General features: G+C 74.0%; 37 protein-coding genes, 4 tRNA genes, 1 pseudogene and 1 riboswitch (1 of these 43 running past the window's edge). Of the genes and pseudogenes, 22 read left to right on the forward strand and 20 right to left on the reverse strand.

Features of this window, described 5'->3' with window-relative positions:
• Positions 1-58 carry the end of a hypothetical protein gene (locus AB0J08_RS20200; protein WP_360635631.1) on the forward strand. Its footprint begins 1,373 nt before the window's first position, so the window shows 58 of its 1,431 coding nt (coding positions 1,374-1,431); its start codon lies off the left edge, out of view; it ends in the stop codon at positions 56-58.
• A gap of 56 nt (positions 59-114) precedes the next feature.
• On the opposite strand, the gene AB0J08_RS20205 is transcribed toward AB0J08_RS20200, so the two are convergent.
• Together AB0J08_RS20205 and AB0J08_RS20210 are read right to left on the reverse strand one after the other, a co-directional pair.
• The gene (locus AB0J08_RS20205) at positions 115-1,614 is read right to left on the reverse strand and encodes an aminopeptidase P family protein (protein ID WP_360635634.1); all 1,500 of its coding nucleotides are present in this window, start codon (positions 1,612-1,614) and stop codon (positions 115-117) included.
• A 181-nt stretch (positions 1,615-1,795) separates the two neighbouring features.
• Entirely contained in the window at positions 1,796-3,280 is a 1,485-nt protein-coding gene (locus AB0J08_RS20210; protein WP_360635637.1) for a PP2C family protein-serine/threonine phosphatase, read from the reverse strand.
• Between the two features lie 624 nt (positions 3,281-3,904).
• Between AB0J08_RS20210 and AB0J08_RS20215 the strand changes: the two genes are divergently transcribed.
• Entirely contained in the window at positions 3,905-4,543 is a 639-nt protein-coding gene (locus AB0J08_RS20215) for a bifunctional DNA primase/polymerase (protein WP_360635640.1), read from the forward strand.
• 296 nt (positions 4,544-4,839) lie between these two features.
• Here the strand turns inward: AB0J08_RS20215 and AB0J08_RS20220 are convergent, their stop codons facing one another.
• From AB0J08_RS20220 to AB0J08_RS20235, 4 genes are all read right to left on the reverse strand, one after another.
• On the reverse strand, positions 4,840-5,826 hold the full coding sequence (locus tag AB0J08_RS20220; protein ID WP_360635644.1) for a DUF5926 family protein: 987 nt from the start codon (positions 5,824-5,826) through the stop codon (positions 4,840-4,842).
• A gap of 163 nt (positions 5,827-5,989) precedes the next feature.
• A complete protein-coding gene (locus AB0J08_RS20225) occupies positions 5,990-6,430 on the reverse strand; it encodes an ATP-binding protein (RefSeq protein WP_360635647.1) in 441 nt (146 codons plus the stop codon).
• A 696-nt stretch (positions 6,431-7,126) separates the two neighbouring features.
• Positions 7,127-7,951: a glycerophosphodiester phosphodiesterase family protein gene (locus tag AB0J08_RS20230; protein ID WP_360635650.1), complete on the reverse strand. Its 825-nt coding sequence runs from the start codon at positions 7,949-7,951 to the stop codon at positions 7,127-7,129.
• A gap of 136 nt (positions 7,952-8,087) precedes the next feature.
• The gene (locus AB0J08_RS20235; RefSeq protein WP_360635653.1) at positions 8,088-9,560 is read right to left on the reverse strand and encodes a cytosine permease; all 1,473 of its coding nucleotides are present in this window, start codon (positions 9,558-9,560) and stop codon (positions 8,088-8,090) included.
• Positions 9,553-9,700: riboswitch (TPP riboswitch) on the reverse strand. (Overlaps the previous gene by 8 nt.)
• A gap of 310 nt (positions 9,701-10,010) precedes the next feature.
• On the opposite strand from AB0J08_RS20235, the gene AB0J08_RS20240 reads away from it, so the two are divergent.
• From AB0J08_RS20240 to AB0J08_RS20275, 8 genes are all read left to right on the forward strand, one after another.
• The gene (locus tag AB0J08_RS20240; RefSeq protein ID WP_360635656.1) at positions 10,011-11,705 is read left to right on the forward strand and encodes a trypsin-like peptidase domain-containing protein; all 1,695 of its coding nucleotides are present in this window, start codon (positions 10,011-10,013) and stop codon (positions 11,703-11,705) included.
• Between the two features lie 61 nt (positions 11,706-11,766).
• Positions 11,767-11,854: transfer RNA gene (locus tag AB0J08_RS20245), tRNA-Ser, on the forward strand.
• Between the two features lie 183 nt (positions 11,855-12,037).
• Complete coding sequence (locus AB0J08_RS20250) at positions 12,038-13,144, forward strand: peptidoglycan-binding protein (RefSeq protein ID WP_360635659.1); 1,107 nt, start codon at positions 12,038-12,040, stop codon at positions 13,142-13,144.
• 101 nt (positions 13,145-13,245) lie between these two features.
• Positions 13,246-14,091 (forward strand): MerR family transcriptional regulator, encoded by an 846-nt coding sequence (locus tag AB0J08_RS20255; protein WP_360635662.1) that lies wholly within the window; start codon positions 13,246-13,248, stop codon positions 14,089-14,091.
• Positions 14,092-14,159: 68 nt separating this feature from the next.
• Positions 14,160-15,458, forward strand: a complete 1,299-nt coding sequence (locus AB0J08_RS20260; protein WP_360635665.1) for an MFS transporter — start codon at positions 14,160-14,162, stop codon at positions 15,456-15,458.
• A 299-nt stretch (positions 15,459-15,757) separates the two neighbouring features.
• Positions 15,758-17,122, forward strand: coding sequence for an FAD-linked oxidase C-terminal domain-containing protein (locus AB0J08_RS20265; protein ID WP_360635668.1), 1,365 nt, complete (start codon positions 15,758-15,760; stop codon positions 17,120-17,122).
• A gap of 450 nt (positions 17,123-17,572) precedes the next feature.
• Positions 17,573-17,902, forward strand: coding sequence for a hypothetical protein (locus AB0J08_RS20270; protein WP_360635671.1), 330 nt, complete (start codon positions 17,573-17,575; stop codon positions 17,900-17,902).
• A 481-nt stretch (positions 17,903-18,383) separates the two neighbouring features.
• A complete protein-coding gene (locus tag AB0J08_RS20275; RefSeq protein WP_360635674.1) occupies positions 18,384-19,142 on the forward strand; it encodes a pyridoxal 5'-phosphate synthase in 759 nt (252 codons plus the stop codon).
• 138 nt (positions 19,143-19,280) lie between these two features.
• On the opposite strand, the gene AB0J08_RS20280 is transcribed toward AB0J08_RS20275, so the two are convergent.
• Positions 19,281-20,348 carry an EamA family transporter gene (locus tag AB0J08_RS20280; RefSeq protein WP_360635676.1) on the reverse strand — a complete coding sequence of 356 codons (1,068 nt, stop codon included), beginning with the start codon at positions 20,346-20,348 and terminating at the stop codon, positions 19,281-19,283.
• Between the two features lie 152 nt (positions 20,349-20,500).
• Here AB0J08_RS20280 and AB0J08_RS20285 point away from each other — a divergent pair, with 152 nt between their 5' ends.
• Entirely contained in the window at positions 20,501-21,379 is an 879-nt protein-coding gene (locus tag AB0J08_RS20285; protein ID WP_360635679.1) for a DUF1906 domain-containing protein, read from the forward strand.
• A gap of 62 nt (positions 21,380-21,441) precedes the next feature.
• The gene (locus tag AB0J08_RS20290; RefSeq protein WP_360635682.1) at positions 21,442-22,779 is read left to right on the forward strand and encodes a hypothetical protein; all 1,338 of its coding nucleotides are present in this window, start codon (positions 21,442-21,444) and stop codon (positions 22,777-22,779) included.
• A gap of 96 nt (positions 22,780-22,875) precedes the next feature.
• Here the strand turns inward: AB0J08_RS20290 and AB0J08_RS20295 are convergent, their stop codons facing one another.
• Positions 22,876-23,073, reverse strand: a complete 198-nt coding sequence (locus AB0J08_RS20295; protein WP_360635684.1) for a hypothetical protein — start codon at positions 23,071-23,073, stop codon at positions 22,876-22,878.
• Between the two features lie 77 nt (positions 23,074-23,150).
• Here AB0J08_RS20295 and AB0J08_RS20300 point away from each other — a divergent pair, with 77 nt between their 5' ends.
• Positions 23,151-23,549 carry a DUF4259 domain-containing protein gene (locus AB0J08_RS20300; RefSeq protein WP_360635687.1) on the forward strand — a complete coding sequence of 133 codons (399 nt, stop codon included), beginning with the start codon at positions 23,151-23,153 and terminating at the stop codon, positions 23,547-23,549.
• Between the two features lie 185 nt (positions 23,550-23,734).
• Complete coding sequence (locus AB0J08_RS20305) at positions 23,735-25,396, forward strand: long-chain fatty acid--CoA ligase (protein WP_360635690.1); 1,662 nt, start codon at positions 23,735-23,737, stop codon at positions 25,394-25,396.
• Positions 25,397-25,467: 71 nt separating this feature from the next.
• Here the strand turns inward: AB0J08_RS20305 and AB0J08_RS20310 are convergent, their stop codons facing one another.
• The gene (locus tag AB0J08_RS20310) at positions 25,468-29,160 is read right to left on the reverse strand and encodes a PAS domain-containing protein (protein ID WP_360635693.1); all 3,693 of its coding nucleotides are present in this window, start codon (positions 29,158-29,160) and stop codon (positions 25,468-25,470) included.
• Between the two features lie 178 nt (positions 29,161-29,338).
• On the opposite strand from AB0J08_RS20310, the gene AB0J08_RS20315 reads away from it, so the two are divergent.
• The 6 genes from AB0J08_RS20315 (at position 29,339) to AB0J08_RS20340 (ending at position 36,073) form a co-directional block, all read left to right on the forward strand.
• Positions 29,339-29,432 (forward strand) — tRNA-Ser (locus tag AB0J08_RS20315).
• Between the two features lie 172 nt (positions 29,433-29,604).
• Positions 29,605-29,680 (forward strand) — tRNA-Arg (locus AB0J08_RS20320).
• Between the two features lie 32 nt (positions 29,681-29,712).
• Positions 29,713-29,788, forward strand: a tRNA-Arg gene (locus tag AB0J08_RS20325).
• Between the two features lie 636 nt (positions 29,789-30,424).
• Positions 30,425-33,601 carry an Ig-like domain-containing protein gene (locus AB0J08_RS20330; RefSeq protein WP_360635696.1) on the forward strand — a complete coding sequence of 1,059 codons (3,177 nt, stop codon included), beginning with the start codon at positions 30,425-30,427 and terminating at the stop codon, positions 33,599-33,601.
• A gap of 184 nt (positions 33,602-33,785) precedes the next feature.
• Positions 33,786-35,042 (forward strand): SPFH domain-containing protein, encoded by a 1,257-nt coding sequence (locus AB0J08_RS20335; RefSeq protein WP_360635699.1) that lies wholly within the window; start codon positions 33,786-33,788, stop codon positions 35,040-35,042.
• Entirely contained in the window at positions 35,039-36,073 is a 1,035-nt protein-coding gene (locus tag AB0J08_RS20340) for a C40 family peptidase (protein ID WP_360635702.1), read from the forward strand. Before AB0J08_RS20335 ends, AB0J08_RS20340 begins: the two co-directional genes overlap by 4 nt.
• A 62-nt stretch (positions 36,074-36,135) precedes the next feature.
• Here AB0J08_RS20340 and AB0J08_RS20345 read toward each other — a convergent pair whose 3' ends face one another.
• Positions 36,136-37,101 carry an aldo/keto reductase gene (locus AB0J08_RS20345; RefSeq protein WP_360635705.1) on the reverse strand — a complete coding sequence of 322 codons (966 nt, stop codon included), beginning with the start codon at positions 37,099-37,101 and terminating at the stop codon, positions 36,136-36,138.
• A 163-nt stretch (positions 37,102-37,264) separates the two neighbouring features.
• On the opposite strand from AB0J08_RS20345, the gene AB0J08_RS20350 reads away from it, so the two are divergent.
• Positions 37,265-37,465 (forward strand): hypothetical protein, encoded by a 201-nt coding sequence (locus AB0J08_RS20350; protein ID WP_360635708.1) that lies wholly within the window; start codon positions 37,265-37,267, stop codon positions 37,463-37,465.
• Between the two features lie 55 nt (positions 37,466-37,520).
• Here the strand turns inward: AB0J08_RS20350 and AB0J08_RS20355 are convergent, their stop codons facing one another.
• The 8 genes and pseudogenes from AB0J08_RS20355 to AB0J08_RS20390 all read right to left on the reverse strand — a co-directional run bounded on the left by AB0J08_RS20355 (position 37,521) and on the right by AB0J08_RS20390 (position 47,645).
• Positions 37,521-38,504 (reverse strand): endo alpha-1,4 polygalactosaminidase, encoded by a 984-nt coding sequence (locus AB0J08_RS20355; RefSeq protein WP_360635712.1) that lies wholly within the window; start codon positions 38,502-38,504, stop codon positions 37,521-37,523.
• 22 nt (positions 38,505-38,526) lie between these two features.
• Entirely contained in the window at positions 38,527-39,222 is a 696-nt protein-coding gene (locus AB0J08_RS20360) for a spherulation-specific family 4 protein (RefSeq protein WP_360635715.1), read from the reverse strand.
• Positions 39,219-40,124: an NAD(P)-dependent oxidoreductase gene (locus AB0J08_RS20365; RefSeq protein WP_360635718.1), complete on the reverse strand. Its 906-nt coding sequence runs from the start codon at positions 40,122-40,124 to the stop codon at positions 39,219-39,221. Before AB0J08_RS20365 ends, AB0J08_RS20360 begins: the two co-directional genes overlap by 4 nt.
• Positions 40,125-40,261: 137 nt before the next feature.
• A pseudogene (locus AB0J08_RS20370) lies at positions 40,262-40,969 on the reverse strand (nucleotidyltransferase family protein); the annotation flags it as partial.
• Positions 40,970-41,041: 72 nt separating this feature from the next.
• Entirely contained in the window at positions 41,042-42,034 is a 993-nt protein-coding gene (locus AB0J08_RS20375; RefSeq protein WP_360635721.1) for an SDR family NAD(P)-dependent oxidoreductase, read from the reverse strand.
• A gap of 76 nt (positions 42,035-42,110) precedes the next feature.
• Positions 42,111-43,637, reverse strand: a complete 1,527-nt coding sequence (locus AB0J08_RS20380) for a hypothetical protein (RefSeq protein ID WP_360635724.1) — start codon at positions 43,635-43,637, stop codon at positions 42,111-42,113.
• The gene (gene pelF / locus AB0J08_RS20385) at positions 43,634-45,181 is read right to left on the reverse strand and encodes a GT4 family glycosyltransferase PelF (protein ID WP_360635727.1); all 1,548 of its coding nucleotides are present in this window, start codon (positions 45,179-45,181) and stop codon (positions 43,634-43,636) included. The genes AB0J08_RS20380 and pelF overlap by 4 nt, the downstream gene beginning before the upstream one ends.
• Before the next feature lie 106 nt (positions 45,182-45,287).
• Positions 45,288-47,645 (reverse strand): hypothetical protein, encoded by a 2,358-nt coding sequence (locus AB0J08_RS20390; protein WP_360635730.1) that lies wholly within the window; start codon positions 47,643-47,645, stop codon positions 45,288-45,290.
• 411 nt (positions 47,646-48,056) lie between these two features.
• On the opposite strand from AB0J08_RS20390, the gene AB0J08_RS20395 reads away from it, so the two are divergent.
• On the forward strand, positions 48,057-49,043 hold the full coding sequence (locus AB0J08_RS20395; RefSeq protein WP_360635733.1) for a tyrosine-protein phosphatase: 987 nt from the start codon (positions 48,057-48,059) through the stop codon (positions 49,041-49,043).
• A gap of 55 nt (positions 49,044-49,098) precedes the next feature.
• Here AB0J08_RS20395 and AB0J08_RS20400 read toward each other — a convergent pair whose 3' ends face one another.
• Both AB0J08_RS20400 and AB0J08_RS20405 read right to left on the reverse strand, forming a co-directional pair.
• Complete coding sequence (locus AB0J08_RS20400; protein ID WP_360635737.1) at positions 49,099-50,037, reverse strand: RNA polymerase sigma factor SigF; 939 nt, start codon at positions 50,035-50,037, stop codon at positions 49,099-49,101.
• A 190-nt stretch (positions 50,038-50,227) separates the two neighbouring features.
• Positions 50,228-51,214: an RNA polymerase sigma factor SigF gene (locus AB0J08_RS20405; protein ID WP_360635740.1), complete on the reverse strand. Its 987-nt coding sequence runs from the start codon at positions 51,212-51,214 to the stop codon at positions 50,228-50,230.
• Positions 51,215-51,466: the final 252 nt, after the last annotated feature.

Consider the following 51,466-nt stretch of genomic DNA (forward strand, 5'->3'; position numbering starts at 1 on the left):
CGGGAGCTTCCGGGTGGCCGGCGAGAGCACCCTCCAGATCCAGGTGGTCGCCAAGTAGCGCACGCGGCAGGGCCCGGCCCCCACTCGGGGAGCCGGGCCCTGGGTGCGTGCCGGTCAGGCGAGCGAGGCCATCCACGCCTCGACGTCCTCGGCGCGGCGCGGCAGGCCGGCCGAGAGGTTCTCGTTGCCGTCGGCGGTGACCAGGATGTCGTCCTCGATCCGGATGCCGATGCCGCGGTACTCCTCGGGCACGGTCAGGTCGTCCTGCTGGAAGTACAGGCCGGGCTCGACGGTGAGCACCATGCCGGGCACCAGCAGCGCGTCGACGTGCTCCTCGGTGCGCGAGTGGGCGCAGTCGTGGACGTCCAGGCCGAGCATGTGGCCGGTGCCGTGCAGGGTCCAGCGGCGCTGCAGGCCCAGCTCCAGCACCTTCTCCAGGTCGTACACCGAGGCGTCCAGCAGGCCCCAGGCGAGCAGGCGCTCGGCCAGCACGCGCTGCGAGGCGTCGTGGAAGTCGCGGAACCGGGCGCCGGGCTTCACCGCCGCGATGCCGGCCTCCTGCGCGTCGTACACCGCGTTGTAGATCTTGCGCTGGAGCTCGTTGAACCGGCCGTCGATCGGCAGCGTGCGGGTGACGTCGGCGGTGTAGAGGGTGTGCGTCTCCACGCCGGCGTCCAGCAGCAGCAGCTCGCCGGGGCGGACCTCGCCGTCGTTGCGCACCCAGTGCAGGGTGGTGGCGTGCGGGCCGGCGGCGCAGATGGTGCCGTAGCCGACGTCGTTGCCCTCGACCCGGGCGCGGCGCCAGAAGGTGCCCTCGATCCAGCGCTCGGAGGTGGCGACGGCCTGGCCGAGCTCGCGGACCACGTCGGTGAAGCCGTTGACGGTGGCGGTGCAGGCGGCCCGCAGCTCGCCGATCTCCCACTCGTCCTTGACCAGCCGCAGGCCGCTCAGGAACTCCTTGAGCCCGGCGTCCTTGCCGGCGTCCAGCACGTCGGAGAGCGCGGCCTCCAGGCCGGCGTCGTAGCCGCGCACGATCCGGGTCGGGACGGCGTCGGCCGTGGCGCGCCCGGCCAGCTCCTCGGCGGCCTTGCGGACGTCGCGCACCGGCAGGCCGAGCAGCTGCTCCTGCTCGGTGAGGCTGTGGCGGCGGCCGACCCACAGCTCGCCGTAGCCGTCCAGCCAGAACTCGCCGTTCTCGCGGTCGGAGCGCGGCAGCAGGTAGAGGCCGAAGGCGTGGCCGGTCTCGCCGGTGGGCTCGGCGACCAGCACCGCGTCCTCGGTCTGGTCGCCGGTGAGGTGCACGTACTCGCTGGCGGCGCGGAAGTTGTAGTCGGTGTCGTTGGACCGGACCCGCAGGGTGCCGGCCGGGACGACCAGGCGCTCGCCGGGGAAGGCGGCGGAGAGCCGGGCGCGGCGCTCGGCGGCGTACGGGGCCTGGGCGACCGGGGTGAGGCCGTGCAGTTCGGTGTCGGCCCAGCCGGACTTCATCGAGGCGGCCAGCTCGTCGGAGACCTCCGAGTACAGGCCGTTCTTGCGGCCCTTGAACTGCTGCGGCTCCTCGCCGCCGGTGGCCTCCGGGTTCTCGGCCACCGCGGGGGTGCGGTCCTCGGTCACGTACGTCGCCTCCTTGCGCGAGTGCCGCCCATGGGGGTCCCCCGGGCGAAGGCCGGGGGGCGTCGGATCGCGACACACGTGGGCGGCCGTGCGTCCATGGTACGGACGCCCGGCCGCTCGACCTCCGGCGCCCTTCGGCCGGGAGGTGCCGCCGCGGGGCCGCGGCCCCGGGCCCCGCCGGCTACTCGAAGCGCGCGGCCAGCAGCATCAGGTCGTCGGTGGCGGGGCCGGTGTCCCGGTCCGCGCAGACGGCCAGCAGGTGCGCGCAGAGCCGGTCCGGGTCGATCCGCACGTCGCGCGGGGCGTCGGCGGCGGCCCGGCGCAGGTTGGCCTGCCCGGCGTGCAGGGTGGGGCCGAAGCGGCGGGCCAGACCCTCGGTGTAGAGCACGAGGGTGTCGCCGCGCCCGGCGGTCAGCTCGACGCCCGGCGCCTCCCAGCAGGAGAGCATGCCGAGCGGCGCGGAGAGCGAGGTCTCCACGAACTCGGCTCCCTGCCGGGTGACCAGCACGGGCGGGCAGTGCCCGGCCCCGGCCAGGGTGATCCGGCGCTCGTCGGGTTCGATCCAGGCGTAGAGGGCGGTGGCGCTGCGGGCCGGCTCGGTGGTCTTGAGCAGCAGCTCCAGATCCCCCAGGACGGAGACCGGGTCCTCGCCCTCCAGCACGGCGTAGGCCCGCAGCGCGGCCCGGACCCGGCCCATCGCGGCCGCCGCGCCCGGGGCGGAGCAGGGACCGGCGCCGGGGCCGTCGCCGGAGACGCTGCCGACGGTCAGGCCGACGGTGCCGTCGGGCAGCGGGATGGCGTCGTACCAGTCACTGCCGACCGAGCGGTCCAGCCCGGCCGGGACCAGCCGGGCGGCCAGCCGCAGGCCGGCGGGCTGCGGGAGGCGGTCCGGGAGCAGGCCGCGGCACAGCGCCTCGGTGGTGCGCCGGACCTGCTCCGCGGCCAGTTGCTTGGCCAGCAGCGGGGCGGCGACGTCGCCGTACCGGCGGACCAGTTCGCGCTGGCGCTCGGTGGGCTCGGCGGGCTCGTCGTAGAACCAGAGGACGGCGGCCAGCGGGCCGTCCTCCTCGGTGGCGAGCGGGAGGCCGTGGCAGCCGCCGAGGCCGAGGTGGGCGGCGAGTTCGCGCAGTCGGGCGCCGATCGCGGGGTCGTCGGCGAGGTCGTGCGACTGCACCTGGGCGGGCCGGTCGTGCTCGCGCAGCAGCCGGGCGACCAGGCTCTGCTCCGCGGGCACCGTCTCCAGCGCGCCGAGGCTGGCGCGGTCGAGGCCGTACCCGATCGGCTGGCTGGGACCGCCGCCGGGCAGCACGGTGACCAGCAGGGCGCGGCGGGCGCCGAGCAGCGCGGTGCCGGAGGCCAGTACGGCCTCCAGGGTGGCCGTCAGGCCGCGGGCGCGGGCGAGCCGCTCGGTGTGCTCCTGGAGGCTGGTGAAATCGGACAGCCGTCCGGCCAAACGGTCCTGCAGGCCGGCCGGGGGTGCGGTCCGGCCCTCCGGGGCACCGGCCGCCCCGGACCGGGCCTGGGGCTCGTCGGAGGGGCAGAGCTGCTGCCCGGCCGGTCCGGCGGGGGTCCCGGGGAAACCCGGATGGTCGAGCACCGAGAGCCCGCGGGGGCGACGGGGATCGCCCGGCTCGAAGGATGTCGACGGTGGGTGGGACTCGGTCATGCCGCCACTCCTGACGCGGTACGTGTCATGCGGGACCCCCGGGTACGGCCGATCGGAGCGAGCACGGCCAAAGGGCGTGTTTCGCCTCGATTCGTTACTACTCGTCATTGATCGACAGCAATGCCACCACTTCTACACAGGCCATTCGGGGCATGTCCAGATCCAGGACTACGCGGGTGGCCGGTTCCCCGCCGCGTTCCCACCGTGGTCACCGCCGTGGTCGCCGTCGGGTGGGGCCCGGCCCGGGGGCCGCTCCGTTCGTGCGCGCCCCGGCCGGGCCCGAGGGCATGGAGCGGCCGGAGAACGGGCAGAACCGTCAGGACGGTCCCCACGGCCGTCCGGATCGTATGCTTTCGCCGCCCGTCGGCCGGGTCGGCCGGAAGTCACTCACTCGTACGGTGGAACCAACCGCGCCCGGGCGGCGTCCATCCGGTCGCATACGGGATTCTCGTTCCAAGGGCTGTTCTCATCCGCGGCTCTTTCATGTCGTGCTCCACACCGTGCTCCACCCCCGCCACGCCGCTCGCCAAGCCCGCCAGCCCGGTTCGGGCCGGTGCGGCGTTCCCCGACGTGGGCAGGCGGGGCCGGAGCGACCCCGAGCGGTCACGGAAAGGAACGAGCGTCATGCGCGAGAATTCGAGGAGCCGGTCGGCAGCCCGTTCCGTCCGGCTGGCCGCTGCCCTGGCCGCCGCCACCGACCACCGCTGGCCGGTGGTCCCCGGCACGCTGCTGCTCGGCGGCCACTGTTCGTGCGGGGACGAGGACTGTGCCGTTCCCGGTGCCCATCCGCACGACCCGCCGCTGCTGGCGGCCACCACCGACGCCCGGATGGTGCGCTGGTGGTGGGAGCGGCAGAGCCCGGACGCGCCGGTGCTCGCGGCGACCGGCGGGACGGTCTCGGCGGTCAGCCTGCCCGCGGCGGCCGGCGCCCGGGCGCTGGCCTACCTCGCCGCGCTGCGGATGCCGCTCGGCCCGGTGCTTTCGATGCCCGGCCGGTACGCGATGCTGGTGGCCCCGTACTCGCTGGATGCGCTCGGCGAGATGCTCGCCCAACTGCCTTGGGTCCCGGGGTCGTTGCGGTACCACGGGTCGGGCGGCTTCCTGTCGCTGCCGCCCGGCGGCGGATCGGGGGGCGGGGTGCGCTGGGTGCTGCCGCCGCGCCCGGCGGCGGACGGCGGGGTGTGGCTGCCCGAGGTCGGGCCGCTGCTGGGAGAGTTGGTCGAGGCGACGGTCCAGTTGGACAGCGGGCGCTCGGCGTACTGACCGGCGCTCCCGTCGGGGCTCCCGTCGGCGGCATCGCCCGTGCGGGCGATGCGGCGGGCGGGGGCCGGCCGGGACCGGCCCGGCGGCGCGGGCGGTGTACTGGATCGGGCACGGTCCACCGGCCCGGCCGGAAAACAAAAGATCCGGCCGCTGGCGACGGGGGATGCACCAGCGACCGGACTCTTTAGACAGTAACAAGGATCCGCGCCCGCGCCAATTTCCAAGAGGCCCTGCCCGCCCGGAAATTGCAGTACCGGCGGACAATGTGACGCGTATCACCCGGATCCGAGTCCCCTTTAGTTCAAGGTGACCTGACGGTTCACCAGGTTGGCGCGGGCCCGCCGCTCCTCGCCGGTCAGCGGCGCGGGGTCGGCCAGCGTCGCGGCGAGCCGCTCGGCGAACTCGGCCGCCGGCTTCTCGCAGTCGGTGGCGGTCATGGCGAGCGGCAGGTCCCAGACCGGGACGGTCAGGCCGTGCGCGCGGAACGAGCCGACCAGGCGGGTGTCCGGGCCGAGCGAGGACTGGTCGGCGGCGGTGAGCCGGGCCAGCGCGTCGAGCAGCTGCTCCTCCGGCACGGTCATCACCCAGCGCAGGTGGTTCTTGTCCGGAGTGCCGCACCAGTACGCGGAGTCCACGCCGGTCAGCTTCTCGGTGGGGATCGCCGAGGCGTTGGCGCGTTCCAGGGAGGCGGCCACCTCGCCGGTGGCGGTCTCGGCGTCCTCCAGCCAGAACTCGAAGCCGGTGTGCACGGCGGGCGTGAACTCGGCCGAGTCGTCCAGCAGGTCCTGCAGGCGGCGGCCGCCCGCGACGGTCCGGCGGGCGGGGACGGGCGAGCCCGGCTCGGCGGCCAGTGCCAGCTCCAGGGCGTCAGCCAGGTCGCGGCTCAGGTCGCCGGAGGCGGACTGGGTCTGCAGGCCGAGCAGGATCGAGCCGTCCTGGCGGCGCAGCGCCGGCCAGGCCAGCGGCAGCACGGTGGCCAGCGTCACGGACGGGACGTCGCCGTTGGCGGCCTCGGCAACCCCGGCGGCCAGCGTCAGCGGCACGGTCGCGGCCGGGACCAGCTCGCGCAGCGCCACCCAGTCGGCCTCGCCGGGCAGCCCCTCGAACGGGCGGTGCACCAGCTCCTGAACGGCGTGCGAGGCCTCCCTGCCGTGGCACGCCTTGTACCGGCGACCCGAACCGCACGGGCAGTTCTCGCGGGCTCCGACCACGGGGATCTCACCCGTGACGGCGGTGGTGGACTGGCTGTGCTGCGGCGCCTTCTTGGCGGCCTTCTTGCCCATGGTGCGGCTCTCCCGGTGGCGGTTTCGGTGTGCTCCGGGCAGCCTACTGACGTTCCCCCGGCGCGTGGGTACGCGCCGGGGCGGGGAGTGCCCACGCGGACGCCGTCGCGGCAGCGTCGGACCGGGTGGCCGCCGGTCGCCGCGCGGGGGCGCTCGGGCAGGGTCAGGCGCTGCGGGCATCACCGCCGGTGCGCCTGGCGTGCCGGGCCCGGGCGGGCAGAGCGGCCCAGACCGTGACCTCGCCGGGCGCGTCGCGCACGCCCCAGTCGCTGGCCAGCTGGTCGACGATGCTCAGCCCGCGCCCGCCGCGTGAGGTCAGCGACGGGCTGGCGGGGGACGGCCGGGTCTGCGCACCGCCGTCGGTCACCTCCACGGTGAGGATCCCGTCCGCGTGCATCTGCCAGCGCACCAGGACGCCACCGTCGCCCTCGCCGTCGTCCGGCTGGGCCTGGGCCGTGGGCCGTCCCTTGCCCTGGCCCTCGGGGCGGGCCGGGGATCCGCTCGACACCGGAGCACCGGTCGCCCTGACCGGTTCGGCCGGTCCCGACGGGACGCCGACGAGTACCTGGTCGACGATCTCCACCCGGGCGCTGCGCCCGAGCACGGGCAGCGGGCCGAGCGGCCGCGCGTAGCGACATGCATTGCTCAGCAGTTCGGAAAGGATCAGAACAGCATCATCAATGACCGGTTCAGGTATCTCCCGGTCTCCCAGATCTCGACGCAGTCGGCGCCGTGCGACCCCGACACTCGCTGGGCCGTGCGGCACTGCCATGGTCGATGAAGTCGGCACTTCACGCGCCACCATCAACGCCACCCCCGGACCTCCTTCAGCGTATGCCGAGGGATGGATGCCCCTTGGTAATGGGTCGGAAACGACCGTACGGCGATCCCGCGCGGACATTTCAAGCCGAGCGACAGACGGTGCGCGGCAGGTGATTCCGTGCTCACCCTCTGTCGTGAGAGCGCATAATTTCCGACCGAAAACGACGGGGAAGGTTTGAGTCCCTACCAAAGCGGTCGTCGACCGACGGGCCTGAAGTGCCGGACAGGGCCGAAGTGGGGTGAGTGGTCACCAGGCTTCCCGGGGCACGAAGAATCCTGAGGGACTGGTGGGATCAATGGGATCAATGGGCCTGGGAGGACTCGAAACAACCCGATGGGACCCGGTGGGCTCGACGGTTCTCGATGGACCCGATGGACCCGATGGACCCGATGGGCTCGACGGTGCTCGACGGGATGCAGCGGTGCTCGGGAAACCCCGAGCCCGAGGACCGGCGCCGCCTCGCGGGCACGGACCGGTTCACCGGCCGAGCTGGGCCAGGACCTCCGCCGGGCGGTTGGTGATGATCCCCGAGACCCCGAGCTCCAGGCAGAGCTCGACATCGGCCGGCTCGTCCACGGTCCAGACGTGCACCTGGTGGCCGAGCTCCCGCAGCCGCGTCACCAGCCGGGGCCTGGCCCGGACCAGGTCGATGCCCGGACCGGCGATGCGGGCACCGCCCGGCAGCGAGGCACCCGGGCGCAGCCGGCCCTGCAGGGGCATGGTCCGTTCGAACAGGAACACCCGCGGGTACTCCGGTGCGGCGGCGGCCACCCTGGTCAGCGCCAGCGAGGAGAAGCTCATGATCCGGGCCTGCGGGCGGTCGCCCTCCGGCGCTCCGCCGATCTTGAACCGGTCGAGCATCCGCAGCAGCTCGGCCTCCACCCGGCCCCGGAAGCGGACCGGATGCTTGGTCTCGATCGCCAGATCCACCGGACGTCCGCAGTCGGTGACCAGCTCCAGCAGGCTCTCCAGCCGCAGGACGCCGCGCAGGTCCGGGTCCGCGCTCGGCTCACCCGTCTTCCAGGCGCCGAAGTCGTGCGCCTCCAACTGGGCCAGCGTCATCGAGGAGACCGGGCCGCGGCCGTCCGAGACCCGGCCGATCCGGCGGTCGTGCACGCAGACCAGGTGCCCGTCCGCCGTCACCCGGACGTCGCACTCGACCGCGTCCGCGCCCTCGTCGAGCGCCCGGCGATAGGCCGCGAGCGTGTGCTCGGGCAGGGCGTGCGAGGAACCGCGGTGGGCGATCACCTGGACGGGCGGCGCGGTGCGCGCCGCCGCCGGGGAGAGGTCGGGGCTGGTCACGCCGTCCACGATAGGCGGCGGAAGTGACACAGAGGCGAAGACGGCCCCAACCCGCGGGGCCGTCTTCGCTGCGGCGCCGGCCGTCGAGTGCCGGGCTTCCCGCTGCTCGGCTGCTCGGCGCCGGGCGCCCGGACGGTCAGGCCGCGGCGGTGCGGCGGGTCAGCGGGGTGAGCGCCCAGGTGGCCAGGGCGGGCACCAGGAAGCCGAACAGCGACGCCGAGGTCCACTCCTGGGGCGTGAAGTGCAGCGTCTCCTGCACCGACGTCCAGAAGTCCGTCCACCAGCCGGCGATCGCGGTCGGCGCGATCACCTGGTAGACGGCGAAGCCCAGCGCCCAGGGCAGCAGCATCAGCCAGCGGGACGGCGCGTCGTCGGCGAGGTTCCAGCCGCGCCGCCCGGCGCCGAGGAAGTAGTCGACCGCCAGTACCGCGAACATCGGCACGAACACCGAGCCGATCAGGCCGAGGAAGGCGTAGTAGGAGTCGGTGAACTCGGTGATCTGCAGCGCCAGCACGGTGATCAGCAGGCCGGTGCCGCCGGTCAGGACCCGGCGGTCGACCCTCGGCAGCAGGTTGTGGACCGACATGGCGGTCGAGTACACGTTCGCGAAGGACTGGTCGGTCTCGCGCAGCACCAGCACCAGCAGGAAGAGCCAGCCGGCCCAGACGCCCAGGAAGGAGTCGAAGATCCGGGTGGCGTCGCCGTCGGCCTGCAGCAGCGCGAACAGGCCGAGCACGTAGCACCAGACCTGGGCGACGGTGTAGCCGGAGAAGCTGCCCCAGAACGCGGAGCGGGCGGTGCGCGAGTGCCGGGTGTAGTCGGCGGCCAGCGGGACGAAGGAGATCGACACCGCGATCATCGCGTCGGTGGCCTTGAGGAAGCCGTGCCAGTTGCCCGCGCCCGGGTCGGACACGCCGTCCCGGCCCAGCTGGACGGTGAAGTACACCATCGCCACCGCGACCGCCGCGGCGACGAAGCGACGCAGCACCGCTATCGCGCCGAGCGGCCAGATGGTCAGTGCGGTGGTCACCGCGCCCGCCAGCACGACGAAGAGCCAGCGGTAGCCGTCGGTGTGCGCCACCGTCTGCGCGCCCATCGCGATGACCAGCAGCTCGTACACGCCCCAGCCGATGCACTGGACGATGTTCAGCACCGTCGGCAGGTAGGAGAGCTTCGTCCCGAACAGGCCACGCAGATTGGCCATCGCCGGTGCCCCGGTCCGGGCCCCGATCAGCGCGGCCACGCCGAGCATCGCGGTGCCGACCACGGTGCCGGCCACGATCGCGGTGATCGCGGCGGCCAGCGACAGCTCGCTGCCCGGCGCGCCGAGCACGGTGGCGGCGGTGGTGAAGCCGATCAGGCTGACGCCGAGGTTCATCCAGAGCGCGAAGTGGTCCCGGAAGCGGAGCGTGCGCGGCGGCTCGGTGTCCAGGACGAACGGGGCCTCGACCCGGTCGGCCCGCTCCGGGCGGTCCAGCACGGCGGTGGCGGCAGCCGTGGAACCGGGTGCGCCGTCGGCGGCGTCGCAATGATCGGTCGCGGACGACTCGGGGAAACCCGAGGACTTGGGCGCGGGCGCGCCCGAAGAGGATGGCGAAGCAGGCGGCATGGCCGATACTCCCTACGCCGGCATTACCCGGACAGGTTCCGGCGGTCTGCGCCCCCTCGACGGTCCGTCCACGATCCCGTGGCGTACGGTCGACCGGCGCACTCTCAGCCTGGTGGGTCCAAGCTCCCGCGTGTCAGTTAGGAGCGACAGGCTAACCGGCGCGGGGGTGAACGCCAAGGCCAGGCGTCCGGCGGTCCGCATCGCGGGACGCCGCGGGGCGTCCTCGTGAGGCCTTCTGCGGGGGGACCGCAGGGAGCCGGCGCGGGGCCGACCGGGGCATCGGGGGCCGGTCCGGGGGCACCGGACGGGGCCGCCGTCGGGCCGGTCGGCGGGCCGGTTGTCGGGCCGGGCTAAGGATTCTTATGAGTTCTTCAGAGGGGTCCTTACGACAATCGAATCGAGTGTGCGAAAAACTATGGTTGTTGGTCCTGTCAGCTATGGAGGTCGTCCGTGAGCAGCGAGCGCGAGGTTGGGCCCACCGGGCCACAGGGGGAGCAGCCCTCCGACGGCCAGGGGGTAGTGGGTCCCGCTCATGACGGTCCGGCGCCCGCCGCCCCGGCCGCGCCGCCCACCGGCGGGTTCACGCCGACGCTGGCGTTCGGCAAGGTCGGCGCCCCGGAGCCGGCGCCCGCAGCCCCGGCCGAGCCGGTTTCGGCTCCGGCGCCCGCCCCGGCGGCGGCCGAGACCGGGTACATCGACGCACCTCCGCCGATCCTGCCGCCCGCCCCGGCGGCGCCCGCGGCCCCGGCCGCTCCGGCAGTCCCGGCTCCCGCGCCGGTCACCAACCCGTACGCCACCCCCGGTACCCCGGTCGCGGCGGCGGCCCACGACCCGTACGGCGCTCCGGCCGCTCCGGCCGCGCCGGCGCCACACCACCCGTTCGGCGCCGGCCAGCCGCTCGGCGGCTGGGGCGCCCACGACGCCCCGCCCGGCGGCACCGGCACGCCCGGCGGCCCGGGCTACCCCGGTGGCCCGCTCGGCTACCCGGCCGAGTACCCCGGCGCCCCCGAGCCCGGCGGCCCGCGCAAGAAGCGCGGCGGCCTGATCGCGCTGATCGCCGCCGTCGCCCTGGTCGCCGGTGTCGCCGGTGGTGCGCTGGGCGTCACCGTCGCGGACCGCAACGGCGCCGGCATCATCGCCTCGGACGACCACAAGAGCACCACCGTCCAGGCCAACAGCACCCAGAAGAACGAGCCCGCCCCCGGCTCCGTCGCCGGCATCGCGCAGAAGGCGCTGCCCAGCGTCGTCACCATCAAGGCGCAGGGCAACGGCGAGTCCGGCACCGGTACCGGCTTCGTCTTCGACACCGAGGGCCACATCCTCACCAACAACCACGTCGTCGCCCCCGCCTCCAACGGCGGCAAACTGACCGTCAAGTTCGCCGACGGCAGCTCCTACAGCGCCTCGGTGCTCGGCCGCGCCGAGGGCTACGACGTCGCCGTGGTGAAGCTCGACAACCCGCCCAAGGACAAGCTGACGCCGCTTCCGCTGGCCGACTCCGACAAGGTCAACGTCGGTGACTCCACGATCGCCATCGGCGCGCCGTACGGCCTGGAGTCCACCGTCACCACCGGCATCATCAGCGCCAAGGACCGCCCGGTCGCCTCCGGCGACGAGACCGGTGCGCAGTCCTCGTACATGAACGCCCTGCAGACCGACGCCTCCATCAACCCCGGCAACTCCGGCGGCCCGCTGCTGGACGCCAGCGGCGCGGTGATGGGCATCAACTCGGCGATCCAGTCCAACACTTCCAGCAGCGGCCGGGCCGGCAGCATCGGCCTCGGCTTCGCCATCCCGATCAACCAGGCCAAGTGGGTCGCCGAGACGCTGATCAAGACCGGCAAGCCGGTCTACGCCAAGCTGGACGTCCTGCGCAACGACGACTACAAGGGCGACGGCGCGCAGATCCAGACCCGCGACATCCAGGGCACCCCGGCCGTCACCCCCGGCGGCGCCGCCGACAAGGCCGGCCTCAAGCCCGGCGACGTCATCACCAAGCTCGGCGGCAGCCCGATCGAGAACGGCCCGGCCCTGGTCAGCAAGATCTGGACGCACAAGCCCGGCGAGTCCGTCGACATCGAGTACACCCGCAACGGCCAGACCCTCACCACCAAGGTCACCCTCGCCGAGCGCGTCGGCGACTGACCCGCACTCCCGAAACCAGGTGCACCGAACCCCGCCGGACCCGTTAGGCTGACCTCCGCCTGGAGAGCTGCCCGAGCGGCCTAAGGGAACAGTCTTGAAAACTGTCGTGCGGTGACCCCGTACCGTGGGTTCGAATCCCACGCTCTCCGCTGGTAGGAGAACCATCTGCTCAGGGCGGGTGTCGACGTCGAGTCGGCACCCGCCTTCGGCGTTTCCGGGGCGGGGTTCACCTGAACGGGGGGTTTGGGGTGGGTGCGTCCTCGTGAGGGGCTGAGGGGCGCGTTCGTCGGAGGTGAGGGGCGAACTGCCCTGGGCCCGGCGAGGAGAGACGGATGGCCTGGTACCCCGGCGCTGAGAGGCTGGAGCTTCAGCCCGAGTCGGACGAGCAGCCGGCGATCGTGCCGACGCAGGTGATCTTCCACAGCATCGCGGCGCCGTGGGCGCCGCGCCGAATCTACGAGTACTGGCGGGACTCGACCAATCTGGAGTCGCACTTCGGGGTCGGCTACGACGGCAGCGTGGGCCAGTTCATCGGCACCGAGACCAGGGCGGACGCCAACATGCGGGCCAACCGCAGGGCGGACGGCACGGGGGCGGTGAGCGTCGAGTCGGCCAGCAACGACCAGAACACCGACCCGTGGACGAACGCGCAGGTCGCGGCGCTGATCGCGCTGGGCGTCTGGCTGCACCGGCAGCACGGGATCCCGGCGCGGGTCTGCCGCACCGCGGACGACGCGGGCTTCGGCTACCACCGGCTCTTCCCGGACTGGTCGGACGGCGGTACGTCCTGCCCCGGGAACGCCCGGGTGCGGCAGTTCTACGACGTCGTCCTGCCCGGTATCGCCGGTGGGGGCGGCGGCCCGCTGCCCCCGCCTCGGTCGGACTCCGGGCCGGCCCGGAACCGGGTGACGATCAACGGTCTGGAGTACGGATACGGCGCGCACGGGCCGCAGGTCCGCGAGGTGGGCGAGGCGCTGGTGGCGGCCGGGCACGGCTCGCACTACACGGCCGGTCCGGACGAGGACTGGCGTGACGCCGACACCCTCAACTACCAGGACTACCAGTGCAGTCTGGGCTACTCGGGCGGCGATGCGGACGGTGTCCCGGGCGAGGAGTCGCTGCGCCGGCTGCTCGGCCACCTGCCCTCGCCGCGCCGCGTCTCACTGGCCCACATCGTCGCGGCGGCCCGGACGGACCCGGGTGCCGAGCAGGGCCACGTGACCTACGGCGGTGAGGTCCGGATCGTCGAACAGGCGCTGGCCGACGAGGGGTTCCTGGAGCAGCGCTGGGTGGACGGCTCGCTCGGCAGCAGGTCGGTGCAGGCCTACGCGGCCTTCCAGCGCAGCCTCGGCTACACCGGCTCGGACGCCAACGGCATTCCCGGGCAACGGAGTCTGCGGGCGCTGGGGGAGCGGCGCGGGTTCGACGTCACGGACTGACAGGCTGGCCTGACGGGCCGGTGGCCAGGCGGGCCACCGGCCCGGCCGTGAGTGCCGGTGCTTGACCATGACACGGTGTGAGGGTCTGCACTGGAGGCATCATGTTCAACATCGGAGACTTCGCCAAGCACGGCCGGGTGTCGGTCCGGATGCTGCGCCACTACGACGCGATCGGGCTGCTGCACCCGGCGCGCGTCGACCCGGTCAGCGGCTACCGCCTCTACGAGGCCGCCCAACTCGCCCGGCTCAACCGCGTCATCGCCCTCAAGGACCTCGGCTTCACCCTGCAGCAGGTGCGGGCCGTCCTGGACGAGCGGGTGGAGGTGGCCGAGCTGCGCGGGATGCTGCGGCTGCGGCAGGCCGAGCTGGCCGCGGCGATGGCGGCGGACGCCCGGCGGCTGACCCGGGTCGAGGCGAGGCTCCGGACGATCGAGAGCGAGGGAACCATGCCTGTGCAGGATGTCGTGGTGAAGCGGGTGCCGTCCGTCCGGGTGGCGGAGCTGACCGCCGTCGCGGCCAGCTACCAGCCGGAGGACATCGGGCCGGTGATCGGGCCACTGTTCGGGGAGCTCTGCCGTCGGCTGGCGGAGGCCGGGGTCGCGGAGACCGGGCCGTCCGTGGCCCGGTACGAGGACGTGCCGGAGGGGGACGGCGCGGTGCTGATCCGGGTGGCGGTCCCGGTCGGGGCGGCGGTGTCCGGGTCGGCGGTCTCCGGGGAGGGGGAGCGCGGCTTCGACGTGGTCGACCTGCCGGAGATCGCGGAGGCGGCGACCATCGTGCACCGGGGGTCGATGGACGACGCGCTGGGTGCCTTCCAGATGCTGGCCCGGTTCATCGACGAGAACGGTTACCGCTCCACGGGGTACGCGCGGGAGCTGTACCTGGAGTGCCCGGACTCGCCGGCGGACTGGGTGACGGAGTTCCAGGAGCCGGTGGTCCGTTCCTAGGCAGGCGGAGGGCAGGGCAGGGCAGGGCCTTGCCCTCGACCTGGTCGAGGGTCCTACGGTCGGCGGGCATGGGAACGAGCAGCAGGACCACGCCCGCCGGGCCGACCACGCCCGCCGGAACGACCGCGACCGCCGTGCCGGACCGCCCGGCGCGGGCCGCACTCCCGGGCCCGTACCTGTGCTGGCTGGCCGGCACCCAGGCCGGCCTGCTGGGGGATGCCGCGCTCTACCTCGCCCTGGGGTGGGCGGCCTCCGCCCACGGCGGGGGCGCCGCCGGCCTGGTCCTGACCGCGATCACGCTGCCCCGCACCGTCCTGGTCCTGCTGGGCGGTGCGGTGGCGGACCGGTTCGGCGCCCGCCGGGTGATGCTCGCCGGGGACGCGGTGATGCTGGCCGCCACCCTGGCCCTCGCGGCCGCCTCGGGTAGCTGGGGCACCCCGCTCTGGCTGCTCGTGTCGGCGGCTGCCGTGATCGGCACCGTCGACGCCTTCTACCTCCCGGCGAGCGGCTCGATGCCGCGCCGCCTGGTGGGCCCGGGGCAGTTGTCGCGCGCCCTCGCCCTGCGGCAGGCCGGCGGGCAGATCGCGGGCCTGCTCGGGGCGCCGCTCGGTGGCGTGCTGGTCGCGGTGGGCGGGCTGCCGGGGGTCGCCCTGGCGGACGCGGCGAGTTTCGGGGTGCTCCTGTTGGTGCTGCTGAGGGTTCGGGTGACGGAACCGGAGGCGCCGCAGCCGGTCGGCTCGGATGACGCGGGGCGCGGTCCGGCCCGGCCCGGGCTGCTGCGCGAGGCGGCGGCCGGGGTCCGGCTGGCGCTGCGGGACCCCCTGCTGCGCGCCGCGCTGCTGCTCACCGGCGCCGCCGCCGGGGCGTTGCTGCCGGTGGTCTCGCTCCTCTCGCCGCTGCTGACCCGGGCCCACGGCTGGGGTGCCTGGTCCGCCGGGCTGATGGCCGGCGGACAGGGGGCCGGGGTGCTCGCGGTGGCGGGCCTGGTCTCCTGGCGGGGCGCCCTGCGCCGGGCCGGAGTCGGGGCGGCGGCCGGTCTCTGTGCGGCCTCGGTGGGGATCGCGGTGCTGGCCTGGGCGGCGGAGCCGGTCACGGCGGTGGCGGGCAGCGTGCTGGCCGGAGCCGGGTCGGGGCTGTTCGCCTGCCACCTCGGACCGCTGGTGCTGGGCGGCGCGCCGACCACCCATCTCTCACGGATCCAGGCCCTGTTGACGTTGGTGCAGAGCGCGGCCCTGGTGCTGTCGACCGGACTGCTCGGTCTCTTCGCCGACGCGGCCGGTGCCCGGTGGCCGACGTCGCTCTGCGCGCTCGCCACCGGTGCGGCCGGGCTGGCCGCCTGGGCGTCCACCGTGCTGCGCCGGGCCTGAGCCGCTCCCGGCGGGCCGGCCCCTCGGGTGGGCCCGGGTCGAACCGTGGGCCGGCCCTCAGGCCGTCCGGGCCGGAGGGCGGACCAGTGGTGCCGCCCGCCCGGGGACCGAGAACCGGACACGGGCGGGCCGGAGCGGCGTACTTGCCGGTCGTGCGGTGGCGGGGCAGAGTGCGAGCAGAGGGCGATGGGCGGCGTTCGACCCGATCTCCTGCGACCGGACGGCGTACGGCTGGACGCCGTACGACCGGGCGGAGCACGGCCCGGGTGGTACGCGCCGCACGGCGATCGGAGGCGGCGATGAGTGATCTGACGGACCGACTGGCACTGGGTCTCCCGCCCGGGGCCCTGGTGGTGGACCCGGACGTGATGGCCGCCTACAGCCACGACATGGCGGGCTTCTGCGCGGCCGGCACCCCCGCGGTGGTGGTCTTCCCGGAGACGGTCGAACAGGTGCAGCACGTCCTGCGGACCGCCACCGAACTGCGTGTGCCGGTGGTGCCGCAGGGCGCCCGGACCGGGCTCTCCGGCGCGGCCAACGCCGTCGACGGCTGCATCGTGCTGTCGATGGTGAGGATGAACCGCATCCTGGAGGTCGACCCGGTGAACCGGATCGCGGTGGTCGAGCCCGGCGTGGTGAACGCGGAACTGTCCAGGGCCGCCGGGGAGGTTGGCCTTGCCTACCCGCCGGACCCGTCCAGCTGGGAGTCCTGCACCATCGGCGGCAACATCGGTACCGGCGCGGGCGGGCTCTGCTGCGTCAAGTACGGCGTCACCAGCGAGTACGTGCTCGGCCTCGACGTGGTGCTGGCGGACGGGCGACTGCTGTCCACCGGTCGCCGTACGGCGAAGGGAGTCGCCGGCTACGACCTGACCCGGCTGCTGGTCGGCTCGGAGGGCACGCTGGGCGTGGTGGTCGGTGCCGTGGTGGCTCTGCGTCCCGCGCCGGCACCGCAGTTGGCGCTGGCGGCGGAGTTCCCGAACGCGGACACGGCGGGCGCCGCCGTGTGCGAGGTGATGTCGCGCGGCCTCACGCCCTCGCTGATGGAGCTGATGGACGCGGTGAGCGTGCGGGCGGTCAACGAGCTGGGGCAGATGGGGCTGCCGGAGTCGACCCAGGCGCTGCTGCTGGTGGCCTTCGACGGGCCGGACCCGGCGGGCGAGCTGGCGGCGGTGGGGGAGATCTGCCGGGCGGCCGGTGCCACCGAGGTGGTGCCGGCCGAGGATCAGGCGGAGTCCGAACTGCTGCTTCAAGCACGGAGGTTGGCGCTCCCCGCGATGGACCGGCTGGGGACGACGATGATCGACGACGTGGCGGTGCCGCGTTCGCGGCTGGCCGAGATGCTGAACGGCGTCGCCGCGATCGCCGAGCGCCATGGCCTGACCATCGGGGTGGTCAGCCATGCCGGGGACGGCAACACCCACCCGATCGTCATCTTCGACGCCGACGATCCCGAGGAGTCGGCCCGGGCGCAGCGCTCCTTCGACGAGATCATGGCGCTGGGGCTGGAGTTGGGCGGCACGATCACCGGGGAGCACGGGGTCGGGTTGCTGAAGCGGGAGTGGCTGGCGCGCGAGCTGGGGCCGGTGGCCATGGAGCTGCAGCAGCAGCTGAAGGCGGTCTTCGACCCCCTGGGCATTCTCAACCCCGGCAAGGCGGTCTGATGGTCAGCTCTTGGTGTCCTCAGCCCCCTGCTGGCCGCCCTCTTCCGGAGAGCTAAGTAGGATTTTGGAATAGTCGCAGGATGGCTGGATATATCGACAAGGGAGGGTGGCGCTCCCTTTGGGGGGTGTGTTCGCCGACGGGGCGCGCCAGGGTGGCGCGCAATGGTTATCCGTGTGCTCCCCGTGCGCCTCTCGCGAGGGCGCTTCCACTCGCCATCATTCGGGCTAAATCGCAGGTGGGCACCGGTGTGTCGACGCACTGTCCGCTGAGACGCCCGTTATTCGCCGCTGCCCTGGATATCACGCGAACGGGCGAAAACTGAGCCGCGAGGTGGTGCTTTGTCGATTTGTTGCGGAAGTCTGTCTCTCGGCGTCGCAGCCCGCAGGTGATCGTCTGGCCGACGAACTCCCGCACACAATGCACGATTTACAGCTTTCTTGGAGGTTCTCATGGCTCGCATCCGTAATCGCCGGCTGGCCGGTTTTCTGGTCGCGGCCCCGCTGGCGGCAGGTCTGCTGCTGGCGGGCGCCGGGTCCGCCGCAGCCGACAACGGCGCGCTGGCCAACGACGGTTCCAATGCAGGTGTGGTGTCGAACACCGGGACGGGCAACGTCTTCGGCTCCGTCGACGGCAACTACGTCTCCACCCAGCAGACGGCCACCGGTTCCGGTGCCTCGAACCAGTCGAACACCCTCGCGGTGAAGGACAATTCGGGTGCCATCCTGGCCGGCCAGTCCAACAAGAACGTCAACATCGTCTTCGCCCCGGTCTTCAACTGACGGGAGCGGGTGCCATCGCCGGCGGGGGCGCCGGAGGTGGGTGACCGCGAGTGAGCTGAGCGCTCGCGGTGGGGCTCGAAGCGAGACGACTCGATGCAGGGAAGACCGGGCAGCGGAAAGGGTCACCGCGAACCGGCCTCGTGGGCGGTGCCGATGTGCGGCACCGCCCACGAGTGCGTTCGGGGTGCGGTGACCTGAGCGGTGCCCTGAACGGGGATCGGCGGGCGGGGCAGGGGCCGGACCGGGGAACGGGACCGGATTCCGCCGCCGGCGTGCTGCGAGCCGACCCGGGCGGACCCGAGCCGACCCGGGCGGGCCCGAGCCGACCCGGGCGGGCCCGAGCCGCTCCCGGCCAGGGCGCGCGCGGAACCGTCACCCGTCGGCGGTACGGTTGCGCTCCGACAGCGCACCCCGCGCCCGGGGCCCCGGCGGGCCCGGCCGGCGAGGGGCTGCGACCGCGGCAACCGGAAGGAAGGGCGCGATGGCAGCGGAGGAGGAGGGCCTGACCGGTCCGGGCGAGGCCAGGCCTGCCCCGGGGTCGGAGTCGAGGCCCGAGACGAGGCCCGAGCCCAGGTCCGTACCCGAGCTGTTGCTCGGCCGCCCGCCGATGGCCCGCCCGCTGCCGTCCTTCGACGCCGAGTCGGCCCCGGCGGAGCCCGGCGCGCTCTTCGTCGACTGGCTCGCGACCGCGCTCGCGGCCGGCGTGCTGGACCCGCAGGTGGCCACGCTCTCCACGGTCGACGCCGACGGCATGCCCGACGCCCGGGTCCTGGTGCTGCGCGACGTGGACGCCTCCGGCACCGGCTGGGTCTTCTCGGCCGCCGCCGACAGTCCGAAGGGCCGCCAGCTCGCCGATCACCCGGCCGCCGCGCTCACCCTCTACTGGCCGCCGCTGGGCCGCCAGGTGCGGGTCCGCGGCACGGTCGAGCGGGCCGCCGACCAGGTCGCGGCGGCCGAGTTCGCCACCCGCTCCCCGGCCGCCCGGGTCGGTGCGCTGGTCGGCCGGCAGAGCGAGCCACTGGCCTCGCCGACCGAGTACGACGAGGCGGAGGCCGTCGCCCGCCGCCGGCTGGAGGCCACCCCGGACGCCGTGGCGGCAGGGCACGCCGTCTATACGCTCTGGGCGCACGAGGTGGAGTTCTGGCAGGGCGACGCGAACCGCCGCCACGTCCGGCTGCGCTACACCCGGACGGGCCCGGTCCGCACCCCGGAGTGGTCGCGAACCCTGCTCTGGCCGTAGCGGGCAGGCAGACGGCCTGGCGGCCCCGGTCCGGGCCGCCGGGCTGCCGACCGCGCCGCCACGCCCGGTCACCGCGGCGAAGTGACCGCGGCGAAGCGACCTCGGCGCAGTCACCTCGGCGAAGTCACCGCGGCCCGTTCACCGCCGCCCGGTCAGCGTGGCCCCCACGCTGGCGGCCACCACGCAGCCGATACCGGCCAGCTGCACCGCGCCGAGCAGCTGGCCCAGCACCACCAGGCCGACCAGCGCGCTGACCGCCGGTTCCAGGCTCACCAGGACGCTGAACACCCGCTGCGGCATCCGCCGCAGCGCGGTCATCTCCAGTGCGTAGGGGATCACCGGCAGCAGCAGCGACACCCCGGCCACCGCGAGCAGCAGCATCAGCGGAGAGGCGCCGGGGGCGGTCAGCCCGTCCCAGGCCTGGCCGAGCCCGAACGGCGCCAGTGTCAGCGCACCGACCGTCATCGAGACCGCCAGCCCCTGGAACCCCTGGAACGCGGCGCCGACCTTGTCCGTGAACAGGATGTACGCGGCGTAGCAGGCGGCCGCCCCGAAGGCGTAGGCCAGGCCGACCGGGTCGAGTGACGATCCGCCGCCACCCTCGCCGAGCAGCGTCAGCAGGGCCACCCCGCCGGCCGCGAGCAGCGCCCAGACCAGATGGCTGGCCCGGCGGGCGAAGATCAGCGCGACCGCGAGCGGGCCGAGGAACTCGATGGTCGCGGCGGTGCCCATCGGCAGCCGGTCGATCGCCCCGGCGAAGAGCAGCGTCATCCCGGCGGACGCCACTCCGAGCAGGCCGGCGGCGGCGAGGTCGCGCGGCCGGCGTCCACGCAGCCGGGGGCGGGTGGCGGCGAGCAGGATCACCGCCGCGAACCCGAGGCGCAGGAAGGTCGTGCCGCTCACGCCGAGCGGGCCGAACAGGGGCTTGGACAGCGCGATGCCGAGCTGGACCAGGAACATCGCGGCCAGACAGAGGAGCGGCGCCGGGATCCGCTCCGGGCGCCGCACGAGCTTCGAGTACCGCCGGCCGGATGGCCCGGCGGGTTGCGCGCCCGGCGGCAGCCCAGGGTCGGGGGCCCCGTCTCGTCGCCAGCCACCGCGCTCGCCGGCGGGCTCGCCCTTGGGGGCGGGCGGCATGGCAAGGGCCTCGGCGACGGCGGCGGCCGGCGTCGGGGAGGTGGTTTGGCGGGCATGGGACGTGGGCATAGTCGCGAGTTTGCCGTAAGGAGTGAGCCAGGGGCAAGCTCGTTACCAAAATGCGGACGGATGCGGACGGGTGCGCCCGAAAGGGTGAGCTTCTCGGGCCCGTACGGCGAGGTTGCCGCATTCATCCGATGGTCCGTCAGTATCAAGGCCGGGTGCGCTATCTCCGCCCGGCGGCCCTGGCTGCCTCCTCCCTCGTGCTCCTGCTCGCGATCGACGGGGCAGGCGTCCGCGCCGAGGCGACCGCCCCGGTGGCCGCCGCCGTGCCCCGCATCCGGGCCACCGTCCTGCCCGACCGGTCCGGTCCGCCCGCCCCGCGGGCCCGCGACCTCTACAGCGGCGAGGCCTTCGACGCCTGCACCGCGCCTCCGCTCGACACCCTCCGGGCCTGGCGCGGCACCTCCCCGTACGGCGCGATCGGCATCTACACCAGCGGTGCCCAGCGCGGCTGCGCCCAGCCGAGGCTCACCGCCGACTGGGTCCGGCAGGCGCGGGCGATGGGGTGGCGGTTCCTTCCCGTCCACGTCGGCCTGCAGGCGCCGTGCAGCGAGCTCAAGGGCAAGCCCCGGCGGATCGACCCGGCCCTCGCGGCCCAGCAGGGCCGGGACGAGGCGGCCGAGGCGGTCCGCGGCCTCACGGCCGTCGGGCTGGGCCAGGGCAGTCCGGTCTTCCTGGACATCGAGTCGTACCCGATGCGCGATCCGGCCTGCGGCCAGGCCGTCGTCGACTTCGTGCTCGGCTGGACCCAGGCGCTGCACGCGACCGGCTACCGGTCCGGCTTCTACTCCAGCCTCGACTCCGGCGTGGCCGACCTCGCGGCGGCCGCCCGCGCGGGCAGCGCCCCGCTGCCCGACACGCTCTGGTACGCCCGCTGGGACGGCCACGCCGACACCGCCGGCGGCGGGGCGCTCACTCCCGACCTCTGGGTCGACCGCCGGCGCGTCCACCAGTACCAGGGCAATGTCGAGGAGACGTACGGCGGCGCCACGCTCACCGTCGACCGCAACCGGGTGGACGCCCCGCTGGCGAGCTGACGGGCCGCGCTCCCCGGCCGGATAGGGTGTCCCGTCGACTGGTCACACGGAGGGGGACGGGCGTGTCGGAAGGTCAGGGACACTACGGCGGAACGGGCGGACACGGAGCCGGTCCACACCCCGCGCCGTACCCGCAGGGCGGTCCGTACCCGCAGGGCGGTCCGTACGCCGGACCCAACCCGTACGCCCAGCCGAACCCGCACGCCCCGGCCGACAACCCGTACGCCCAGGGCGGCCCGCACCCGCAGGCCGGCCCGTTTCCGCAGGCCAGCCCGTACCCACAGGCCAGCCCGTACCCACAGGGGAACCCGTACACCCAGGGCGGCCAGCCGCAGGGCAACCCGTACGGGCAGCCCCATCCGCACGCCCAGCCGTTCCCGGCCCAGCCCGGGCCCGCCGCACCGCCCGTCGTACCGCCCGCCGCCCCCTTCGACGGCGGCTGCCCCGGCCCGCAGCCGCGCCGCAGCCGGATCGCCGTGCTGCTGCAGTTCACCCTCCAGTGGATCTACGCACCACTCTGGATCGCCGCCCTGGCGGCCCTGTTCGCGATCCTGCTCTGGAGCGGCGCGTCCGGCCCGTCCGGCCCGGACTCCGACTCCTGGCTGAAGGTCAACCGCACCTTCATCCCCCCGCGCCGCCTCAAGGCCGAGCTCACCGGCCGTCCGGAGGACTGGGAGCGGTACGTCGGCCCGATCCTGGAGCGCCGGATCCGCACCGCCGAGGCGGAGTACGCCGCCGGTGGCGGCGAGGTCGGGGCCGACCTCGGCCGCACGATGGGGGTCAAGCTCGCGGTGCGCCTCTACCGGGGCCTCGGTGCGGCCGGGGTGGTGCGGCTCGCGCAGCGGTACGGCTGGCAGGGCGTGCCCTCCGGTGGTGACCTGGGGCGCGTCCGGCTCAGTCGGTGGTTCCCCGCCCCGGCCCGGGTGTCCGCGCCGGGCCCGCAGGATCCGCCGGCCGCCCCGGGCACGCCGTGGGGGGCGCGTCCGACCCGTTCCGCGCTCCTGCTGCCGTTCATGTTCGTGCTGCAGATCGCCTACGTCCCCGTCTACGGGGTGCTCAGTCTGCTGGCTTTCTGGGTGAAGCACCCCGAACCCGACTACTGGGACCGCTGGGGCGCCCGTTGGACGGTCGGGCCGCGCGCCTTCTGGGCGGAGTTCTCCGGCAGCGCCGCCGCCTGGGACCGACACGTGCGCCGCATCGTCGCGCGCGAGACCCGCCCGGGCAACAACCGGGGCGCCGAGGCCCCCCGCCGGATCCGCGTCAACCTCGCGACCTATCGCGGCGCGGGTGCCCACCACGTCCTGCGGGTCGCCGCCGAACAGGGGTTCTTCCTGGATCCGGCCTACCTGCCGGAACCCGAGGTCTGCGTCCGCCTCCACCGCCCCGACCGGCAGGCCTGACCGGTCGCAACCGACGGGCCGTCCGCTCCGGCCCCGCCCGCTCTCGTCCGCTCCGACGCGCCGTCAGCTCAGCCCCCGCCGCGGCCGGGGCGCGGGTCAGTCCCGGAGGCCGAGGGACAGCCAGCCGCGCCCGTCGCAGTCCCGGCAGGTCTCCGGGATGTGGCCGGTGCCCGACCGGTCGGCCCGCACGCCCAGCCGCGCCCGCGTCCGCACCCCGTCGGAACAGCACGGACACGGCACCCGGAAGCCGGCCGGCTCCGGCTGGACCCGGTGATCGTCATGACTGTCGCTCATGCCCCCAGTATCGCGTGCCATTGTCAGTGCGGTCCGCTACAACGGGGCTGACCGAAGAGCCCGATCACGGAGGACACATGGGGACCTGGGGCAGCGGCAACTTCGACAGCGACGCGGCGGCCGACCACCTCTCCGAGCTCACCGGCCGGCTGCTCGACGACGTCGAGCGGGCGATGTCCGGCGACCGGGTCGAGCTGGAGCCGGACGAGTACTGGGGCGTGGCCGTCCCCTGCAACCTCGAACTGCTCCACCTGATCGCCTCCCGGCACTACGTCGGCGCGGGGCTTCCCGCCGCGGCGACGATCGAGGGCTGGAAGGCGGACTTCATGGCCGTCTGGGAGCGGAGCATCGACGGTCTGGAGCCCGACCCCGGTCACAAGGAGGAGCGGAGGGCCGTCCTGCTCCGTACCTTCGACGGTCTGGCAGCCCTGGCCCGGGAGCGCGACCAGGACAGCCAGGACGGCCAGGTCGACTGAGGCCGACCGAGCGGACGGTGCCGGGCGGCGGGTGCGGCGAAGCCGTGACCCGTGCAACGGGGCCGGGATGCTGACAGCGGGCAGGCGGAGAGGCAGAATCGGGCTCGACTGCCTGTATTACCGCCCAGTAGGCCGCCCGGTAGCCGCGCAGTCGCCGCCACAGTGCGCCAGGTCAAGGAGGACCCGTGTTCAGCACGATGCAGGACGTCCCGCTCACCGTCGCCCGGATCTTGGAGCACGGGTCGACGATCCACGGGCGGTCGACCGTCACCACCTGGGACGGCACCGGGCCCCTCGTCCGGACGTACGCCGAGGTCGGGGCGCGCGCCGCGCAGCTCGCGCACGCGCTGCGGGACGAACTCGGGGTGACCGGGGACGACCGGGTGGCCACGCTGATGTGGAACAACGCCGAGCACCTGGAGGCGTACCTCGCGGCGCCGGCGATGGGGGCGGTGCTGCACACGCTCAACCTGCGACTTCCGGCGGGCCAGCTGTCGTTCATCATCAACCACGCCGCCGACCGCGTGATCATCGTCAACGGCACCGTCCTCCCGCTGCTGGCCGCCGTCCTCCCCGAACTCGCCCCCACGCTCAAGCACATCGTGGTCAGCGGCCCCGGCGACCGTTCCGTGCTGGCCGGCTTCGCCGGCGCCGTGCACGACTACGAGGAGCTGCTCGCCGACCGGCCCACCACGTTCCCGTGGCGGACCGACATCGACGAGCGCCAGGCGGCCGTGCTCTGCTACACCTCCGGCACCACGGGCGACCCGAAGGGCGTGCTCTACAGCCACCGCTCGATCTACCTGCACGGCCTCCAGGTCAACACCGGTGACAACTTCGCCTTCACCCCGCGCGACGTCGCGCTGCCGGTCGTCCCGATGTTCCACGTCAACGCCTGGGGCATCCCGCACGGCGCCTTCATGTCCGGCGCGGGCCTGCTCATGCCCGACCGCTTCCTCCAGCCGAAGCCGCTGGCCGAGATGATCGCCCGGGTGCGGCCGACCGTCAGCGCCGCGGTGCCGACCATCTGGAGCGGCCTGCTCGACGAGCTGGACGCCGGCGACTACGACACCTCCAGCCTGCGCATGGTGGTCATCGGCGGCTCCGCCTGCCCGCCCGCGCTGATGAAGGCCTTCGACGAGCGGCACGGCATCCGGGTGGTGCACGCCTGGGGCATGACCGAGACGTCGCCGCTCGGCGCCTTCGCCCAGCCGCCCGGCGGCCTCACCCCCGAGGAGGAGTGGCCGTACCGGATCAGCCAGGGCGTCTTCCCGGCCTCGGTCGAGGCCCGGCTGACCGGCCCGGGTGGCGAGCGGATGCCGCACGACGGCGCTTCGGCGGGCGAGTTGGAGGTGCGCGGGCCGTGGATCGCCGGGGCGTACTACGGCGGCGCCGGCCACGACCCGGAGCGCCCGGACGACAAGTTCTCCGAGGACGGCTGGCTGCGTACCGGTGACGTCGGCACCATCACCCCGGACGGCTACCTGACGCTGACCGACCGGGCGAAGGACGTGATCAAGTCCGGCGGCGAGTGGATCTCCTCGGTGGACCTGGAGAACCACCTGATGGCCCACCCGGAGGTCGCCGAGGCCGCCGTGGTGGCCGTCCCGGACGAGAAGTGGGGCGAGCGCCCGCTGGCCACCGTCGTGCTGCGGCCGGGTGCCACGGCCGGGCTGAGGGAGCTGCGCGCGTTCCTCGCCGAGCGGGTCGCCTCCTGGCAGCTGCCGGAGCGCTGGGCGATCGTCGAGGCGGTGCCGAAGACCTCGGTCGGCAAGTTCGACAAGAAGGTCATCCGCGCCGGCTACGCGGCCGACGAGCTGGACGTCACGGTGCTCGGCAAGGAGTAGCCGCCGGGCGGCAGAGCACGCTCGGCGGGCGCCGGGGGCCGGTCACCACGGGTGACCGGTCCCCGGCCGCGTCAGCCGGCGGCCGCGACGCCCGCCTCGCCCATCGCGCCGATCCGCCCGAGCAGGTCGACGATCCGGGACTGGACGTCCGCGCTGGTGGAGCGCTCGGCGAGGAACAGCACCGTCTCGCCGGTGCGCAGGCGGGGCAGTTCGCGCGGGTCGAGGTCGACCGAGGTGTAGACGACCAGCGGGGTGCGGTGCAGCCGGTCGTTGGTGCGCAGCCAGTCCAGCAGGCCGACCCGTCGGCGGTGGATCTGGAAGAGGTCCATCACCACCAGGTTCGGCTGCACGCTGCTGGCGCGGGCGACGGCGTCGTTCTCGTCCATCGCGTGCTCGACGTGCATGCCGCGCCGCTCCAGGCTGCTGATCATGGCGGCGGCGATGTCCGGGTCGCCCTCGACCAGCAGGACCCGGGGGGCGTGGTGCTCGCCGTCGCGGGGGGCGAGGGCGCGCAGCAGCACGGCCGGGTCGGCGCCGTACGCGGCGTCCCGGGTGGCCTGGCCGAGGCCGGCGGTGACCAGCACCGGGACCCGGCTGTTGAGGGCCGCCGTGCGCAGCGACTGCAGCGCGGTCCGGGTGATCGGACCGGTCAGCGGGTCGACGAACAGCGCGGCGGGGAAGCCGGCGACCTGGGCGTCCACCTCCTCGCGGGAGCGGACGATCACCGGGTGGTAGCCGCGGTCCTGCAGGGCCTGCCGGGTGGCCGGGTCGGGCTCGGGCCAGACCAGCAGCCGGCGCGGGCTGCCGTCTCCGGAGGGGAGGGCCTGGGCGGGGTGCTCGGCGGGGTCGTCGTGGCCGGCGGCGGGGAGTTCGGCCATCGGGCGCGGTGCCGGTCGGGCGTCGGGTGCGGCGGGCAGCGGGGGTGCGCCGGCCGGGGCGGCCGGGAAGGCCGGAGCGGAGCCGCCCGGCGCACCGGGAGGGCCGAGCGGGCGCGGCGGGGCGAGTTCGGCCAGGCCGCTGCCGACCGGCTGCGGGCCGTCCGGACCGGACGTGGCCGGGCCTTCCGCGCCGGCGGCGGGCAGCGCGGGCCGGGCGAGCTCCAGCGCGCCGGGAGCGCTCTCGGGCGCAGTCGCCCCGTGTGCCGTTCCGTGTGCCGTCCCCTGTGTCGGGGCGGGCACCTGGGTCTCGGTGTCGGGGCCGGGCGGGACAGCGAGCCGGCGGCGCCGGCCGGTCGGCGCCGCGGCGGCCGGTTCGGGCGGCGTGGGCGCGGGGCCGGCGGGCAGCGCGTGCTCCAGGCCCGGGTAGAGCGGGGCGGCGGAGTCGGGCATGCCGGGGAGCGCGAACCCCCCGGACGAGTCCTCGTTGGCCGGCAGCGCGCGGCGCCGCCGGGACGGCTTCGGCTCCTCCCCGCCGTCGGCTTCCCGGCCGGGCCGGCCGAAGGCCTCGGCGCCGGTCGGAGCACCCTCGGTCACGGCCTCGCCGACCGGCACGCCGATCGCCGGGGTGCCGCCGGCCGGTGTGCCGCCGGCGGGTGTGCCGCCCGCCGGGGCGCCGGCCGGTGCCGGTGGAGCGGATTCGCTGGGCGTGGTGGCGGGCCCGAGCGCGAGCGGGCCGCGCTGCGCCGCCGGAGCGGGCGCGTCGGCGCGTTCGTCGGCGCGTTCGTCGGGGCGGCCGTCGACCGGCACCGCGTACGCCGTGCCGGAGCGGCCGTCGTCCTTGCCCCACGGGTCGCTCGCCTGGGGGGTCGGGCCGCCCAGGCCCTGGCGCCCGTACGCGGGGTCGTTGCCGGTGCCGTTCCACTGTTCGGGGACGGCCCGCTCGACCCGTGCCGGGGCGTTCGGCCACTGTTCGGCGGCGGCGTCAGCGGCAGCCGCGTCCGCCTCGGGGGCGGCGGGCTCGGCCGCCGGCCGGCCCCGGCGCCCGCGCCGCTCGGCCACCGGCGCCTGCGCCGGTTCGTCCGTCGCCCCCTGCTCCGGTCCGGCGGCCCGGTCGACCGCCTCGCCGGCCGCCGGGGCGTCGACCGGCGCCGTCCCGGCATCGTCCTCGGGCCGCCGGGCCGCGGGCAGCTGCGGGATGCCCGGCAGGTCGGGCAGCACGGCGCTGTCGGTCTCCTTGGGCCGGTCCGACCGGCCCTCGGCCGACGCGCGTTCGGCGGCGGCCTTCGCCGCGACCGGGTCCAGCGGCAGCTCGACGACGTACGTGGTGCCGGCCTTGCCGGGCAGCTCGTGCGGCTGGAGGACGCCGCCGTGGCGCTCGACCACCGTGCGGGCTATCGGCAGGTGGACGGGGCTGCCGCCGCGTCCGGGTCCGCGGATCTCCACCCGGGCGACGTCGCCGCGCTGGGCGGCCGCGAGCACCACCATCGGTGCGTCGCCGCCGACCGGGGGCAGCGCGGGGGCACCGGGGGCGGCCAGGCCGGGGGAGGCGACGGCGGGCGGGGCGTCCAGCGAGAGCGCGACCCCGCTGACGTCGGCGACCAGGTGGGCCAGCGCCTGGGCGAGCCGCTGCTCGTCGGCGATCACCTCGACGGCGGCGGCGTGCACGGAGAACCGCACCCGCCCCGCGCCGACCAGCTCGCCCGCGTGTTCGACGGCCTGCCGGATCACCTTGTCCAGGCTGACCGGCACCCGGTCGGCGGGCTTCTTCCCGTCCTTGTCGTCCTCGCCCGAGCCGCCGGACGACGAGCCGTCACCGCCGGCCTCGGAACGCTGGTGGGCGAGCACGCCGTCGATCAGCTTGCCGAACCGCCGGCACTCGTCGGCCAGCCGCCGCAGCGTCCAGTTGGCCTCGGGCCAGAGCTGGCCGGCCGGGTCCGCGGCGAGCGCGTCGATCCGCCGGTGCAGCGCGGTCAGGGCGCCGCCCAGCTCGCTCTCCAGGACGGCGGTGAGGTGGTCGTTGCGGGCGACCAGGGCCAGCTCACGGCTGCGGTCGGTGAAGGTCATCACCGCGCCGACCAGCTGGTCGCCGTCGCGGACCGGGGCGGTGGTGAGGTCGACGGTGACCGGTCGGCCGTCCTTGCGCCAGAGCACGGTGCCGCGCACCCGGTGCTTGCGCCCGGAGGTCAGGGTGTCCAGCAGCGCGGACTCCTCCAGCGCCAGCGGGGTGCCGTCGGCCCGGGAGTGCTGGATCAGCGGGTGCAGCTCGCGCCCGCCCAGCTCGCTCGCCCGGTACTCCAGGATGTGCGCGGCGGCCGGGTTGACCAGCACGCAGCGGCCTTCGAGGTCCACGCCGAGCACGCCCTCGGCGGCGGCTCGCAGGATCATCTCGGTCTGCTTGTGCTGGCGGCGCAGCTCCGCCTCGACCCCGAGCCGGCTGGACAGGTCGCGGACCAGCAGCAGGAGCAGGTCGCTGCCGGGGGGCCGCGAACCCTCGCGGTACGGGTCGTAGGGGACGAGCGGGGAGAGCGCGTAGCCGCGCCCCTCGCCGGAGCCGGCGCCGTCGTCGGCGAAGTCGTTGCCGGAGACCTCGACCGGGAAGGTGGTGCCGTCGGTACGGCGGGCGGTCATCCGGACCGGGCGGTCGAGGGCGTCGTCCTCGCGCGGCTTCGGTCGCATCGAGCCGGGGATCCGGCTCGGGTCGAACTCCGGCAGCAGGTCCAGGACGCCCATGCCGACCAGCGAGGTGCCGGGCGTCTGGAGCGCCTGGACGGCTGCGTTGTTGGCATCGACGACAGTGCCGTTGCTGTTCACCAGCAACAACGCGTCGGGCAGGGCGTCGAGTATGGCGGCGAGGCGAGCAGCGCCTCGGATCGGCCTGCTGCTCACGTCGACAGGTCTCCTCGGCTCAGGGCAGCTCCTCCGGAGAGGGCAGTATCTCATTCTTCTTTGCGGCGGGGACGACCCGCCTAGTAACGTTGACGGTGGTTGGTGCCGAGCCCTCGGGTTGTGGCATCATCACTGGCACACGGAGCGAGTCCGCCACGCGGGCGCGGTCCAGGTGTGGGGAGGCTTCGCCTAGTCCGGTCTATGGCGCCGCACTGCTAATGCGGTTTGGGTCTTAAAGCCCATCGAGGGTTCAAATCCCTCAGCCTCCGCCAGTCGGGAGCCCCGTCGACGATCACGTCGGCGGGGCTTCTCGCATGTCCGGGGCCGGTGGGGGCCGGTCGGAAGCGGTCGCCCCCGGGGGTCCGGATCAATCGATTTCGCCCCGCGTCGCAGGTCATGTAATGTTGTCCCCGCAACGCCCCGCTGACACGTTCACCAGGGCGAGCGCTCATAGCTCAACGGATAGAGCACTTGACTACGGATCAAGAGGTTGCAGGTTCGAATCCTGCTGAGCGCACCAAACCTTCGCAAGACCGGGTTCGCCCGGCACTTGCGCTCATAGCTCAACGGATAGAGCACTTGACTACGGATCAAGAGGTTGCAGGTTCGAATCCTGCTGAGCGCACCAGCGAGAAGCCCCCGGCCACCGGCCGGGGGCTTCTCCGTTGTCCGGCCGGTACCGCCCGTCGGCCGCTCCCGGGGTCGATCGGTGGCCCGGACGGCGGCTCGGTCGGCGCCGGTCGAGGTCCGGCGGTCCGCCGAGGGGGTGACCCCGGCCGGCCCGGCCGATGATCGCGGGGCCGGCCGGCGCCGGAGCCCGTCGGGCCGGCTGCGCGGTCGTGCGGGCCACGGAAGGTCCGGTACCGCGCTCGAACGGACGTGGGTGGCAGCGCTCGGCGACGGCGGGCCCACGGGGTTCGACGGTGGCGGAACCGCTCCTGAGGGGTGCCGGGTGCCCGGTCGCGGGCACCGACCCCGGCGAGCGCCCCGGCTGCGAACAGAGCCGCTCGACGAATGGTCAGGCTCTTGACGGGCGTGCACGGTTGATCGGGCCGGATTCCGCTCGATACACCACCTAATGGATGAAATCCATCCCTTTCGGGTACATCCTTTCCTGCCGGTCGGATGACCGCCGAACGGGTGGGACACGGCCAATAGCGCAGGTGTCGCAGTATTACCGGCCCAGGATCGTGATTCCGTTTTGTCACATCTTGTGCCCAGACTGCCCGGCCCACCCCAGCAGCCGATACCGAAGGAGAGCCGGATGAGCCGACAGTTCCCCCGCCATGCCGCCCTGTCCGGCCCGGCCCCGGACCGGCACGCGCCCCGGGCGGGAGAAGTGCGGCGGCTGCGACTGGCGGCGGCCGGTGCCTCCGCCGCCCTGGCGGCCGCGCTGCTGATCGGCTGGAACCCGCCCTCCTCCGTCGCGCAGCAGTCCCCCGACGCCTGGTCGGGCGAGCAGCGCGCCGTCCTGCCCTCCGGTCTCACCGTCCAGCTGGATTTCTCCGCCGCTCCCGGTTTCGACGTCACGGCCGAACCGGGTGAATTGGCCGACCGTTCCGGCGGAGGGCGGGCGGCTGCCCTCTATACGGACGGACTGCGGCCCGGAGATCCCGCGCAGACCTTCCGGCTCACCGCGAACCGTCCGCAGACGGACGGTTCCTGGCGCACCGTCGGAATGCTTCGGCTCGCCTTTTCCCGACCGGTCAGAAATCCCCGGCTGCACGTCAGCGGGCTCGCCGCGATCGCCACCGGGAAAGGCGGTACCACCAGCACCGCGGCCCGGCTGACGCTCACCGGCGGCTCGCCGGGTGCACCCGCCCTGGTCAACCGCACCGACTGGCCGGGCTGGACGGTCGACGGCAACAGCCTCGCCCCCGCGGGAACGGGCGGCGGCAGCGACGCCGAGGCCGGATCCGCCGCGGAGGGCAGCCTGGAGCTGGCCGGTACCTTCCGCACCGCCGTCTTCCGGGTCGAGCAGCGCTCCACCGCCCGGGCCGGCTCCACCACTGCCCCGGCGCCGCTCACCCAGGCGTACACCGTCACCCTGGACGAGGGCGTCGGCACCGCCCCGCAGGGTTACGGCAACGCCTCCCACCTGCTCTCCGACCTCTTCCTCGGCGCGGACGCCGCCGGGGCCGCCCGGCACGACCGGCGGGCCGGCACCACCGGAACGACCCCCCTGGTGCCGACCGCCACGCCCGCCGGGAGCTCCGACGCGGCCGACGGGCCGCTGGTCCAGCTCGACCACGGCGCCGGCCGGCGCAGCGTCTGGTCCAGCCCGGCGCCGCCCAAGCTCCAGCCCGGACGCGGCGAGTACCAGGGCGGCGACCCGGCCGTCGGCTACCCGGCCGAGGCCGCGATCGGCCGGTACTACCGGGTCACCGTCCCGGTCGCGGTGGCCGGCGCCCCCGCCATCCTGGCCGGCTGGATCGACTTCGACCGCAACGGCCGGTTCGACCCCACCGAGCGGGTGCAGACCGAGATCCCGGCCACGGCCGACAGCGCCACCCTGGAGTGGACCGTCCCCGCCAACGCCTCGTCGGGGGAGACCTGGGCCAGGCTGCGGATCGGCCGGGACGCGGCCCAGTTGGTGCCGGCCGGCGGCTTCGCCGACTCCGGCCAGGTCTCGGACCAGCGGATCAGGCTGACGGTCGGCGCCGCCCGGCCGGAGATCGCCGTCCCGGTCGACGGCACCGTCGTCGCCGACGCCCGCCCGCAGGTGCGCGGTGAGGGCGCGGTGGCCGGGGCGACGGTCGAGGTGCGCGACGGGGACGCGGTGCTCTGCAAGGCCCGGGTCGAGCAGGGCGGTGACTGGTCCTGCCGGCCGGGCGGCCCGCTCGCCGCCGGCGCGCACACCCTCACCCCGGTCGAGACCACCAGCGGCGGTCTGGTGCTGCGCGGCGATCCCGTCCGGGTCACCGTGAAGACCGCGCCGCCCGTCGCTCCCGTGCTCACCCTCCCCGAGTACACCAACGACCCGGGCCTCCAACTGGTCGGTACCGGGGAGCCGGGCAGCACCGTCTCGGTCGCCGACCGGGTCGGCGGCGGCGCGGCCGGCGAGCTGTGCAGCACGGCGGTGCGGTCCGACGGCGGCTGGTCCTGCCTACCGGTGGAGAACCTGCCGGACGGGCGCCACCAGCTCACCCCGACCGCCGTCGACGCCGCCGGGAACCGGACGCCGGGGCGGGCCACCGCGCTGGTCGTCGACACCCTGCCGCCGGACCGACCGGTGCTGACCACGCCGGCCGCGGGCGAGACGGTCGGGGTGGCCCGGCCGAAGCTGGGCGGCCGGGCCGAGCCCGGTGCCAGGGTGATCGTCACCGCCCGGTCCGGCAGCTCGGCCTCGGCGGAGCGGATCGTGGCCTGCGGGGCCACCGCCGCCGTCGACGGCAGCTGGACCTGCACGGCCAACCGTGACCTGACGGACGGCGAGCAGTGGCTGGTCGTCACCGCGACCGACCTGGCGGGCAACGGGACGGCGGCGGACGCGGTCACCGTCCGGGTCACGACGGCTGCCGCGCCGTCGCCCGCGACCCCGTCCGCACCGGTGGTTCCGGTGGTTCCGGCGACCCCGTCCGCCTCGTCCGCGACCCCGTCCGGCTCGTCCGTGCCGCCTGCGCCGACGGCCGTGCCGTCGGTACCGACCCCGGTGCCGTCGCCCACGTCGGCGTCGACCGCACCGTCCGTGCCGACGCCCGGTGTGGCGTCCCCGTCCCTGCCGTCGGCGGCAGTACCGTCGTCGGCCGTGCCGCCGGCGCCGGTTCCCGCTCCGTCCGCACCTGTCACCACACCGCCGACCGGCGGACCGACGGCGACGACCCCTGCCGTGCCGGTGCCGACGGTGTCGCCCTCGGTGCCGGCCCCGCCGGCGCCGTCCGTTCCGTCCGTCCCTGCCACCCCCGCCGTCGGGTCCGGCCCGGAGCCCGCCCTGGGGCCCGTCCCGCCCGGGCTGCTGCCGATCGTCGTCCCGCCGGCCGCCGCACCGGTCGCCTCGCCGACGTCCTCGGCCACGGCGAACCCGAGCGTCGGCCCCGGCGCGAGCGGCAGCCCGAGCCCCAGCCCGAGCCCCAGCCCGAGCGTCAGCGCGAGCGCGAGCCCGAGCGCCGCTGCGTCGGCCGCCGGTGCGACCGTCCTGTCCACCCCGACCGTCCCACCCACCACAGGCGCCGCCACCGCCACTGCGACCGCCGGGGCGGCGCAGCCGGCCGGCGGCGGTCAGGTCTTGGCCGAGTCCTCCCGGGCGCTGGCAGCGCCCCCGGCCGGGTCGTCCGTCGAGCCCGCCACCGGGGTCGAGGCGGCGCGGGCGCAGCCGGCCTCCGACCGCTCCCGGTCCGAGGCCTGGCGCGGAGGTCTCGCCGGTCTCCTGCTGCTGCTCGCCGGGATCGGCCTGATCACCCGTCGGGTCTTCGCTCGCGGTCCCGGTGCTCGGCGGCGCTGAACAACTCCGACCATCCGCTCATGTGCCTGCGCGTCATATCGGCTTCGGATGATTCGTCAACAAATGTCGACACGCTCTATCGCAAATGTCGCATTTGATGACGTATGAACTTAGCCTGACTCTGGCACTGCCCGTCAGATCCGGGCCGCCCGTTGCGCGACACACTGAACCTGAGGATCCGTGCATGGACGTCACCCGCGATTCTTCGCAGCGACCCGACAATCTTCCCAAGGCGTTGGCCCCGGCCCTGCCGGAACGTTTCGCCTCCGGCTCCAGCCCGCTGGTGAGGGCGGCCAAGACCGGTAAGCCGGTCGACAACGGCCCGGCGACCGCGCAGTCGGCGACGGTCCCCGGCCCGGCGGTCACGCCGGTCGACCTGCGTGACCCGCTGGAGACGGCGGCCCCGGAGGCGGTGGAGCTTCCGGAGGTCACCCCGGCCGGCGCGATCACCGCGACCACCTCCCGCCGGCCCCCGCGCGCCGACCAGGCGCTGCGCGAGCACGGCGCCACCGCGCTGCCCGGCTGGACCGCCCTGCTGGCGCTGCTGGTCGGCCTGGCCGCCGTCCTGCTGGTCCTGCTGAGCGACGGCGTCATCCCGCACTGGGATGCGCTGCCCGACCTGCGCACCGCCGCGGCCCGGGCCGGTGGCGGGGCGGTGGTGGAGGCGGGGCCCGTCGCCGCGGTCACCGCGGCGGGGCTGCTGATCGTCCTCTCGCTGGCCGGGCTGCTGGCCAACGCGGGCGGCGAGACCCGGGTGCTCAGCCGCTGGGGCCGCTACCGCGGGACCGTCCGGCGCACCGGTCTGGTCTGGGTCAATCCGCTGCTGCGCCGGCGCCGGGTGGATGTCCGGCTGCGCCACTGGCGCAGCGAGCCGGTCAAGGTGGTCGACCGGACCGGCACGCCGATCGTCGTCCGGCTGCTGATCGTCTGGCGGGTCAAGGACACCGCCCGGGCGCTGCTGGCGATCGAGGACCACGAGGACTACCTGCGCGAGCAGGTGCAGGCGGTGCTGACCCGTACCGCGTCCATGCTGCCGTGCGACAGCAACGCGGCGCCCGGTCCCGCGCTGCGCGACGGCCAGTGGTTCGCCGACGAGCTGACCCGGTCGCTGGCCGCCGAGGTCGCCCCGGCCGGCCTGGAGGTCTACTCGGTGCAGCCGCTGGCGCTGGACTACGCGCCCGAGGTCGCCGAGTCGATGCGCCGCCGCCGGCTGGCGGACCTGGACGCGGGCCTGCGCACGGTGCTGGTCGACGACGCGGTGGAGGCGGCGGCGCTCGCCGTCCGCCGGCTGGAGCGCGCGACCGCGCACGAACTGGACGAGGCCGCCCGCAGCGCGCTGATGGAGCACCTGCTGGTCGCCTTCGTCGCACCGGCCGGAGTGGCCGCCTCGGTACCGTCCCCGGCCGCCCGGGCCGGGCGGAAGGAAGGACGACCGGCATGAGGATAGCCACCGGCCCGGAGGCCGATTTCGAGGCCGATTTCGAGGCGGAGTTCGCCGACTTCGACGCCGAGGCCGCGCTGATCGGTTTCGAGGAGAGCCTCGGCAGCATCCCCGCCATGGCGGGCTGCGGCTGCCCGAACTGCGCGGCCCGGCCGGGCACCGCCCGCCCGGCGGCCGGGGCGTCCGGCGGCCGGCGAATACACCGGGCCGTGCGAAACACCTGCCTGGCCACCACGGTGCTGGCGGGAGCCGGCGTGGTCGGTCTGACGGCCGGCGCCGGATCCGCGTACGCCGCACCCGGCAAGCAGGGCTGGGACGGCTCGAAGTACTGGTTCAAGGACGCGAACGGCGGGTGGCGCTGGACCGCCCACTACGGCGTCTACGCCGCCCGCACCGGCAAGACCGGAGGGTCCGCGGGCACATCCGGCGGGTCCACCGTCTCCAACGGCTCGGCCACGGCCCCGACGACGTCCGCGGCCGCTCCGTCCTCGGGGATGCGGCAGGGCTGGGACGGCTCCAGGTACTGGTTCAAGAACGGCGGCGGCGAGTGGCGGTACACCAGCCACTACGACGTCTACCTCAGCCGCACCGGCCGGTCCGGCGATGGGGCGGCCCCCGCGCCCGCCCAGCCCGCCACCCGGCCGGACCCCGACAGCGCGCCCGCCTCCCGCAGCACCCGGGCGGCGATCGACTACGCGCTCGCCCAACTCGGCAAGCCGTACGTCTGGGGCGGCAACGGCCCGTCGGGCTACGACTGCTCGGGGCTGGTCCAGCAGGCCTTCCGGCGCAGCGGGATCAGCCTGCCGCGGGTGGCGGACGACCAGTACGCGGCCACCACCCCCATCACCGCAGGGCAGCTGCGCCGCGGTGACCTGCTGTTCTGGTCGGACAGCGGCCGGGCCTCCGGCATCCACCACGTGGGGATCTACCTCGGCGGCGGCACCTTCGTCGAGGCCCCCCGACCGGGGAAGGCGGTGCGGGTGTCCACCCTCAGCAGCGGCTTCTACCCCACCCATTTCGGGCGCCCGTAACGGTGCGTCCGACGCGGCGGCCCCCGGCGGATCGAATCCGTCGGAGGGCCGCCGCGCCGAGGTCAGGACGAGGCGCTGTCCAGCAGGGCGAGCTGCTCCGGCGCGAGGCGCAGCGAGGCGGCGGCCAGCAGCGGGGGGAGCTGCTCGACACGGCGGGCGCTGGCGATCGGGGCGGCGACCGTCGGGCGGCTGCCCAGCCAGGCCAGGGCGACGGTGGCGAGCTCGGCGCCGTGCTCGGCGGCGACCGTGTCCAGCGCCTCCAGCACCTTGGGGCCGCGCGGGTCGGCCAGGTAGCGGGAAGCGCCGTCGGACCGGGCGCTGGCCACGTCGGCGCCGCCGAGGCGGTACTTGCCGGTCAGGAAGCCGGAGGCGAGGGCGTAGTAGGGCACGGTGGCCAGGCCGTGCTCGGCGACCACGTCGGCCAGCGGGCCCTCGAAGGTGGCCCGGGAGACCAGGTTGTAGTGCGGCTGGACGGCGACGTACTTGGCCAGGCCCTCGCGCTCGGAGAACGCCAGCGCCTCGGCGAGCCGCTCGGCGCCGATGTTGGAGGCGGCGATCGCGCGGACCTTGCCCTCCTTCACCAGCTCGTCCAGCGCGGTGATGAACTCCTCCACCGGGGTGTCGTCGTCCTGGTGGGTGTAGTAGAGGTCGATGTGGTCGACGCCGAGGCGGCGCAGGGAGCCCTCGGCCGAGGACTTGATCGTGGCCGCGCGCAGGCCGCGCGCCTCGGGGTGCAGGCCGACCTTGGTGGCGATCACGATGTCGTCGCGGTTGCGCCGGCTGCGCAGCCAGTCGCCGATGATGCTCTCGGACTCGCCGCCGGCGTTGCCGGGCACCCAGGAGGAGTAGGTGTCGGCGGTGTCGACGAAGTTGCCGCCGGCGGCCGCGTACGCGTCGAGGACGGCGAAGGACTGCTCCTCGTCGGCCGTCCAGCCGAAGACGTTGCCGCCCAGGGAGAGCGGATGCACGGCGAGGTCGGAGGTGCCGAGCTGGACCCGGCCGGGGGCGTCACTGTGGATTCCGGTCATGACCCGAGTCAACCGGATCACCCGGGCGGGCATTCCACGGTCGGGACGGACTTCACGAGCTTGTCGCACTCCCCGGGCCGGGGCGTCGCGCCCGGTGGGCGGGGAGCGCCGGAGGAGGGTCCGGGGTGTCGGCGGGGTCGGCGGATTCGTTAGAGTCCGTGCCATGGCTGACAACGACTACGACCCCGCCGGCAGCACCCAGATGTTCCGGGCGTTCGTCGACGAGACCCCGGCACCCCAGGCGCCGGGCTCCGTCTCCACCTACGGCAGCAGCAGCGGCGGCAGCCGGACCGGCCTGATCGCGGTCATCGCCGTCGTCGCGCTGGTCGTGGTGGGCGCCGTCATCTGGCTCGCGGTCAAGTAACCCTTCCGGACGGAGCGCCTGGCGGACCGGTACGCCCTGCTGCCCCGACGGGGCCTCAGCAGGGCTTCCGCCAGGCGTCCAGTTCCAGCTTCTTCTGCATCGAGCTGAAGCCCAGCGGCTTGGTCCGGGCGCAGAACTTCTCCGTGCCGAGCTTGTACTCGACATGGAAGACCGCCTTGCCCGCCTGAATGAAGGGCGAGAGCCGGGCGCACTCGTCGAACTGCGCGCACTCCTCGTTCACGGCGAAGTCGAAGTCGCCCAGCAGGGCGGGGATCTGGTCCAGGTCGTTCTTCAGGCCGATCGCCAGGCCGCGCTCATGGGCGAGCGAGGCCAGCATGCGGTTGTACCGCAGCTGGTCCTCCGCCGTCAGCGGGAAGCCGCTGTTCTGGTTGTAGGCCTCGATGGTGTCGGGCTCGACGGCGTCGAAGCCCTTGCTGCGGCACATGTCGAAGCGGGCGGCCATCAGGGGCTTCAGCTGGTCGAGCTTGCGGATGTCGAACCACTTCTCGCCCTTCCAGCCGTTGCCGGAGCCCTGGAGGGCCTTGGTGAAGGCGGCGGAGTCGGGGCGGAAGTCCTCCCAGGAGCCGGCGTTGATGTAGCAGATCACCTTCCGGCCCTTGGCGTGCAGGGCGGCGACCACGGAGGCGTCGGTCTCGAAGCCGTCGACGTCGTAGACCGGGACGTCCACCGACTGGTCGACGCCGCCGCCGAGTTGCCACTGCCAGGCGAGGCCGGGGGCGGGTTGCCAGCGGGAGCCGGCGGGCTGCGGTGCGGTGCCGGGTGTCCCGGGCGCGGAGGGCGTGCCGGGAGTCCCGGGGTCGCTCGGGGTCGCCGGGGTGCTCGGCGTGCCGGGGCCGCTCGTCGAGGGTGCGGACGGGGTGCCCGGGACGGGTGCGGCGGTGGCCGCGGGCGGCTGGGCGGCGGTGGCGTCGGCCGAGGGATCCTCCTCGTCCTCCGAGCCCGAGCCGCTGCACGAGGTCAGTGCCAGGGCGGTGGTCAGGGCGAGGGCGGCCCACAGGGGCCGGGTGCGACGGGTCACGGTACTCGAACTCCGGGTGGGGTCAGGTCGGTTCGGTGACGCTCAGGGCGTGCGGCAGGGTGCTCCAGGGGTTCTCCCCGGTGCCCGGGACGGCGCAGCCGACGCCGGCCCGGCGGGCGGCGATCAGCGCGGCGGCCTCCCCGGCCTCCCCGGCCGGCACGTCGTACACCAGGTGGCAGAAGCGGGCGGCGGCGTGCCGGCCGGTCCAGAGCGGCAGGGTCATCGCGCGGTAGGTCTCCCAGTCGCCCTCGAAGGTGACCAGCAGGTCGGCGAGGCCGACCTCGGCGTAGCCGGGATCGGGGTGGTCGCCGTGACCGAACACCACGGTGGCGCAGCCGGCGGCGCGGGCCGCGGTGGCCAGGCGCCGGTAGTGCGCCAGTGCGCCCGGGTGGGTGGCGACCTGGTCGAGGTAGACGCCGGTGATGCCGTGTCGCTGACGGTACGTCAAGATGTCTTCGACGACAGCCGCATGGGGTCGGCGGCCGTAGTCGGTGTCGGCGTAGCCGAGCAGCGGGAGGCCGGCCTTGCGCAGCTCGTCGGCGGCCTCGGCGAAGACGTTGTCGGGGGTGTCGCCGGGGCCGTCGGCCAGGTTCAGCACGACGGCGGCGATCCGGCCTGGGTCGGCGGCGGCGACCGCCTGCCAGGCCGCCGGGTCCACCGCGGGGTGGACGTACAGCGGCACCAGCAGGCGGCCGTCGAACCGGCTCGCGCCGGTCATGCGGTGACCAGGGGATCGGTGCTGAGCCAGAGGTCGCGCAGGGTGTCGGCGAGGGCGGTCTCCGGGTGCCAGCCGAGCTCCCGGGCGGCGGCCGAGACGTCGGCCTGCTGCCAGGAGACGGCGGCCGAGCGCTCGGAGCCGGCACCGCTCTCGTCGATCCGGCCGGTGAAGCCGGCCGCGGCGGCCAGGCCGTCCGCGATCGCCCGGACCGGCTCGGCCCGCCCGGAGGCGAGGTTGAGAACCCGCGGCAGCGGGCGCTCGGCGCCGACGGCCAGGCCGACCGCCCGGGCGATGTCCCGGGCGTCGACGAAGTCGCGGTGGGCCGAGAGGTCCCCGACCTTCACCACGCCGTCGGCGCCGTCCGGGACCGCCCGGCGCAGCTCGGCGGCGAGCCGGCCGGGCAGCGAGCCGGCCGGTGCGCCCGGGCCGACCGGGTTGAACACCCGCAGCACCACGGCGTCCAGCGGCGAGCCGACCACCGCGAGGGAGCCGGCCAGCTTGGTGGCGCCGTAGACGCCGACCGGGCGGGCGTCGGCGTCCTCGGCGAGGGAGCTGCCGGGGGCGCAGACGCCGTACTCGCCGGCCGAGCCGATGTGCACCAGCCGGGCCTTCGGTGCGCCCAGCCCCAGGGCCTCGCAGAGCACGGCCGGGCCGCGCGCGTTGACCTCGGCGAGGGTGACCGCGCTGCCGGAGACCGCGCCGGCGAAGTTCACCACCGCGTCGGGGGCGATCGCGGCCAGTTCCTCGCCGAGCGGGCCGGCCTGTGCGGTGGCCAGGTCCAGGTGCAGGTCGTGGTCGGGCCGCCGCCCGGCGGTCAGCACGGTGGCTCCGTGCAGTGACCGCAGGACGGTGGCGGCGTGCCGGCCGAGGAAGCCGTCCACGCCGAGCAGCAGGATTCTCACGCGGCCCGTCCGTCGTTCTCGGGGCCGGTCGCGGCGGAGGCCGTCGGCTGCCCGTCGGCGGCGTCCGGCGCGGTGCGGGCGGCCGGGATCGGCAGCTCCGGTTCGTCCGGCACGGCGTACAGGCCCTCGGCCGGCCCGCCCGGGAGCAGCAGCGAGCGGTTGAGCGCGAACTCGGCGTTGGCCCGGTCGTAGTCGTCCGGGCGGCCGATGTCCAGCCAGTAGCCGCCGAACTCGTAGGCGGCCGGCGGGGTCTGCGCGGCGAGCAGGTCGAGCACCAGCTCGTCGAAGCCCAGCGGCAGGCCGGGGGTGTACGCGGCGAGCGCCGAGCGGGACACGCCGTAGACGCCCATCGAGACCCGGTAGTCGATGGTCGGCTTCTCCTGGAAGCCGGTGATGGAGCCGGACTCGGTGGTCAGCACACCGAAGTCGATCTTGACCTGGCGGGCGTAGGTGGCGATGGTGAGCGGCGCCCCGGACGCCTCGTGGTGCTTGAGCACCCCGGCGAAGTCCAGGTCGGTGAGGATGTCGCCGTTCATCACCAGGAAGTGCTCGGGCAGCCGGTCCTGCATGGTGAGCAGCGGGCCCATGGTGCCGAGCGGGCTGTCCTCGACGGCGTAGCCGACCCGCAGCCCCCACTGGGAGCCGTTGCCGACGTAGGCGCGGATGATGTGGCCGAGATGGCCGATGGCCAGGGTGACGGTCGTGAAGCCCGCGGCGGCGAGCTGGCGCATCACGATCTCCAGGATCGCGTGCTGGTCGCCGATCGGGACGAGCGGCTTGGGGAGCGCGGTGGTGTACGGACGAAGGCGTACGCCCTTACCACCGGCCAGGATCACTGCGTGCATGGTGTTTCCCCCACGGAAGAATGGTGCGACAGGAGCCTTTGGGTGTCGGTGCTGCCAGTGAGGTGCGGCAGGTCAGACGTTGTAGATGTCGGTCTTGTAGCGCGCCAGGTTGGCGGGGTCGCGGAAGAACTCGATGGTCTGCTCCAGGCCCTGCTCCAGGGAGAACTCCGGGGCCCAGCCGGTGGCGGTGCGCAGCTTGGTGGCGTCGGCGACCAGGCGCATCACCTCGGAGTTGGCCGGACGGATGCGCTGCTCGTCCTCCTTCACCGTGACGTCCACGCCCATCAGCTTGCCGATCAGGGTGACCAGGTCGCCGACCGAGATCTCGCCGCCGGTGCCGGCGTTGAAGGTCTTGCCGACCACGGTCTCCGCGGCGGCGGTGCCGACCGTGCGGAAGGCGTTGGCGGTGTCCTTCACGAAGGTGAAGTCACGGGTCGGGCGCAGGTCGCCGAGGGTGATCTCGCGCTCGCCGGCGGCCAGCTGGGCGATCACGGTCGGGATGACGGCGCGCATCGACTGGCGCGGGCCGAAGGTGTTGAACGGGCGCAGCGTGACGACCGGGGTGTCGAAGCTGGCGTAGTAGCTGTCGGCCAGCCGGTCCCCGCCGGCCTTGGAGGCGGCGTACGGGGACTGGGTGTTGATCGGGTGGTCCTCGGTGATCGGCACGGTCTGCGCGGTGCCGTAGGTCTCGCTGGTGGAGGTGTGCACCAGGCGGGGGATGTGGAAGTGGCGCACGGCCTCCAGCACGTTGAGGGTGCCGGTGACGTTGGTGTCGACGTAGGAGTGCGGAGCCCGGTAGGAGTACGGGATCGCGATCAGGGCGGCCAGGTGGTACACCGCCTCGGTGCCCTTGATCAGGTCGATGACGGAGCCCGGGTCCCGGACGTCTCCGAGGACGATCTCGACGGAGTCCAGCACCTCCTTGGGGAGGGTCTCCAGCCAGCCGAAGGAGGAGAAGGAGTTGTACTGCACCATCGCGCGGACCTGGTGGCCGTCCGCGACCAGGGTCTCGACGAGGTGGGAGCCGATGAAGCCTTCGGCTCCGGTGACGGCGACGTTGCTCATCCGGTGAATCGCTTTCTGCTCTTTGTACGGGTGAGGACGGCTGGGTGCGGAACTGTGGTGACCCAGCGCTGGTGGTTCAGCGGTGCTTGGTGGTGCGGCCGAGCACGGGCCCGGCGACGGCGGTGAGGACGGCGGCCGCGGCCCCGCAGCCGATCAGCTGCAGGACGGTCGGGTCCACACCGGTCAGCAGCCCGGCGCACTCGGCGCCCGCGGCTGCCAGACAGATCAGGGCGGTGCTCCAGCTGAACCCGAAGGCGTTCAGCAGCAGCGCCAGCCAGAGTGAGCCGCCGAGCAGCAGCAGCGCGCCGAGCTCCGGGACCCCGAGCGCCGGGGCGCCGGGCCAGAGCACGGTGGCGGCGGCGTCCAGCGCGGCCACGGTGGTGAGGTAGATGAACAGGCAGCCGAGCAGCACCCCGCCGGTGCGACGGGCGAACGCGGCGGGGGTGTGGCTGATCCGCAGCCCGGCCACCGCCATCGCCCGGTAGCGGAAGAGCAGCCACTCGGCGAGGCCGAGGCTGAGCGTCAGCGCGATCATGGCCGGCCCCGTCGGGCTGGCCGATGCGCCTTCGGCGGCGCCGGTGCGGACCGCCTGGTGCACGGTGGTGCCGAGACCGGCGATCATCGTGAGGGTGCCGACCGCCAGGCCGAACAGCAGGTGCGGCACCTCCTGGCGCAGCGGCAGCTTCAGCACGGTGGCGTCCTGCTCGCTGCGCAGGCAGCGGAGGATCTCCCGGGCGGCCAGCCCCACCGCCAGCCCGAGCGAGGCCAGCAGCACGACCGTCCGGACGAGTTGCGGCACGTCCACGGCCAGCACCACGCCCGCCCCGACCGCGGACGGTGCCAGGGCGACCAGCAGGAACTTCTCCCGCCCGAGCACCAGCAGGACGGTGGCCGCCGCCAGGTAGCCGGACTGCCCGGCGGCGAAGCAGAGCGCACCGAGCGGGCCGCCGATCACGTACCCGGCGGTGGCCGCGACCAGCGCGCCCAGCGGTGCGCCGACGGCCAGGCAGATCCCGGCCGCGCGGCGCCGGCCACGGCCCAGCCAGGCGTACGAGCGGTGCGCCAGCGCCTGGTTCCAGGACCAGCTGACCAGGGTGGCGACGGAGAGCGCGAGCATCCCGGAGGGCAGGCCGAAGCGCATCCGGGTGGCCGCGAACAGGTTGGCGCCGAGCAGGTAGCCGAGGCCGGGCAGGGCGAACACCAGGCCGCGTACGACGCAGCGCCAGGGATCGGCCCGCCAGGGGTTGGCGAACTCGGAGCTCGGGCCCGGGTAGCGGCGCTCGACCTTCTCGAACAGCTCCTCGGCGACGGTGAACGCGTCGGGGCGGCCGTACAGCAGCCCGGCCTGCTCGTCGGAGAGGCCGTCGGACTCCAGGAAGGCCGCGATCTCGTAGGGGTGGACGGCGTCGGCGCAGACGTCGGCGAGCCGCTCGGCGAGCTCGTCCAGCGGGTCCGGGGAGAGGTCCAACTGCTCCTCGGGCTCGGTCCGCTGCGCGGGCAGCACGGGCCGGCGGCGCCCCCTCGGGAGGGTGCGCAGCTGGACGGTCTGCTCGGCCCACTCGGGGCCGGCCTCGTCGGGCACCAGGCGGAGCGGGCCGCTCATGCGCCCACCTCGCTGCACTCGGCGGCCGCTACCGGCTGGTCCCAGCCCGGTCCGGGGGCGCCGTCGGCGACGGGTTCGTCCCAGTCGGCCTCGGGGGCGCCGTCGGCGACGGCGACCACGCCGTTCGGCAGCCAGCGGGAGGTGCCCAGCAGCTCGGTGTAGATGCCGCGGAAGCCGTCGATGTTCTGGCGGAGCGTGAACTGCTCGATCACCCGCAGCCGGGCCTGCTCGCCGAGCCGGGCCCGGCGCTCCGGGTCCCGCAGCAGCTCGACGGCGGCGGCGGCCATCGGTTCGGGTTCGCGCGGAGGGACGACCAGACCGGTGTCGCCGACGGCCTCGCGTACGCCGCCCACGTCGGTCGAGACGGTGGAGCGGCCGCAGGACATCGCCTCGATCAGGGTGAACGGGAAGCCCTCGCTGATGCTGGAGAGCATCACCACGTTCCCCGCCGCGTACGCGTCGGTGATGTCCGCGACGCGGCCTTCGAAGGCCACCGCGTCGGCGATGCCGAGCTCGGCGGCCAGGGCTATGCAGCGGTCACGGTAGGCCTCGCCGCCCTTGGGCGTGCCGCCGAACAGCCGCAGCCGTGCGTCGGGTATCTCGTTCCGCACGATCCCGAAGGCGCGGATCAGCGTCTCCAGGTCCTTGATCGGGTCGACCCGGCCGGCCCAGCTGAGGGTGGGCGTCTCGGGTTCCGGCCCGGCGGGCGGGAAGGCCGCCGGGTCCACGCCGTTGTAGACGGTCCGGATGTGCGCGGACGGCGTGCCGCCGCGCTCCTCCCAGCGCCGGTTGTACCGGTTGCCGGGGGTGACCAGCGCGGCCCGCCGGTAGCTCTCCTCGGCGAGCATCCGGTAGAAGCCCAGCAGCAGCGCCTTGACCGGCCAGCGGTAGGGGCCGGTGCGGTACCCGAGGTAGCGCTCGCGCAGGTAGATGCCGTGTTCGGTGAGGAGAAACGGTACGCCGTACTGCTGCGAGGCGATCAGCCCCGGGAGGGTGGCGAGGCCGCCGCTCGCGGCGTGCGCGACGCCGTCCTGGGGCGGCTCGACCGACAGCGGGCGCAGCGCGTGCTCCAGCAGGTCGGTGGCGTTGAGCGCGTCGTGCAGGGTGGGCCGGGAGACGGCGGTGGAGAGGTAGTCGCGGGTCCAGACGTGCTGGAGGGTGCGCAGGGCGCGCTCGCTGCGCAGCGCCGGGCTGAGCAGCCCGCGCCGGGCGAGGTCGGCGAAGCCGTACAGCTCGGTGCCGAAGTGGGTGGTGTAGACGGGGTCCAGAATGGAGTGCAGGAAGCGCTCGTACGCGTTGAGGAAGCGGCGCATCTCGCGGCCGCGGGGCGCTCTGCCGTCGGCGGCGGGGCCCCAGAGCGGTGCGGTCGTGACGGACCGTACGTTGGCGGGCAGCTCCCAGGCCAGCGGTTCGTGGCCGGTGCCGGTGACGGCGATGACGTCGAAGTCGACGTCCGGCATGCCCTGGACGAGCTGGTCGCACCAGACGCTCACGCCTCCGTGCTGGTGCGGGTACGTCCCCTCGGTGAGCAGGGTGACGCGCATTCCTGTCCCCCCTCCTGTTCTTGCGTCAAGCGCCCGGCCTGGACGGCCGGGCCCGGTGGCCGGTGGTGGGGCGGGCCGTCGCCCGCCCCACCACCGGTGTCACCTGTTAGCGGGTGCCGGACTGGCCGGCGGTCTTCTTGGTCGGGTCGGCCTTCCCCCCGGAGGCCTTGCCGTTCTGGGTGCCGCTCTTGGCGGTGCCCTTGGTGCTGCCCTTGCCGGCCGCGATGTCCTTGCCCGGTACCGGGACCCCGCTGCCGGGGACCAGCGTCGGGGCGTCGGTCCGGGCGGTGTCGCTCGGGCCGGCGGGGACGGCGTCGGCGGTGCCCTGGGGCACGACCTTCTTGTCGGCCGGGGCCGGGGCGGTCAGCGTCTTGGCGGTGTTCGGCGCGGCGGCCGGAGCCGCCGGGGTGACCGCTGCGGACAGCTTGAGCTGGACGCTGCTCTGCAGCGCGCCGGGCTTCACCCAGCCGGACAGCGTACCGGCGTACGCGGTGCCGAACGCGGTCGAGCCGATCGCGAGCTTCTGCGTGGTGCCGGTCGGCATGGTGGCCTGGACCTGGACGCCGGCCGGGGCGTTCACCGTGACGGTGTCGCCGACCCGGTAGGCGCTGACCTGGCCGTTGGCGAGGGCGGTGTTCCAGGCCGCGCGGCGCTGGAACTCGGCGCCGATGTCCTTCTGCGCCAGGTTCACGATCGGTGCGTTGTCGGCGTGCAGCGCGCGGTAGGTGGAGAGGACCTTCTCCAGCACCGGGTAGACGATCCGGTCCTCGGACAGGTTCGACTGGTGGATGAAGTGCGGTCGCGGGTCGTTGCCCAGCACGTGGCCGAGGTCGATCCGGGCCTCCAGCGGCACGATGTACGACTGGTAGCCGGTGTTGACGTCCAGCGGCGCCGGCAGGCAGGTGGAGTTGGCGTTGTTCTCGCAGACCCCGCTGCCACCGTTGGCCACGCCGGTGTAGATCCAGTTGTACTCGTCCGTCTCCTCCTTCGCCGTGCCGGCGTTGTAGAAGACGTTCATCGGGTAGCGCGGCACGGTCAGCACGGACGAGCCGACGGCCCGCTGGGCGGACTCGCGGGAGGCGTCGCTGGCCGTCCACTTGACCCCGTTGGTGACCAGCGAGGGGGCCAGGTACGGGTTGTCGCTGGTCTCCTGCGGGGCGGTCAGCAGACCGGAGTGCTCCCCGGTGACCAGCTCGGTCTTGTCGATGTGCAGGTTGCGCGCCGCGGCCCAGTCGATGTTGTTCTTGATCTGGGACGTGATGGTGGCCTGGTCGACCCAGACGGTGTTGCCGGCGCCGTCCTTGTTGCACTTCCACGGCACCACCGAGACGTCCTGCAGACAGCCCAGGTACGGGTGGGTGTAGGTGTGGTTGATCCAGCGGTAGCTGGCCTGGTCGGCGACCATCTGGTCCACCACCGGGTCGGTGGTGGTGGAGTGGTCGGCCTTCCAGTCCTCGCTGCCGCCGCCGTTGAACACCATGTCCATGGTGAAGTTGTTGGCGGTCTGCCACTGCTTGGCGTACTGCGCGTCCGCGGGCGTCATCCGGATCGGGTTGGCCGTCTCGGGGGTGCCGGGCGGGCAGGTGACGTCACCGGGGGTGCACTTCAGCACGGTGTCCCAGCGGTCGTCCGCCAGGAAGACGTCGTCCACGTGGGCCGCGAAGTAGTTGCGGTCGTAGCCGAGGTGGACGCCCTGGGTTATCCAGTCGACTATGCCGCGCGCCAGCAGCCGGTACTGCTGCTGGTACTGGTTGTAGACGAAGGTGACGACCAGTTCCTTGCGGCCGTCGTGGGTGTACTCGCCGACCAGCGAGCCCTTGGTGCTGGTGCCCGGGATGGTCGTCTCGACCAGCGGGGTGAAGCTCGCACCGGCCGGCAGGGTGCTGAGCGGGGTGGCGAGGAAGCCGTAGCTCTCGCCGATCGCCGGGTCGTTGTCCTCGAACGGGACGCTGCCCTTGAGGTAGCCGAACGGGCCCGCGAGCCCGGCCGCGGAGACCTGGCCCTGGAAACCGTCGAGGCTGCCCATGTAGCCGGGGTCGGCGGCGTAGTTCAGGCCGACCTCCGGCCTGGCGTAGGTGTACGCGTCGACCTGTCGCACGCCGAACGCGGCCTCGTAGGCGGCGATCGCCGCCATCTCGGCGGAGCCGGCCTCGAACGGGTTGTCGTTGGGCAGCACGATGCCCTGGTACTTGCCGCGCGGCTGCCCGTTGAGGTTGTCGCTGAGGAAGGCCGCATTGATTACCGGGCGTCCGGCGTCGTTGAGGTCGACCAGCTTGTACGGGGTGCCCTGGCTCTTCAGCTCGGCGGCGATGGCCGCCGAGGCGGGGCCGCCGTCACTGATCACCAGGACCGTGAGGTCGATCCTGGGGGCCGTGGTGGCGCCGTGTGCGAGGGACGACTGCAGGCCACCGGCCAGCAGGACTGCTGCCGCGCAGGCGGCAACTCTTCGGGTCGCTCGACCCATGTGTGTTCCTCCCCTGGGCAGGGCGCTTCGCTGCTCGGCGCTCGCCTGCCCGGTCGCTGTTCGCGGGCAGCAGGCTGCCCGGCGCCCATCCTGGTGGAGACTCCGCACCGATTGGGACCAAATGGGCAGGAGTGCAGCGAATCTGTTACCAACGTTCATGGCGATGCCATGAAGGCGCTGATTGTGACCGGAAGAGCACCTGTTGCGCAAATAATGAATTGAGAATTAAAAACCGCGCCTGAGCGTTACCGCTGGTCACCGACCGTGCGGCTGTGGCAGGTATGCCGAGCCCTACACTGGCGGCGTTGCGCATGACACTCTTGCACATCCCCTGTTCCGTCGGGCAGGTTCATGCAATATCCCGTCGGGTTGTGCCACGGCACGGTCCGAATATCCAATGGAGGCCACCGCGTGACCGAGCAGCAGACCGAGACCGCCGCAATCGGGGCCACCCGGAAAGCCGCGCGGACGTCGGCGGAGGACTTCCGCAAGGCCGCCCCGGAAGCCGTCTCGCAGGTCCTCCAGCAGGCTCGGAGCCTCGGCCTGCGCGGGGCCGTCAACGCTCGGGATCTCGGCGGCTACCGGACGGCCGGCGGGCAGGTGCTGCGGCCCGGTGTCGCGCTGCGCAGTGACGGCCTCAACCGCCTCACCGACGAGGACCTCGACCTGCTCGGCGCGCTCGGCCTGCGCCAGGTGGTCGACCTGCGCAGCCTCGACGAGGTCCGCGAGGCGGGCCCCGACCGCGTCCGCGGCCTGCCGGTCGCCGAGATCGCGGCCGCCGAGCTGTCCGCCGCGCCGATCATCGTCGAGCGCACCACCCCGGACGGCGTGACCCTGCACCACCTGCCGGTCTTCGCCGCCGACTTCGACATCTACGTCGCGCTGCGCGACGCCCTGGCCGACCGCAGCCCCGAGAAGCAGCGCGCCCTGCTCGGTGACGGCCGGGCCGCCGCGATGATGACCGGCCTCTACCGGTGGTTCGTGACCGACCGGGTGGCCCGCGAGCGGTTCGCCACCGTGCTGCGCCTGCTGGCCGCGCCGGACGGGGCGCCGCTGCTGTTCCACTGCTCGGCCGGCAAGGACCGCACCGGGTGGACGGCGGCCCTGCTGCTCACCGCCCTCGGGGTGGACCGCGAGACCGTCTTCGCCGACTACCTGCTCACCAACGAGCGCTCCGCCGAGATCGTCGAGAACATCGTGGACAGCTTCGGCACCCGCGGACTGATGCAGGAGCCGGAGCTGCTGCTCCCGGTGTTCCGGGCGGAGCGCTGCTACCTGGAGGCGGCCTTCGAGGAGGTCGCGGCCGGCTGGGCCGACTTCGAGGCGTTCTGGCAGGACGGCCTGGGGCTGGACGACGCCGTGCTGGCGGGTCTGCGGGCCAACCTGCTCGCGCCCTGACCCGCCCCGGCCCCGTCCCCGACCCGGCCCGCCCCGAGGGGCGCCGGGCCCCGGTTCACCCCTCGCTGATCAGGCCCTCGCGCAGCTGCGTGAGGGTCTTGGTCAGCAGCCGGGAGACGTGCATCTGGGAGATGCCGATCTCCTCGCCGATCTGCGACTGGGTGAGGTTGCCGAAGAACCGCAGCATGATGATCCGGCGCTCGCGCGGCGGCAGCTTGGCCAGCAGCGGCTTCAGCGACTCGCGGTACTCCACGCCCTCCAGTGCGAGGTCCTCGTAGCCGAGCCGCTCGGCCAGCGGGCCGTCGCCGTCCTCCTCGCCGGGGCTGGAGTCCAGGGAGCTGGCGGTGTAGGCGTTGCCCACCGCGAGGCCCTCGACCACGTCCTCCTCGCTGACGCCGAGGCAGGCGGCCAGCTCGGCGACGGTGGGGGAGCGGTCCAGCTTCTGGGACAGGTCGTCGCCGGCCTTGGTGAGCGCCAGCCGCAGCTCCTGCAGCCGCCGCGGCACCCGGACCGACCAGCTGGTGTCCCGGAAGAAGCGCTTGATCTCGCCGACCACGGTCGGCATCGCGAAGGTGGGGAACTCCACCCCGCGCTCCGGGTCGAACCGGTCGATCGCCTTGATCAGACCGATCGTGCCGACCTGGACGATGTCCTCCATCGGCTCGTTGCGGCTGCGGAAACGCGCGGAGGCGTACCGGACCAGCGGCAGGTTGAGCTCGATCAGGGTGTCACGGACGTAGGTGTGCTCCTCGCTGCCGGCCTCCAGGGCGGCGAGCCGCAGGAAGAGCGAGCGCGAGAGCGTCCGGGTGTCCAGCCCGGAGCTCGGCGGCGCCTGCGGTGCGGCCGTGGCGACCGCCTCCGCGGCGGCCGCGGGGCCGATCTCGGCGACGGACGGTGCGTCCGGGCCCCGCTGGAGCGGGATCCGGTCGACGGCGACCGCGGTGCCATGGGCCTGACCAGCGTGGATCTCCGCAGTGCCCAGGTCTCCGGACATGCACCCACCCCCTTGTGACTGACAGTTGAACGGATTCCGTCGCGCGGTGGTTCCCGAGGACGCCCTCCCCCTGCATACCGGAACACAGTCCCCGGCAAACCCGAAGGTCGCAAGACGTCACGTGGTGGTAACGCGCAGCAATCCCGTCCGGGCCTACCGGTTCACGATGTTCTGTCCGGGATTGTGACGGTCAGTCTTCCCAGGAATTGCCGGTCCGAAGCCTGGTCAGGATCCGCGAGAGCAGGCGCGAGACGTGCATCTGCGACATCCCCAGCTCGGTGCTGATCTGCGACTGCGTCAGGTTGGCGAAGAACCGCAGCATGACGATCCGACGCTCCCGCTCCGGCAGCTGGACCAGCAGGTGGCGGACCATGTCCCGGTGCTCGACGTCGGCCAGCGCCGAGTCCTCGTAGCCGAGCCGGTCCAGCAGGGCGAGGCCGCCCTCGTGCTCCTGGGCCGCCTCCAGGGAGGCCGCGTTGTACGCCCTGCCGGCGTCCAGGCAGGCCCGGACGTCCTCCTCCGGGATGCGCAGGCTGGCGGCGATCTCGGGCACCTTGGGGGCCCGGCCGTGCATCACCGTCAGCTCCTCCATCGCACCGCTGACCTGGACCCAGAGCTCCTGGAGCCGGCGCGGGACGTGCATGGTGCGGACGTTGTCACGGAAGTAGCGCTTGATCTCGCCGAGGATGGTCGGCAGCGCGTAGGTCGGGAACTGCACGCCGCGGTTCGGGTCGAACCGGTCGATGGCGTTGATCAGACCGATCGTGCCGACCTGGACGACGTCCTCCATCGGCTCGCTGCGGCTGCGGAAGCGGGTGGCCGCGTAGCGGACCAGCGGGATGTTGACCTCGATCAGTGCGGCCCGGACCCGCTCCCGCTCGGGGGCGTCCGGGGGCAGCTCGGCGAGCCGCTCGAACAGCACCCGGGTCAGCGTCCGGACGTCCACCACCGGGCGCCCGCCGGGGCCGCGCAGGCCGTCCGGCCGGAGTTCGCCGGCCGGGCCGATGACGGTGGCCAGCACCTCGTCCCCGGGGAGCGGGGCCGGGCGTCCGGCGTCCGGTGGGGCGGCCTGCGCCGGGGCCTGGGCGGTGGTCGGCGCGGTGGCCTCCGTGGTGGTCTGCCCGGCGGCCGGACCGGTACCGGTGTCCGGCGCACTCCCTGGTGTCCGAACGGACACGTCACCCCTCCCAAAGTCGTCAACGCGGTGGGACTTGCGGATCGGGGTGTCGGGTCTCGTCTCACCACCTCGCCATGTCCGGCAAAACCGGTCATAGCATCACAAGGCGGGCGCAGGTCGGGCAAGCACCGAGGGGAGGTGTGTTGGTGCAGTGCCGGTCGAGCAGGGTGGCACCCTCGGCGACCGAGCCCATCATCATGACCCGGGACTGAGCCCGCAGGCAGGCGCCCGCGCCGATCTCGATCGTGCCCA

It is taken from the genome of Kitasatospora sp. NPDC050463 (assembly GCF_040655255.1).
Lineage (GTDB): Bacteria > Actinomycetota > Actinomycetes > Streptomycetales > Streptomycetaceae > Kitasatospora.

What these genes read in the sequence shown, in the direction of transcription:
- AB0J08_RS20340 (WP_360635702.1), top strand. Translation starts at nt 35,039, where the DNA reads ATGAGGATAGCCACCGGCCCGGAGGCCGATTTCGAGGCCGATTTCGAG.
- AB0J08_RS20210 (WP_360635637.1), bottom strand. Translation starts at nt 3,280, where the DNA reads ATGACCGAGTCCCACCCACCGTCGACATCCTTCGAGCCGGGCGATCCC.
- AB0J08_RS20335 (WP_360635699.1), top strand. Translation starts at nt 33,786, where the DNA reads ATGGACGTCACCCGCGATTCTTCGCAGCGACCCGACAATCTTCCCAAG.
- AB0J08_RS20280 (WP_360635676.1), bottom strand. Translation starts at nt 20,348, where the DNA reads ATGCCCACGTCCCATGCCCGCCAAACCACCTCCCCGACGCCGGCCGCC.
- AB0J08_RS20295 (WP_360635684.1), bottom strand. Translation starts at nt 23,073, where the DNA reads ATGAGCGACAGTCATGACGATCACCGGGTCCAGCCGGAGCCGGCCGGC.
- AB0J08_RS20360 (WP_360635715.1), bottom strand. Translation starts at nt 39,222, where the DNA reads ATGACCGGCGCGAGCCGGTTCGACGGCCGCCTGCTGGTGCCGCTGTAC.
- AB0J08_RS20265 (WP_360635668.1), top strand. Translation starts at nt 15,758, where the DNA reads ATGAGTGATCTGACGGACCGACTGGCACTGGGTCTCCCGCCCGGGGCC.
- AB0J08_RS20250 (WP_360635659.1), top strand. Translation starts at nt 12,038, where the DNA reads ATGGCCTGGTACCCCGGCGCTGAGAGGCTGGAGCTTCAGCCCGAGTCG.
- AB0J08_RS20390 (WP_360635730.1), bottom strand. Translation starts at nt 47,645, where the DNA reads ATGGGTCGAGCGACCCGAAGAGTTGCCGCCTGCGCGGCAGCAGTCCTG.
- AB0J08_RS20215 (WP_360635640.1), top strand. Translation starts at nt 3,905, where the DNA reads ATGCGCGAGAATTCGAGGAGCCGGTCGGCAGCCCGTTCCGTCCGGCTG.
- AB0J08_RS20255 (WP_360635662.1), top strand. Translation starts at nt 13,246, where the DNA reads ATGTTCAACATCGGAGACTTCGCCAAGCACGGCCGGGTGTCGGTCCGG.
- AB0J08_RS20235 (WP_360635653.1), bottom strand. Translation starts at nt 9,560, where the DNA reads ATGCCGCCTGCTTCGCCATCCTCTTCGGGCGCGCCCGCGCCCAAGTCC.
- AB0J08_RS20270 (WP_360635671.1), top strand. Translation starts at nt 17,573, where the DNA reads ATGGCTCGCATCCGTAATCGCCGGCTGGCCGGTTTTCTGGTCGCGGCC.
- AB0J08_RS20375 (WP_360635721.1), bottom strand. Translation starts at nt 42,034, where the DNA reads ATGAGCAACGTCGCCGTCACCGGAGCCGAAGGCTTCATCGGCTCCCAC.
- AB0J08_RS20345 (WP_360635705.1), bottom strand. Translation starts at nt 37,101, where the DNA reads ATGACCGGAATCCACAGTGACGCCCCCGGCCGGGTCCAGCTCGGCACC.
- AB0J08_RS20380 (WP_360635724.1), bottom strand. Translation starts at nt 43,637, where the DNA reads ATGAGCGGCCCGCTCCGCCTGGTGCCCGACGAGGCCGGCCCCGAGTGG.
- AB0J08_RS20330 (WP_360635696.1), top strand. Translation starts at nt 30,425, where the DNA reads ATGAGCCGACAGTTCCCCCGCCATGCCGCCCTGTCCGGCCCGGCCCCG.
- pelF (WP_360635727.1), bottom strand. Translation starts at nt 45,181, where the DNA reads ATGCGCGTCACCCTGCTCACCGAGGGGACGTACCCGCACCAGCACGGA.
- AB0J08_RS20275 (WP_360635674.1), top strand. Translation starts at nt 18,384, where the DNA reads ATGGCAGCGGAGGAGGAGGGCCTGACCGGTCCGGGCGAGGCCAGGCCT.
- AB0J08_RS20220 (WP_360635644.1), bottom strand. Translation starts at nt 5,826, where the DNA reads ATGGGCAAGAAGGCCGCCAAGAAGGCGCCGCAGCACAGCCAGTCCACC.
- AB0J08_RS20260 (WP_360635665.1), top strand. Translation starts at nt 14,160, where the DNA reads ATGGGAACGAGCAGCAGGACCACGCCCGCCGGGCCGACCACGCCCGCC.
- AB0J08_RS20300 (WP_360635687.1), top strand. Translation starts at nt 23,151, where the DNA reads ATGGGGACCTGGGGCAGCGGCAACTTCGACAGCGACGCGGCGGCCGAC.
- AB0J08_RS20350 (WP_360635708.1), top strand. Translation starts at nt 37,265, where the DNA reads ATGGCTGACAACGACTACGACCCCGCCGGCAGCACCCAGATGTTCCGG.
- AB0J08_RS20400 (WP_360635737.1), bottom strand. Translation starts at nt 50,037, where the DNA reads ATGTCCGGAGACCTGGGCACTGCGGAGATCCACGCTGGTCAGGCCCAT.